Source organism: Mucilaginibacter sp., assembly GCF_041088075.1.
Classification (GTDB): domain Bacteria; phylum Bacteroidota; class Bacteroidia; order Sphingobacteriales; family Sphingobacteriaceae; genus Mucilaginibacter_A.
Genome location: NZ_JBGCVY010000034.1, coordinates 1 through 40,867, shown reverse-complemented (window position 1 = coordinate 40,867; position 40,867 = coordinate 1). Strand labels below are relative to the sequence as shown.

Sequence of the window (40,867 nt, the reverse complement as noted above, 5' to 3'; positions counted from 1 at the left end):
ATATTTTTCCTTCAAGGATAAAATTTTTGCCCTGATATTTTTCAATATCAACTGTTTGAAGAATTTGATAAAATTGTCCATAGGTTTTAAAAGAGATCATAAAAAATAGCAGGACAATATATTTATGATATGACATGGGCGATGTAAAAAAGTGGTAAAATTCTTTATTTATTAGGTGATTTTATGATTTGGGTAATTATGAGCCTGTTTAAATTTTATTCAACATATTTTGTATGCTTCTTTTACCACCTAAAAATCATTGTCTTTTTGTAATTTCTGTACCAATTAATATCCAAACACAGAATTTATAGGCATAAAAGAAGCATTGTAAATTTTTACGATAGAAATTTAAACAGGCTCTAAATTAAAAAAGATTTAAAAGTTGGCAATTTTCACGATTATGGTAAATAATAGATTTTCAAAGATTTTGTCATTGTCATTGTAATGCAGGATATCAAACCGGAAAGGTTAACGAAGCAGCATTACTTATATATCGATTAACAATGTATTAAAGCATAAAAAAACCCGGACCAGAACGAAAATGCGAACTGTATCCGGGTTTGTACCCAGCGCCGGAGTCGAACCGGCACGGTTTCCCACAGGTGTTTGAGACCAGCGCGTCTACCAATTCCGCCAGCTGGGCATTGCTTTGTCAACGGGCTGCAAATGTATTCAAACTCTCCTGAATTCGCAACAAATATTTTCGCCGATAATAGATATCTAAGATTTTTTTTAACGCTGCGCTTTGTTCTTCTTTTGATTTGGTGCTGAAATCCTTGGTTTGCTGCGCTTCTTCAGCATCTAATTGAGTTGATGCTTCTTTTACCGATACTTTTATTTTGTTGATTGTGTCTTCGTCTTCGGCATCCATCACTTGTTCGTTCAGCTCCATCATCTCCATTAAAAAATCGGGTGCCAACGGATATTTGTCGCCTTCGGCCAATAAATGATGTTCGCGCAAAATATATTCCGTGCGTTTTGCCGGATCGGATAAAACCTGGAAAGCTTTGTTGTTTAAAGTAGAAAGCTGCAAAACTTCTTCCTGCTTTTCTTCACTTTCCGAGGCATAAAAATCAGGATGATACTTTTTGCTCAGCTCATAAAATTTCTTTTTTAACTGCGCCGCATCCAATTCAAAAGATTCGGGCAAGCCGTAAAATTCAAAGTAATCCATTTTAGGTTGAATTATTTGTTGATGACGTGGCGCACAATGTCGTTGCCGTAAACAAAAACCATCAGCGCAATCAGGATACAAAAACCAACAATTTGTGCTTTCTCCATAAATTTATCGCTCAACGGTTTGCCTTTAATCATTTCGATAATCAAAAACATCGCATGTCCGCCATCCAAAGCCGGAATCGGCAGCATGTTCATCAAAGCTAAAGCCATAGACAATAAACCCACCAAACTCCAAAATTTTGCGGCATCGAAATGACTGCCAAACATCGTTGCCATCGTAACCGGGCCGGCAAAAGCGCGGTTCGCTTTTATCTGGCCGGTTGCCACGCGGCCAATTCCTTTGGCATTATCAGAAAAAGAACCCCAGGCTTTGGAAGCGCCAACCGGCAACGAAGACAAGAAACTAAACTTAGCTTTTTCGATCACCGGCTCGTCTCCTTTTGCGGCAAAACCAAGCGTTCCCTGTTCATTCACCTGCGCATTCAGTTTTACCAGTTCGTTGTTACGTTTAACTTCCAATTCAATTGGCTTGTTTTTGTTTTCCTTAATCAGGTTTTGAAACTGGTCAAAGAAAACAATCGGTTGCTGGTTAATGGCTTTAATACTATCACCTTTTTGTAAACCGGCTTTTTGTGCGTTGCTGCCTGCAATCACAGAATCAACCATAAATTTGGTACGCAATTGGATAAATTCGCCAATGCCGTAATCTGCAACTTCGTTATAAATATTTCCGGGAACATTTAGGTTGATGACTTGATTATTGCGGTCAACTGTTAATTGTGAATTTCCCAACAAAACTTTCGAACTGATCAATTCTTCAAAACGGACAATCTTTTTGCCATTTACCGCCGTAATTTTATCACCGGGTTTTAAACCAATTTCGCGGCCGATAATCCCCGGAACGATACCATATTTTACACTTTGGTTCGGGATGTAGCTTTCGCCGTATTTGATCGTCAGCATCCAAAAGATAAAAATCCCCAGAACGATGTTCACGAACACACCGGCCAGCATCACAATTAAACGTTGCCAGGCTGGTTTAGACCGAAATTCCCAAGGTTGCGGCGGCCCGGCCATTTGATCGGTATCCATAGATTCATCAATCATGCCGGCAATTTTTACGTAGCCGCCCAAAGGCAGCCAGCCAATGCCATATTCCACGCCTTTGTAGTGGTATTTAAACAGGCTGATGTTCCAGGCATCGAAAAACAAGTAAAATTTTTCGACTTTGATACCAAAAGCACGGGCTGCAAAAAAGTGACCTGCTTCGTGCAAAATCACCAGGATTGAAAGGCCGGCAATCAGTTGGCCAATCATAATTAAAGTGTTCATATAAAATTTCTTTTGTTGATGCTGTTTTTATGCACCTTTTTTTGTTATTAATTGTTGCGCTAAAATCCTCGTTTCCAAATCGGTATGTAAATAATCTTCCAATCCGGGCTGTTTGTGCAGCTTGATGCGTTGCGTGCATTCTTCAATTAGATCGCTCATCCCTAAAAATGTTACTTGTTCTTTTAAAAATCCGGCAACGGCAATTTCATTGGCGGCGTTCACAATGCAAGGCATGTTTCCGCCCGTGTCCAAAGCTGTAAACGCCAACGCTAAATTACGGAAAGTCTTCAAATCAGGTTGCTCGAACGTAAGAAACGGGAAATCTGCAAAATTGAAACGTTTAAAGTTATTTTTTATTCTGTTTGGATAAGTGAGCGCGTATTGGATGGGCAATTTCATATCGGGCAAACCCATTTGCGCTTTTACCGAGCTGTCTTTAAACTGAACCAGCGAATGAATGATGGATTGCGGATGAACGATGACATCAATTTGGTCGGCTTGCAAATCAAACAGCCATTTCGCTTCGATCACTTCCAAACCTTTGTTCATCAACGAAGCAGAATCTATGGTGATCTTTGCGCCCATTACCCAATTTGGATGCTTTAAAGCTTCGGTTTTGGTTACTGCGGAAAGAAAAGCGGCATCTTTTCCACGGAACGGGCCGCCGGAAGCCGTCAGAATAATTTTTTCTACCGATTGCGGTTCTTCACCAGCCAAACATTGAAAAATAGCCGAATGCTCCGAATCAACCGGCAAAATTTTAACATTATGCTCTTTCGCTAATTTCATCACCAATTCGCCGGCAACCACCAGCGTTTCTTTGTTGGCCAGCGCGATGTCTTTTCCGGCTTTGATGGCGGCGATGGTTGGCTGCAAACCTGCAAAACCGACCAAAGCGGTTAAAACCAGATCAATTTCCGGCGCAGTAACCACATCCGTCAAAGCCTGACTTCCGGCCAAAACCTGAACGGAAGTATGCACCAATGCTTCTTTTAGCACATAAAATAAGTTGTCTTGACCAACAACCACATATTCGGGCAAAAACTCCAAAGCCTGCATAATCAGCAAATCGGCGTTGGATTGCGCGGTAAGCACGCAAGCACGAAAAAGGGTTGGGTTTTCACGAACCACCTGCAAAGTTTGCGTACCGATACTCCCGGTTGAACCTAAAATGGCAATGCTTTTCAAAGGTGTTTTTTTGGTGAAAAATTAATTTGGTGAAGATGGAAATAAGTATTCGGCAATTTTAATTGGTTTTAATTTGATGCAAAAATCTACAATAAAATATAACTTTCCAACCCTTTGGCAATTACGCGGTCGTTTGCCAGCCGCGGAACCTTGTTTTGTCCGCCTAATTTGCCTTGCGTGCGCATGTAATCAATAAAAGCATTTCGTTTTAAAGTACGGATTTTAAGCGGCTGCAAAATATTTCCTTCAATCAAATCGGCGTAATAAATGTTTTTTTGCTGCATTTGCTGATCTACTTTTTTGCTGAAAGAAGCTAAATCTTCCGGCGCTTTGCCAAATTCCACCAGCCATTCATGAAAAGGCAGCTCTCCTGTGGGAGGATTTACTTGCGGCGCAACCGTAAATTCGATGATTTCTACGCCTTCTTTTCGGGCAACTTGCATGAGTGCCTGTTCCACTTCTTCGCCAATGACGTGTTCGCCAAAAGCAGAAATAAAATGTTTGATGCGGCCGGTAACCACAATTTTATATGGGTTTATAGAAGTAAATTTCACCGTATCGCCCAAACTGTAGCCCCACAAACCGGCGTTGGTATTTAAAATGATGGCGTAATTTTTATTCAATTCCACTTCTTTTAAGTTAAGGCGAACCGGGTTTTCATCAAAATAAGTTTCTGTCGGGATAAACTCGAAAAACATTCCTGCATCGGCAAGCAACAACAAATCGTTGGTTTTTTGCGAATCCTGGTAAGCAATAAAGCCTTCGGAAGCCGGATAAGTTTCAATGGAATCAATGGCGAAACCAATACTTTCTTCAATTTTGGCGCGGTAAGGCTGATAATTGACGCCGCCGTAAACGAATAATTTAAAGTTGGGGAAAATGTCTTTGATCTTTTTTCCGCCTGCTTTTTCTGATAAACGGTCGAAATACATTTGGCACCAGGGCGGAATCCCGGAAATCAAAGTCATGTTTTGATTGATGGTTTCTTCCACAATGGCATCCACTTTGGCTTCCCAGTCTTCAATCCGGTTGACGGAATCGCTTGGCATCCTGTTTTTCAGCAAATAATCAGGGACATGATGGGCAACGATCCCGGATAATCGGCCAACCGGAATCCCAGCTTTGGTTTGCAGTTCCGAGCTTCCCTGCAAAAAAATCATTTTTCCATCGGTAAAAGAAGCATGGCCGGTTTCGTGGATGTAATTGAGCAAAGCATTTCGCGCGGCACGAATATGTTCGGGCATTGAATCTTTAGAAATCGGAATGTATTTTACGCCGGAAGTGGTGCCCGAAGTTTTGGCCAGATAAGCAGGTTTCCCCGGCCAAAGCACGTTTTCTTCACCTTGAATAACCCGATCAATATAAGGTTTTAACGCTTCGTAATCGCGGATGGGAACGTGCTTTTTAAAATCTTCGTAAGTTTTGATTTTTTCAAACTGATGGTCTTTTCCGAATGCTGTTTTTATGCCTGTTTTTATCAGATCCTGAAAAATCTGTTCCTGAAATTGGATGGCATTTTTCCGCAGCTTGTTAATTTGTAGGGAAACGAATAAGGCAAAAGGTTTGCTCAATGCTTCTTTTATGCCCATAAAATCAGTGCGTTTCGGCTACGTCGTCGTCCACATCCAAATTGCTGTAAACCAACTTGCGGTAAGTTACAATAACAACCACATTGACAAAAGGGTACAGCACTAAAATGGCTTTTCCGATCACCATAAAACCAAGCGCAATTACCACCACCATCATGCCCAGCAAAGCCAGCAAATGGATCATGTGCGATTTGGTGAGCAGTCGGCTTTGGCGCAAAGATTCGATCGGGCCGGAATTGTCGTCCACAATAAAACAGGCGCAAAACATGTAACGCAAAGCCGCATATAAAATCAACATGACTTCCAGCACTTGTGCAACTTTCATTACTTCTTCGGGGTAGCTTTGCAACCCTTGTTCAATTGCTAAATTAAGCGTTACAATCGCAAAAGCCAGGAAAAGGCAAATGGCAATAAAGCTAAAAACCATTTTCATGGTTGGCACTAATTGTGAAAATTCAAACTCATAATATTCGTTATCTATTAAAGTAAAAATCAGCTTGTACAAACCTAAAGTGGCATAGGTTTGAATGATCATCAGGATCAGAAAAACAATAAACTCAGCAAAAGTATCGTTGCTGACATCTACAAATGCGTTAAAAAACTGCACCACGCCCAGCAAAACAGTAGCGATGGCAGAATAAATCAGGATGGTCAAAAAATTTTTTTTGGTAACATTCCAGGCAGTTTTAAAAGTTTCTGCGATGGAAAATGGATGGTACATAGTTGTTATGACTTGTTTAAAATTATTCTTTTCCAGAAATCCTGCATGAAACCGAGACCGTAAGCGGTGAGCTGAATGAAGGCGGCAAATATGCTCAAAAATGCAACTTTTGCCGATTTATTGCTAATCCAGGAATGAAAAAATATCAACAAAATTAACAAAGCCAACAAAAAATTACATAGTTCTGTAACCGGCCAGTTAAACAAGTTTGCGATCAAGGAAAAGATTAAACCTAACGTAAATACAGCCGGAAAAAAATGTACCGGTTTTAAGCCCGACGGAAAAAATTTATAAATGTTGATGCGCGCCCGGCCAAAAAAATGGATCTGTTTGTAAAACTGCAAAAAGCTGGTGCGGCGTTTATGGTAAACTTTGGCTTGGGGGATTAAGCCAGTTTTAAAACCCATTTTGTGGATTCGGATGCTGAGTTCGATGTCTTCGCCCAAACGCGTGATGATAAAACCGCCTGTTTTTTCGTAAACTTCCCTTGATAAGCCCATGTTAAAACTGCGCGGATGGAAATCCCCAATGCGTTTTTCGCCGCCGCGGATGCCGCCGGTGGTAAATGGCGAAGTCATGGAATAGCTAATGGCTTTTTGGATGGCCGTAAAAGAAGCATGGGAAGCATCCGGGCCGCCGTAAGCATCCAGTTTTTGGGCGGTGATTTTCCGGTTTACAATTTCCAAGTAATCCGGTGGGATCAAACAATCCGAATCAAAAATGATAAAGTAATCGCCGTTAGCACGTTCAAATCCAAAGTTGCGGCTAAAACCTTGCCCGCTGTTTGGTTTTACGTAATATCTTAAGTTGAGAGTATCTTTAAAATCTTCGATAACTGCCGCCGCATCTTTTACCGATCCGTCTTCAATCACCAAAACCTCAAACGCTTTGTACGTTTGTAAAACCAGGGTTTCCAACAGTTCCCGGATTTCCTGTGGGCGATTGTAAAGCGGAATGATAATGGAAAAAAACATTTGAGGCTTAGAGAGAAGATTGTTTTGGGTGAATCAATGTTTGCTAACACACCCCTAACCCCTCTCAAGAGGGGAAATCTAACGCCTACTTTTCTAAATGCTATATATGCAAACCAGAAAGGTAGCAAACTATACTTCCCCTCTTGAGAGGGGTTAGGGGTGTGTCCTTTATACTAATTTTATACTGATAAAAACAGCATCAAATCGTTTGATCAATCTGGTAATTATTTCTTTCCGGAGAATTACGCGAGATCATCTCCGCTACAAAACCGGTTAAAAACAGTTGCGAACCTAAAATGATAGCGGTTAAAGCAATGTAAAACAAGGTATTATCCGTTACATTTCGAAATTTAACATGGTTGGAAATATCGTATAATTTTGAGCCGATCAGCCAAAAAACAATTCCCAGACCGGTTAAAAAACAAAGTGTGCCCAACGTCCCGAAAAAGTGCATCGGCCGTTTGGAAAACTTCCCAACGAAAAAGATGGAAAGCAAATCCAAAAAACCATTGATAAACCGGCTGAAACCAAATTTGGTAACGCCGTATTTCCGCGGCCGGTGTTCTACAACCTGCTCGGTTATCCGCGTAAAACCTGCCCATTTGGCCAGCACGGGAATGTAGCGGTGCATTTCGCCATAAACTTCAATGTTTTTAACCACTTCTTTGCGGTAGGCTTTTAAACCGCAATTAAAATCGTGCAAGTTGTGGATGCCCGACATACTGCGTGTTGCGGCATTGAATAATTTTGTGGGAATGGTTTTGCTGATCGGATCGTAACGTTTTGCTTTCCAGCCTGAAACCAAATCGAATTTTTCCTGCTTGATCTTGCGGTACAGTTCCGGGATTTCCTCCGGCGAATCCTGCAAATCGGCATCCATCGTAATCACCACTTCGCCGCGCGTAGCTTCAAAACCAACGTTTAAGGCTGCCGATTTTCCATAATTGCGGCGAAATTTAATACCGCGGATAAAAGGATTTTGCTCATACAAGGATTGGATTACCTCCCACGAACCGTCGTTGCTGCCGTCATCAACCAAAATAATTTCATACGTAAGGTTATTGGCTTTCATCACACGCCGAATCCAATCCGTCAGTTCGGGCAACGACTCGGCTTCGTTAAACAAAGGAACAACGACTGAAATATCCATTTTTTGTACCGGATGAACGGCTTGAATTGCCATGCTTCTTTTATCGTATAAAAATTAGTGTGTTTTGTTGGAAGCCGCATAAACAGGCGGGTCATTTTTAAACAAGGCGCCAAAAATCATCGAAGCCAAAAACAGCAGCACCACCACGATGCCAAAACTTTGCACAAAACCCCAAACGCCTGAGTTTTGCCGGTCTGTGAAATCTTTGCGCAAGGTTTTTGTTTCCTGCTCAATGTGCTGTAAACTAATGCCTTGCTCTTTTCGAATCGCTGCTTTTGTGGCTTCAATTTTGTTTTCTAAGTTGAGGTCTGTTGTCGGCTCTATCACTTTGGAAAACAGCAGGAACCCGAAAAAAAAGATCAAATAAGAAACCAAAAACATGACAAATATACCCGAAGCTGCTTGTCGAAATTGCCAATAACCGCCTATTTTTTCGCGCAGTTTGAGGCAAAGCAAAACGGCGGCGACAATGGGCAACACATTGGTAAAAATAAGCGGACTAAAAGCCGTAACCCAAAGCGGCGTGCTCACTTTCACCATAACCAAGTATGAGGCAATGTGCAGCGCGAGGATGACAACGCCCAAAACCCCGCCGTACATAGCGCCTTTAACCCTGATTTGCCGGTTTAAATCCTGCATTTTTAAAAACTGTTTTAATTAAAATTAAGCATGATGGCCAGTACCGGCATGTCAAACTCCAGGTCAACCGCGTTCTCGGCACACAGGTCTTTGGTTTCCTGCGAAGGATTTGTATCGTAAAAGAAGCACATCATCGGGTAAAAAAGCTCTTTTATTTCTTCGTCTTCCGGAAGTTTACGGGCCACGTTTCCAATTTCTTCGATGCCGCTGTCCATCAAAATCTGGTTGGCAATAACCGGTTCGTAAATGCGGTGCTCGTCCTGAAATTCGTCTTCGTCCACCAGCAAAAACTCGGTCAGGTAATCGTTCAGTTCCGGGTCAATATCCTCATCTTCACACTCGTTCAAATACAGCAAAACGTTCAGCATTTCGGTGCCGCGGTCCAGCGTTTGCTCTTCAATTTTTTCCCATTCCGGCGAATCCAAATAATCCTCGTCCAGTTTTTTTACATCAGCACTGAAAAAATTCACCAGCAGCAGATCAAAAAAAACTTCGCGCAAGTTTTCCAGCTTCGGGTTTGAATTGAAAACCTCGTCCAGCGCTTTTACCTTTTGCAAAAACTTCAGTTCCGAATCAAAAACGGTAAAAATTTCGCCTTTTATCGGTTCGATGTTGTTCGGGTTTACCGGTTTAATGTATTTAAAAGCAGCATCAATGGCTTTTTTTATTTTGGGGTCAATCATGAATATCAGATTTATAAATTTGGTTATTGTTGATAGTGAGCAGCACTTTTCCGGTCATTTCCTGCCCGATAAATGGCGAGTTGTACGATTTTGAAAGGTTGTTTTCGCGCGAGTAAAACCAGTTTTTATTTGGATCAAGGAACACCAAATTTGCCATTTCCCCTTCGGCGATGGATGCTTCTTTTATGCCTACAATTTTACGCGGATTAATGGCCATTTTCTCCACAATCAGTTCCAAACTTAAACCGGCTTTTACGGCCAGCGAAAAGGCAGCTTGCAAACCAATCATGCCAAATTCGGCCACTTCAAACTCCACTTCTTTAAACTCCACTTCGTGCGGCGTGTGCTGCGAAACGATAGCATCAATTGTTCCGTCGCGTAAACCTTGCAACAACGCATTTACATCTTCCTGGGTGCGCAACGGCGGTTTCACTTTGTACAAACTATCGAAACCCAGCAAAACCTCATCGGTTAAAACCAAGTGGTGTGCGGCCACATCGCAGGTAATTTTCAACCCTTTTGCTTTGGCTTTTCTGATCTGTTCTACCGCTTGTGCCGTCGAAACGGTGGTAAAATGCAAACGCGAATTGGTGTATTCGGCCAGGTACAAATCGCGGGAAACCATCAGTTCTTCGGCCAGTGCCGGGATGCCTTTCATGCCTAAAAGTGTGCTTACCACACCTTCGTGCACTTTTGCTTTTCCGGCGATGGAAAGGTCTTCCGGATACGAAAAAACCAAGCCTTTGAAATTTTGGGCATATAACAACGCGCGTTCCATCAAACCGGCATCCTGGATGGGAAGATTGCCATCCGTAAAAGCCAGTGCTCCGGAAGTGAACATATCGTACATTTCGGCCAAATCCTTGCCTTGTGTTTTGTAGGAAATGGCGCCAAGCGGATAAACATCAACCAGGTTTCCACGGGATTGGTTCAACAAATATTGTACTTCGGATTTGGAATGAACCGGCGGCTGCATATTTGGCATCAAAGCTACGCCGGTAAAACCACCGGCTGATGCTGCCCGCGTGCCGCTTTGCATATCTTCTTTGGTTTCCAAACCCAAATCGCCAAAGTTGCAGTTCAAATCAAAAAAACCGGGCGACAAGTAACAGCCGTTTGCTTCTATAACTTCTGCATCAGCCTGAATATCAGCAGCAATCCGAACTATTTTTCCGTTTTCCACCAAAACATCCATCACCTGTTTATTAAAAACAGAATTTGGATCAATGACAGTAACAGATTTAAAGAGCAGGTCCATCAAATTAATGCTTTTTTTAACAGCGTTTTTTCAACCTAAACGGCCACGGTTTGCTGCCGGTTCACTTTATAAAAACGGATCAGCAGCACTTCGGCAGCCAGAAATAGCAGTGCCAAAATTAGGCAAAGTTTCCATAACTGCACGCCCGAATTTACTTCGGCCACCTGCTTTGTTAAAGATAAACCGCCCGACGACAAATACGATACTGTTTTTATGGCATGAAAATCAGTCTTGAGTTCCTGGTCTGTGAGGTAATTTAAGTCGGATTCCTGCCGGTTATCGTTAAAAGCGATTTGCGCCAGCACGCTGTCTTTTCGCGTGAGCTTGTAATCCCCGGTTTCGCGGATTTGATCGGCTACATACAATATGGTGTTTCCGTTCACTTCTCGCATATCCGGGATCAATGAAATTTGCCCTTTTTGCAGGTGCAAAGGCTGCTCGTCCAATTTTGCGATTGGTGCAATTTCCATCAGTTCGTTTTCGCCCAAGGTATAAAACAAAGGCTGATTATGGCCGCTCAGCAAAGCCATACGAAACAGCAAAGGCACAAAAAGTGCGTGGCGCGGCAGGTTGCTAAAAGTTTCATCGAGCGGAACGGCCGACAAATAAACCTTGCCTTTGCCGCTGTTGTAAACGCTGAGAAAAGCGGTACGGCCGGGCAGTTCGAGCAGGTTGTTTTTCAAATTACGCTGACCGGAACTTAACCCATAATATTTTTTAATTTGCGGCAGATCCGGGTTTTGCGGCATCTTCTCAAACACCTCTTTAAAAAGCGGATGTTTTAAATTGATGGCAGTTACTTTCGTGCTGTCGTTCAATAATTTCTCCGGGAAATCGGCTTGCAAAGGCTGCAACAGGCTTTTGTAGGATGCCAGGTTTGCATCCGCCGCCGGAAAAACCACCAGCGTGCCGCCCTGCTTTACATAGTTTTGCAACTGCTGCGCCAGCCCGGCCGATACTTCTTTTACATCACTAAAATAGATGACCGGATAACGGTTCAAGGCGGAATAATTGACGTTGCCGGCGGATGAAAAATCGGCCTTAAAAAAAGCATCGGAAGCAAAAACCGCGCTGATATATTTGTTGGGAACCTGGTCTGTGATTTGCAAAACCGGCAATTGCTGCTGCACTTGGAACGTAAAGTAAAATTGGTTATCAAAAGTAACCGGGTTATCGTTTAAACTCAATTCGCCTTTTTGCCAGCCGGGTTTTAGGCCCGAAAATTGCAACGTGTCCTGCCGCACACTTTTCGCATTCAAATCGTAACTGCCCAAGGCTTTGGTTTGTCCGTTGATTAATAATTTAACCGGAACTTTTTGCGCTTTTTCATCGCCGTAATTGTGCAATTTCACGACTAATTTTTCAGCAGCGTTTGGTTGATGCAAAGGCGAAAGCAGCCAAACCGAATCAACGGCAATGTTTGGCAACGGACTGGCTTTGATCCGCACCAGCATAACTTTGGTTTTTTGATCGGCATCAATACTGTTTTTAGCCAGGTTTTTTTGAAAATCGGAAATGAGGTAAACGGTTGGAACGGCGTTGTTTTCCGACTCGAACAGTGCTTTTTGCCGCTCTAAAACCTGTTGGAAATTTCGGCTTTGCGGACTGATTTTTACCTCGTCCACCGCCTGGTTAAACTCGTCGCGGTTTAAAAAACGTTGTTGTTTGCCTTCAAAATCCTGCGTGATCAACTGAAAACGGTCGTTTACCGAATAAGCCGAAGCAACTTCTTTGGCGCGGCGTTTGGCTTCGTCCAGCAAAGAACCTTCGCGGTTTAGCGTTTGCATCGAGTAAGAATTATCCACAAACACACTCACGGCGTGCTGCTTGCCCGCGTTTTCGGGATTGCCGACGGGCAAAAACGGACGTGTAAAAGCCAGCACCAAAAAAGTAAGCGCCAGCAAACGTGCGGCCAAAATCAAACGGTTTTTTAAGTTGCTGCGCGAAGATTGCTGCTTTTGCAAATCCTTTAAAAACTGCACATTGGAAAAGTAAACTTTTTTGTACTGCCGAAAATTAAACAGGTGGATAATGACCGGAATGGCCAGCGCAAACAAAGCAAACAGAAAGCCGGGATAAAGAAATGCCATGGTTGTTTCAAAGATAAGGTTTTTGGGAAATGATGGCTGAGGTTTAATTTTTTCTGGTTTTCAACATCTCATCCAAATTCTTCGTATAAAATATTGAATTCAATTTTAATAATACTACTTTTCGTGTCTTGTAAAACCCGATAACAAACTTCTAAATGGCCATTATTATTTTATTGTTTTGCTTTATGACCTTGTTTTTTAGTACTGGTATATTTTTAAATTCAACCACCAGTAAAAAAGAACTTATACTCCATACAACGCTTATTTTTTCCGGATTGGTTGTATTGATTACTGAGATTTTAAGCCTTTTTTCAGCCATAAATTATCAAACCATTTTATTTTCCTGGACTGCAATTACCCTAATAAACCTACTTTATCTTTTTGTAAAAAAAGAGGGGTTCAATAAATTTTATATTGATCTGAAACGCCAGATCAATGAAACTTATAAGCACCTGAAAGCAAAAAAGCTTTATGAAAAGTGCTTGTTGTTTTCGGTATTCATTATTCTTTTACTGGTGTTTGTACAGGGAGTTATTTATCCTCCTAACAACTGGGATTCGATGAACTACCATTTAGCACGTATTCCAAGTTGGATCAGCCATCAATCTGTTGCACATTATCCAACTGGCGCAATCAGGCAAATTTATCAGCCACCATTTGCCGAATATGTAATCCTTCATTTTAACATTTTAAATAAAGCAGATTATTTTTCGAGTACGGGTCAGTTTTTGTTCCTGCTGTTTACGGTTGTTGGATTGGTTGCAATAGTAGAACATTTCGGTTTAAGCACTTCAGCAAAAATCCTGACTGTTTTTTTAGCCTTAACCATACCCGAAGTTGTTTTACAAGCTACCAGTACGCAAAATGATATTGTAGTTGCTTTTTTTGTGGTTGCTGCTTTTTATTTTGCGTTAAAGTCTGTTCAAAACTTCTCCCTAAAAAACGCCTTCTTTTTTGGCTTAGCCGTAGGAATCGGCATCTTGACAAAAGGAACGGCTTATGTTTATATGCCTGCAATTTTGCTGATTTATGGCATCACTGTTTTGTTGATTCTGTTTCGTTCTAAAAATTACAACTATGCTTTGTATGCTGTTTTTGCCGGCATAATTTTCCTGTCCATTAATATTGGATTTTACTACCGAAACTATCAACTAACAAAAAATTTATTAGGCGTAGATCAAAAAGAATACGGCACTTATTCGAATGAAAAGATGAACGGCAAGTTGTTGATTTTAAGCATGGCAAAAAATGCAGGAAACCACATGGGCCTGTTTCATCTCAAGCCGCTTTCTGTTATATCAGCAAAAGCCATTATAAAATTGCATCGAATAATGGGTGTTGATATCAACGACCCGGCAACAAATTATTATAAAGATAAATATGATACACTTTATAATCCGGACCATGAAGATGCTGCTCCCAATTTCATTCACCTTGTGTTGATTACCATTGCTTTGATTGTGATTATTGTAAAATCATTTAAGCAAAAAATACCTCTTGCAGTTAAACTACTCGTTTTTACAGTACTGTTTCAAGGTGTGTTTTTTAGTTTTTATTTAAAGTATCAGCCTTTTCATACCAGGCTTCAAACGGCCTTGTTTCTACTGTCGGTTCCGTTGATGAGTTATGCTGTTTATCTGCTCAATGTTAACTTTAGAAAGCTTTTTTACTGGTCGGCACCTTTTATTTTTGGCTATGCTTTCATGGTTGTTTTAGGCAACCTTAACCATCCATATAATAAAGCCATTAAGCAAAGCCGGTATCAAAAATACTTTATGGCAAAGCCTTGGTTGTATGATGAGTACAACGGCGTTACACAACAAGTTCAAAATCTAAATTATCAAAATATTGGTTTGATGATGGGCGATGGAGATGCTGATTTTGAATACGCAATATTTACAAATTGTTATAGCAAGCCGTTGAAACCGGTTTACATCAACGTTAACAATTACACCAAACTTAGTAAACCGGAAAGTTTAAAAGTTGACTGTATTTTGGCAACCGAGGTTAATAATGAGTATATTAATTATCAGGGCAAACGCTTTTACAATCAGGATCCGAAAAACAAGTTTATTCATTTGTACCGATAGCAAAAAATTACTTTGCAAGCGTATTGAATCTTTACAAAACAATCCCCGCCTTAAGTTTATTTCTTTTGCATAAAATTTATCCGATAAAAGAAGCATCATGCAGCTATCGAACAATACGATTTTAATAACCGGCGGCACATCAGGCATTGGTTTGGCTTTTGCCGAAGAATTTATGGCGGCAGGCAGCAAAGTGATTATTTGCGGGCGCCGCGAAGAACGTTTAAAAGCGTTAAGCGAAAAATATCCCGGGCTTATTATCAAAAAGTGCGATGTTTCCAGTGCTTTAGAACGTGAAGAACTGGCAACCTGGGTTTTGCAAAATCATTCCGAAGTAAATGTGTTGATGAACAATGCCGGCGTTCAACTTTTTGCCGATTTGACGAGGCCGGTTGATTTAGGTCGGATTTATAACGAACTTGAAACGAACTTGGTTGCGCCCATCCATTTAACTTCGTTGTTTGCGCAGCATTTAAGCACGAAACCGGATGCCACGATCATCAATATTTCGTCTGGTCTGGCTTTTGCGCCGATGGCTTTTATGCCGGTTTATTGCGCCACCAAAGCGGCCGTGCATTCGTTAACGCTGTCGCTGCGCCATCAGCTTAAAAATACTTCGGTCAAGGTTTTTGAAATTATTCCGCCTTCTGTAGATACCGAATTGGGGCATGACAGGCGCGAAGATAAAAGCCAGTCGCACGGCGGAATGCCGATTGCCGATTTTATTACCGAAGCGATGGAAGCGTTGAAAAACGATATTTACGAAGCACCAATCGGACAATCAAAAGGGTTGCGCGAAAAACGTGAATTGCTTTTTGAAGTGATGAACAACCCGGCTCCTGAATATTTGCCTGTTAACCACGAACAATAGAATCAAAGCCTGTTTAAATTTATACGAGAAAAAACGATGATGCTTCTTTTACCCTATAAAAATTGGTGTCCATATCAATCTAAATAAATTAAAACTAAATGTTTACAATTTTTAGGCGATAAAAGAAGCATCGGAAAATATATTCAGCAAATTTCAAACAAGCTCTTAAACTAAAACCAATCCTTTAACCATGAAAAAAATATTTACCATACTTCTTTTAGCAGGCATTTTTGGGCGAAGCTTTGGCCAGCCTGCTTCTAAAAATGTTTCGGCCGTCAACCCGCCAGGATTAGGATTGATAAAAGAAGCAGACATCAAAAAAGACATTTTTGAACTGGCGGGAGATGCCTTCCGCGGAAGGCGTGCCGGAACTTTGGACGAAATGCGTTCTGCCGTTTGGGTAGCGCAAAAAGCCTTGGAAGCCGGGCTGAAACCTGCCGGAGACGACGGTACGTACTTCCAATTTTATAATATTAAAAGAACAGTTACCGGCAGCAACGGCACGTTTTCTATCAACAATAAAAACCTGGAATTGTGGAAACAGGTTTGGCCAACGCAACCCGTAGAAACGCATTTAAACGGCGCAGTTTTGTGGCTAAATTCTATGGCAGACACAACCAAAGATTTAACCGGAAAAATTGTGGCGGTGAAAATTGTGCCGCCGTCGCCGCTACCAGTTTCGTGGATGAGTTTGTGGGGATTGCGTTACACTTCCCTCGCCGTGCGCCAGCAAAGTTTGGCTTTACGCCGAAAAGGTGTGGCAGCCATTATTTTAGTGGCCGATCAGCAAACGGAAGCCTCGTTGGGTTTTGTAGGCCATAATTACCAGGAAGGTTTGTACCAGTTGGAAGGAACGCCCGCTTCAACCCAAAAACCAATTCCGGTGATTGTTACGCTGGGTTCTTTTGCAGGAGATTTTCAACAGGCCAATGCGATGGTTAAAGCAGATTTTAGGGTGGAAGTTTCTATGTATCCATCGGTAAATGTGGTGGCAAAAGCAGCAGGAACGGATGTTGCTTTGAAGAACGAATACGTGTTGTTTAGCGGCCACCACGACCATGATGGCGTTGGCGTTCCGGTTGACCGTGATTCCATTTGGAACGGTGCCGATGACAATGCTTCGGTAACGGTTGGGATGCTGGCCATCGCCCGTGCTTGGTCGGCCAAACCGGGGAAACGTTCGGCTTTGTTTGTCTGGCATGGTGCTGAAGAACGCGGTTTGCTGGGTTCGCGTTGGTATGCCGCACATCCAACCGTAAAAAAAGAAGACATTGTAGCAGTTTTAAACGGCGATATGATTGGACGGAATGCGCCTGATTCTGCGGCTTTGCTCGGCACAACTTCCCACAAAAACTCTACGCAATTGGTGGATATGGCCATGAAAGCCAACCAACAGCAAACGCATTTTAAGGTTGATTTTTCCTGGGACGATGCCAAGCATCCCGAAAACTGGTATTTCCGCAGCGACCATTTGCCTTATGCGCAGGCTGGCATTCCGGCTATCTTTTTTACCACTTTGCTGCATCCCGATTATCATACGCCAAAAGACGAACCTTCGCGCATTGATCTAATTAAATTAACCAAAATGGCCAAGTGGATGTATGCGACGGGATGGCTGGTTTCGCAAACACCGCAAAAACCAATGTTGGATAAACCGCAGTAGTTATGCCCGATTTTAATCCCAAACAAATTTTATACACGGCAGATGCGCTGAACGACCGCGCCAAAGAACTGGCCGGACGATTTCCTGATGCAACCATGCAGGAAGTGCAGCAGCACAACAAGCTGCCGGATATGGGTTTGAAACATTACAAAGCCAAATCGGATTTGCTGGTTTTGGGGAAATTGAAAACAAAAACGATCCGGGAAAGCGGCCGAAGTTCTGATTTTATCGCGCCGAGTTTGGCCAACGGTTGCTACGGCGGTTGCGCGTATTGTTATGTTGACCGCCATAAAGACATCAACCCAATCACGATTTTTACCAATGTGGATGAGATTATGGCAGCGGTTGACCGGCACGTGATGAAGCAGCCCTGGCCGAAAATTCCAAATCAAACTGACCCGGTTTTTTATACTTATGACGTCGGTTGCAACTCTGATCTTTCTGTGGATTACGCCATTTCTAAGAGCATAAAAGAAGTATTGCAATTTTACAAAAACCATCCGCGCGCCAAAGCCACTTTTGCCACCAAGTTTGTAAACCGCGATTTGCTGGAGTTTAATCCGGAACGAAAAGTGAGGATTCGTTTAAGTTTGATGCCTGTTGAAATCAGTAAATTAGTTGATGTGCGGACAGACAGTATCGAGAAAAGATTACTGGCGATCAATGATTTTTATGATGCCGGTTATGATGTACACGTCAACTTTTCGCCGGTAATTGTTTATAACAAGATCGGAAACCAAACCCGCGACTGGCGTAATGATTACCGCGAATTGTTCAGGCAGTTAAACGAAGCCGTGCGCGAGGATGTAAAAGTGCAGATGCAATGCGAAGTGATTTTTTTAACGCACAACGAAGCGCAGCACATTGTTAACCTGGGCATCAACCCAAAAGCCGAAGATTTGTTGTGGATGCCCAATTTCCAGGAAACCAAACAAAGCCAATTTGGTGGCATCAACATCCGTTATAAAGTGCAAATGAAAAAAAGGATGATTGACACGTTCATCAATATTTTGATGGAAGAAATCCCGTGGTGCGGCATCCGTTATATTTTTTAGATTAAGTGATGGCAGAAACCCAACAACCGGAAGTTTGGCTTCGCGGTCCAATTCATGATTTTCCTGTTTTACTTCAGCCCATCGCTTTTGCGCTGCTGCAAGCGCAGGAAGATGTGAACAAAATGATGTTTGGTTTCCCTAATGATTTACTTTACGAACGTCCCGGCGGCGCAGCTTCCCCGGCTTTTCACCTGCAACATTTAAGCGGCGTTTTAGATCGGATGTTTACTTATGCCGAAAATATGATGCTAAAAGAAGCACAGTTAGTCTGGCTTCAATCAGAAGGAAAAATTCAGGAAAAACCAAATTCTGTTGATGAATTAGTCGGGGTTTTCAACCGGCAAATCGAAAATTCCCTTCAAAAATTGCAACAAATAAATTTACATACTTTAACGGAACCAAGAACTGTTGGCCGCAAACATTTGCCTTCTACCGTTTTTGGTTTGCTTTTTCATGCCGCGGAACACACGCAGCGGCATGTTGGCCAGCTTTTGGTAACGGTTAAAGTTTTGAAAGCCCGTTAGAAAATTATTTTCGGCACCAATTTTTGCCTGATAAAAACAGCATTCCGTCCAAACTTTTATATATTTAAAAATGCCCTCACCAGAAAAATTAGAAGAAGCATTTGCGAAGTTCGACGCTTACAACGCAACCGACCCAAATCAGGAAGTTTTTGAACGAAAAACCTGCGCAAAAGAAGTATTGTATGCCGAACGGATGACGAAGAAGCTAAACGATTACGCGCCAAACGCACCGGAATACATGCAATTGGCCGTTCGTTGCCAGCATATTGGCCGTTGGGAAATTGCGCGAAATGCTTACCCAATGGATCGTGCCGGTTATTTAATGTGGCGGAGCCAGCTCAAATTGCACCATACCAAAATTGCCGAACCAATTTTGAAAGCTTGCGGTTATGATGCCGAAACAATTGAAAAAGTAAAAGCTTTATTACTGAAAAAACAACTCAACCAAAACCCAGACACGCAATTGATCGAAGATGTAATTTGCTTAGTTTTTGTGGAATTTTACTTGGACGATTTTGCCAAACAGCACAGCGAGGAAAAGATGGTTGATATTTTAAAGAAAACGCTGAAAAAGATTTCGCCGCGTGGGATTGAGGAAGCCTTGAAAATCAATATGACGGAACATGTAAAGGAATTGATTTTAAAAGCCGCCGCCTGAGAATTATCATTTGAGTGTTGAATGCAAATAATACGTCAAACAAAAATTCGTAATTACTGCTTTTATCAGCATAAAATTTAAAAGTTTAAACACGTATGAAAAGAAATGCAACCGCCGTTTGGAACGGTACCGGAAAAGATGGAAAAGGATTAGTGAGCACGCAAAGCGGCGTGCTAAAAGACAGCCAATACTCGTTTAAAACCCGTTTTGAAGATGGCATTGGCACCAACCCGGAAGAATTGATTGCTGCGGCACATGCAGGCTGTTTTTCCATGAAATTGAGTTTTAATATTTCTGCGGAAGGCATTACGCCGGAAGAAATCACGACCAAAGCAGCCGTAAACCTGAACCCGGAAAAAGGCGAAATTGATACCATCCATTTAGATGTAAAAGTAAAAGCAAGCGGTTTGTCTCAGGGAAAATTTGAGGCTTTGGTGGCCGATGCCAAAGAAAATTGCCCGGTTTCTAAAGTTTTAAAAGCAGCAGAAATTACGGTCAGTTCTGAATTGCTTTCTTAATTTTTAAAAATAGATTTGATGAAAAGTGAGGCTGGAAAGCTTCACTTTTTTGTTTGTGATAATTACTTTTTCTTCAATAATTTATATTTGACTAGAAAACTGTTTTTACATTTTTGATTTTTTTTATGTCCAAAGGCAGGTATAATATATTTTGCTAAAATATCAAAAGCTTGTTTTGCTTTCCAGATGCCATAATTCCCTTGCGTAAATACAACAACGAGGTCTAAACTTTTTATAATCATAATATATTGTCCTCCATTTCCAGAAGCAAAAACAATATTTTCAGAAAGCTTTTTTGTTTTAAGTCGTTCATTGTACCAGTAATAACCATAATTAGTTGGTTGGGGAAAAGCAATTTTACTTTTACTGAATTTTACAAAAGAGAATTGAGGAATTGGAATAGTTGCCGTGGTTGATTCTTTAATCCATTTTGCAGAGACAACCTGTTTGCCTTTGTAAACTCCATCATCTCTTACCAACATTCCAATTTTCAACATGTCTCTTGGTTTAATATAAAACGATCCCGCTGTCATGCCATTTCCAGATGAATCTACTGTCCATTTGTAATTCGTAATTCCCATCGGATCAAACAGGTTATGTTTTGCAAAATTCATTATAGAAGTATGAGCAACATTCCTGATTATACCACTAATAATCATGGGATTACAAGAAGTATAAGCCCAAACTTTTCCCGGTTCATTATTCATAGGTAAGGCTAAAGAAAATTTCACCCAATCTTTAGTTGTGGTCCTGTTATCCTCACAATTCTTGGTATCGTTAAATTCCTCACAATCCAAACCAGATTCCATCTCCAACAAGTTTTTAATTGTTATCTTCTTTTTTCTTTCATCATTTTCAAAAATTTGTTTGTTTTCAGGAAAATAAGTGTACACTTTTTGATCTACATTTTTAATTAAACCCTTGTCAATAGCAATTCCAATCAGCAAACTCGTTACTGATTTAAATGATGATCTGGAATCATGTAAGGAGTTTTTATTAAATCCGCTAAAGTAATGTTCATACATAATGTTGCGACCTTTAGAAATTAATATACTATGAATGTTTGGGTATGTACTCTTTTCTACTTCTGCTGTCAAATAATTCATTAATGCTTCTTGCTTTTTATTATAAACTTGGCTAACAGCTTTTAAATGCATTAGAACCAATAGTACAATTACGAAGATTATGTTTTTCACGGGATTTTGAATCAATTGCTCAAAGTAAGATTTTAAAATAGAAATTTTAATAAGTTTATTTTAAAGCAATAATTTACTAACTGAGCCTGATACTGTTTTTACAACCTAAATTTCTGGTTTATCTTTGCAAATGATCCTCCCGCAGCAAAACGCCATTTTTTCTATTGCAAACGAAGCAGATTTTTTAGAAACTGCTTTGCATGTTTTTCGTTTTCAGGCCGAAAATTGTGCGGTTTACAAAACGTATTTATCGCACCTAAAAACCAATCCGCAGGAAATAAAAACGCTGGAGGAAATACCTTTTTTACCGATTGAATTTTTTAAAACGCATTCAGTTCTCAGCCAAAATCAAAAACCGGAAGTCGTTTTTACAAGTTCGGGCACAACCGGAATGACGACAAGCCAACATTTGGTTACCGATGTTTCCTGGTATCAAAAAAGTTTTCGGCAAGGTTTTGAATTGTTTTACGGCGACATTAAAAATTATGCTTTTCTGGCGCTGCTGCCTTCTTACCTGGAACGTTCGGGTTCTTCGCTAATTTATATGGTTGAAGATTTGATTGCGGGAACGGAAAACCGAGACAGCGGTTTTTACCTGCACAACAATGAAGAATTGTACCAGAAACTCATCCATTTGCAGCAGCAAAAACAGCCAACAGTTCTCATCGGTGTTACGTTTGCTTTGCTGGATTTTATCGAAAAACACCAAATTAATTTCCCGGAATTAATCATTATGGAAACCGGCGGGATGAAAGGCCGGCGCAAAGAAATGATCCGCGAAGAACTGCATGAAACGCTTTGCCGTGGCTTTGGCGTTCCGGTCATCCATTCAGAATACGGCATGACGGAATTGCTTTCGCAGGCTTATTCTTTGGGCGAAGGTTTGTTCCGTTGCGTTCCCTGGATGAAGGTTTTGGTCCGCGATACCAACGATCCGTTTACTTTGCTTCCAACAGGAAAAACCGGCGGCATCAACGTGATTGATCTGGCCAATATCAACTCCTGCTCGTTTATTGCCACGCAGGATTTGGGCAAGATCCAGGAAAACGGCGCTTTTGAAGTTTTAGGCCGCTTTGATTTCTCGGACATCCGCGGCTGCAATTTGCTGGTTGGCTGATGCTTCTTTTATCGTGCAAAAATTGGTGTTGTCATCCTGAACTTGTTTCAGGATCCCTCTTCCAAAATTACAGCCTTTCTGAGGGGATGCCGAAAAAATTTCGGCATGACTAAATGCTTCTTTTACCGTGCAAAATTTAGTGCTGTCATTCTGAACTTGTTTCAGGATCCCTCTGATATATTGTAGTTTTTCTGATGGGATGCCGAAAAAATTTCGGCATAGCCTAATGCTTCTTTTACCGTGCAAAAATTGGTGTGGTTTATGCTATGTTTGCCAAACAAATTTCACACAAAAATGATCGAACAGTTTCTGAAAGACCAGCAAGAGCCGAAAGCCGTTGAAAAAGTTTATTCCCGTTTAAACGATTTGCTGAACAGCGGCGAAGAAATTATTTACATCGCTGTGCAAAAGAAACCGCTGGTGAACATCACGCCGGATTGTGTGGCCATCACCAACAAACGTATTTTCTTTTTTACGGCCGCCAACCTCGGGCTTTCGATCAAATTCATGGATTTTGTGTGGAAAGATGTGGTCGAAGTAAAAATTAAAGAAGAACTGCTGGGCGCGGTTTTCAGCATTAAAACGTTGAACGGCGCCGAAACCAGTGTTGATTTTTTGCCGAAAATACAAGCGCGGAAACTGTACCAATACGGACAGGAACGCGAGCAGGCCGAACGCGAAGAACGCCGCCAACGTGATTTGGAAGAAAAACGTGCAGCTTCGGGAACGATTCACGCTGATTTGCCGCGGTTTGCTTCAACCCAAAACCAGCCGGAACCAATTGCGGCACCAAAACCACTTGAAACGCCAAAACCTGCGGAAGAAGTGAAACCAGATGAACTGACGGCAAAATTGAAAAAGTTAAAAATGCTTTTTGACAATGGTTTGATTACGCAGGAAGAATACAACCAGAAGAAAATGGAGTTGCTGAGTGAGTTGTAGGCATTAGCGACTTAATCCTATTAACATCGTCGAAATCAACACCAAAACGATCACCACAAAAAATAACAATTGTATGGTTTCAATTTTACTTTTGTTGATTTCAGAATAAAACTCAGTTCTCAATTTAGAAAGTTCCAGCCTTCTTTCAAAATCAGCATTACTAATTGTAATTTCTGATTTTCGATTCGGTTGCTTTTCAATTTTAGTTTCGATGTATTCTGTTATGGTTTTAGCTTCCTGTTCGCCAACCTTTTCCTTTAATATTTGAAACAATTGAATGTCTGAAACTTCCATATTCAAATTTAAAAAAATACAATTACTCCGCAACCAGCAAAAAGTAATTCTTCTTCCCTTTTTGCACCACCAAATATTTTTGGTTGATCAAATTTTGTGTGGTAAAAACAGCATCAGGCAAAACTTTTACTTTGTTGATGGCCACACCGCCGCCGGCAATCATCTTTTTCGCCTCGCCTTTGGATGGAAAAGCTTTTGCTTTTTCGGCCAATAAATCTACAACAGCAACGCCTTGTTCCAGTTCGGTTTTGTTGATGAAAAAGTTTGGAACACCGGCAAATAAAGCTTCCGTTTCTTCATGGCTCAGTTCGTTCAAAAATTCAATCCCAATGTTTCCAAATAAAAACTCGGAAGATTTGATGGCTTTATCATATTCCACTTCGCCATGAACACGTACCGTAATATCTTTTGCCAACGCTTTTTGTAAGCTACGCAAATGTGGCGTGGCGTTGTGTTCGGTTTCTAAATCTTCGATTTCCTCTTGGTTCAGCAATGTAAAAATGCGGATGTAACTTTTGGCATCTTCATCACTAGCATTTAGCCAAAATTGGTAAAATTGGTACGGTGATGTTTTTGCAGGATCGAGCCAAATGTTGCCACCTTCGGATTTACCAAATTTACTGCCGTCGGATTTTTTGATCAATTGTGTGGTCAAGGCAAAAGCTTCGCCTTGGTCTTTCCGGCGGATCAATTCGGTTCCGGTAACCATGTTTCCCCATTGGTCCGATCCGCCCATTTGCAACACGCAATTGCGGTTTTTCCACAAATAGTAAAAATCGTAGCCTTGTATTAATTGGTAAGAAAACTCGGTGAACGACATGCCGGTTTCGCCTTCCAAACGTTTTTTCACCGAATCTTTCGCCATCATGTAATTTACGGTGATGTGCTTTCCGGCATCGCGGATAAAATCCAAAAACGAGAAGTTTTTGAACCAGTCGTAATTGTTTACGATCTCGGCTTTGTTTTCGCCGAATTCAAAATTTAAAAGTTTTTCCAACTGCTTTTGGATGCCGTTTAGGTTATGCTGCAAAACTTCCGCAGAAAGTAAATTTCGTTCCTGAGATTTCCCGGAAGGATCGCCAACCATGCCCGTTGCGCCGCCAACCAGCACAAAAGGCTTGTGGCCGGCGCGTTGGAAATGAATCAGCGTCATGATTTGCGCCAGACTGCCCACATGCAAAGAGTCAGCCGTCGGGTCGAAACCAATATAACCCGAAACCATGCCGCTTTGCAATTTTTCTTCCACGCCTGGCGTGCTGTCGTGCAGCATTCCGCGCCAGCGCAACTCATCCAAAAAATCTATCATCATTTTGTGTTAAAGGCGGCAAAGATAACAGAATCAGACAAAAGCAATTTTACTGCGATGCTTCTTTTATCGGGCAAAAATTGGTATAAACTTCGTTCCGTTTTGTATATTTACAGGTAATGAACTTTTTATCGCATTTTTATTTCGACCGCAATTGCACCGATGCCTACCACGTGCTGGGCAGCGTGATGCCCGATTTGCTGCGGAATGCCGATAAACAAGCGCAAATAAAACCCGAACGCTTGCCCAAACAAAGCAACCCGGCCGTTAATTCTATTATTTTAGGCTGGAAAAAGCATTTAGAGATTGACCGCCATTTTCACTCGTCGGATTTTTTCAATTATCATGCACATCAACTCAAATTATTAATGGTTCCGGCGTTGGTTGGTTCTCCGGTAAAACCCTTTTTTTTGGGGCACATTGCGCTGGAACTGATCCTGGATAATTTGCTTTTGACCAGCCGTACTGTTTTTGCCAATGATTTTTACGATCATTTAAAAAACGCGGAAGAAGTGAATATTTCCAGGTTTTTAGCTTTGAATGGCGTTGATCCACAGAAATTCCTTTCTTTTTATGCTGTTTTTATCAACGAAAAATACCTGCACTCGTACACCAAAACCGATAGCGTTGCTTATGCTTTAAAGCGTGTTTGTCAGCGCATTTGGAAAAACCCATTTACGGTTTTGCAGGAACAAGCTGTTGCAGAAGTGGTTAATGCGTACATCAACATTCTTTCTGCCGATTTTATGCAAGTTTTTTGGGAGATGGATGCGCTTTTGCAAGAAGCATGATCCGCAAACGCAAAAAAACAGCACCTTTAGAAATAAAATCACCTAAAAATCAATGAAATAGCTTAAATATTTTTTTGATGCAACTATTAATTTTTTATTTTTGCGGTTCCAAATCATTTTTGGGAAAAGGAGATAAATTATTTAATGGCAAAAAAACAAGAAGCAGAAAAAGAACTACAAGCAAAACAAGCTGAACTTCAGGATGGCGGTTCACGCCTTTTTGAAAAAGAAAACATTGAATCAGAAGCTGATTCGTCCCTGATCGAAACGATCAAATCCAGTCTGGCGCAACCCGCTGCCGATTTTGACTGGGATGCAGATGAAAAGAAATTCGGAAACTACTCCAACGAAGACCGCGAAAAAATGGAACATCTTTACGATGGCACATTCCACTCCATTACCAAAGGGGAAATCATCAGCGGCACCGTGGTTACCATCAACTCAAAAGACGTAGTATTGAACATCGGTTTTAAATCTGATGGTTTGGTTTCTGTGTCTGAATTCCGCGACATGCCGGATCTGAAAAAAGGCGATCAGGTGGATGTTTATGTTGAGTCTCAGGAAGATGCGAGCGGACAGTTGGTGCTTTCGCGCAAACGTGCAAAAACCCAACGCTCTTGGGAACGCATTAACGAAGCTTTGGAAAAAGACGAAATCATTGAAGGTTATGTAAAAAGCAGGACCAAAGGTGGTTTAATTGTAGATATTATTGGTGTTGAAGCCTTTTTACCAGGCTCTCAAATTGATATTAAACCTATCCGCGACTACGATATTTACGTAGGCAAAACGATGGAGTTTAAGGTGGTTAAGATCAACCACGAATTTAAAAATGTTGTCGTTTCTCATAAAGTATTGATCGAGGATGATTTGGAAAACCAAAAAACCGAGATTGTTGCGAAATTGGAGAAAGGACAAATTTTGGAAGGAACCGTTAAAAACATTACCGATTTTGGTGTATTTATTGATTTGGGCGGCGTTGACGGTTTGCTGCACATTACCGATATTTCCTGGGGCCGTATCGAGCATCCACGCGAAGTATTGTCATTAGATCAAAAAATCAATGTGGTTGTTTTGGATTTTGATGACGAGAAAAAACGGATTGCTTTAGGTTTGAAACAATTAACGCCGCACCCTTGGCAAAGCCTTTCTCAGGATATCCAAATCGGTTCGCACGTAAAAGGCCGTATCGTTACGGTTGCTGATTATGGCGCTTTCCTGGAAATCATTCCTGGAGTTGAAGGTTTGATCCACGTTTCAGAAATGTCTTGGTCTCAAAACTTACGCAGCCCGCAAGAATTTTTGAAAGTTGGCGACGAAGTGGAAGCACAAGTGTTAACGTTAGACCGTGATGACCGTAAAATGTCTCTCGGTATCAAACAGTTAACGCCTGACCCTTGGCAACAAGCTGCTACCAAATATCCGGTTGGCAGCCAGCACAAAGCTGTGGTTAAAAACATGACCAACTTTGGTGTTTTTGTTGAACTGGAAGACGGCATTGATGGTTTGATCCACATTTCTGACCTTTCTTGGTCTAAAAAAGTAAACCACCCGAACGAGTTTACCAAAGTTGGCGAAACATTAGACGTTGTAGTTTTAGAATTGGACGTTGATAACCGCAAACTGAGCTTAGGCCACAAACAATTGGAAGAAAACCCTTGGGATACTTTTGAAACCATCTTTAACGTAGATTCTGTACACACCGGAACCGTAATTAAAGTTACGGACAAAGGTTCTGTGGTTGCCTTGCCTTACGGTGTGGAAGGTTTTGTGCCGACAAAACATGCTATTAAAGAAGACGGCCAGCCGTTAAAAGCAGAAGAAGTTGCTGAATTCAAAGTCATTGAATTTAACAAAGACAGCAAACGTATCGTTATTTCACACTCACGTATTTGGGAAGATGCCCGCGCAGACGCCCGTATGGAAGAGTTTGACAAACGTAAAAAAGAAGCCAAAGCTTCAACCGTTGCTGTTAAAAAAGTAAAAGATTCTGTAGAGAAATCAACTTTGGGTGATCTTAGCGTTTTGGCTCAGTTGAAAGAGCAAATGGAAGGCGCAGAAAGTGATGCCCGTAAATCCGGCAAACCGGAAGATAAATAATTAAATCTCCTTTTTAAATACAAAGCCTCTCCTTTTTGGAGGGGCTTTTTTTGTGGCTGTGGTTTTTGCTGATGCTTCTTTTATCGGTATAAAATCCGGCTTGGTCATTTTAAACTTGTTTCAGAATCTCTCTTGAAAAGCCTCAACTTTATAGTGAGATGCCGAAACAAGTTCGGCATGACTAACCAGATGCTTCTTTTATCACCCTAAAATCAGTGTGAGGTTTTCAAATAAATTCCTATTTTTGCCGAAATCCACCCGGAAATGCAAAACTTAACCCTGCTCGACGGCCCGAAATTCCAGATCACCATACAACGTCTTTGCAGGCAGTTAATCGAAAACCATAACAATTTTTCTGATTCTGTCATTCTGGGAATTCAGCCACGCGGCCCCTTTTTGGCCAAACGCATCGAAGCAGAATTGAAAAAAACGTTGCCTGAAGCAGCTATTTTTTCCGGCGATCTGGACATTACTTTTTACCGTGATGATTTCCGGAGAAGGGAAAACCCCTTGGTTCCAAACCAAACCCGAATAGATTTTATCATCGAAAATAAAAAAGTGATTTTGGTTGATGACGTTTTGTGGACGGGAAGAACCATCCGTGCCGCCATGGATGCGATGCTGGCCTTCGGCCGACCGCAAAAAGTGGAATTGTTGGTTTTGGTGGACCGAAGATATTCGCGGCATTTGCCCATCGAGCCGGATTACATTGGCATTCAGGTAGATTCAGTGGCTTCACAAAAAGTAATTGTAAGCTGGAAAGAAGCCGACGAAGCAGACAAAGTGGTTTTGTTATCAGAAAAATAAATCAATGGCCGATCAGCAAAAACTAAGTTCCCGACATCTTTTAGGCATCAAAGACCTCAACCGAAACGACATTGAACTCATTTTTGAAACGGCCACCAATTTTAAAGCCGTTTTAAACCGCCCGATAAAAAAAGTCCCTTCCCTGCGCGATGTAACCATTGCCAACATCTTTTTTGAAAATTCTACCCGCACGCGTTTATCTTTCGAGCTGGCGCAAAAAAGGCTTTCGGCAGATACCATCAATTTTGCGGCCGCTTCTTCTTCGGTCAGCAAAGGCGAAACGCTAATTGATACCGTCAACAATATTTTGGCGATGAAAGTAGACATGGTGGTGATGCGGCATCCTTACGCCGGCGCCGGTATTTTTTTGTCGCGGCACATTAAAGCACAAATTGTAAATGCCGGCGATGGCGCGCACGAACATCCCACACAGGCTTTGCTGGACGCTTTTTCTATCCGCGAAAAATACGGCGAAGTAAGCGGCAAAAAAGTAGTGATTGTGGGCGATATTTTGCACTCTCGCGTTGCCTTGTCTAACATTTTGTGCTTGAAACAATTAGGTGCCGAAGTGATGGTTTGCGGCCCTACGACTTTGATCCCTAAATTTATCGGTTCTTTGGGCGTGAAAGTAGAACACAATTTAATTAAAGCGTTAAACTGGTGCGATGTGGCCAACATGTTGCGCATTCAACTGGAGCGGCAGGACATTAAATATTTCCCGTCGCTGCGCGAATACACGATGCTTTACGGCTTGAACAAGCAAATTTTAGATTCGCTGGACAAAGAAATAACCGTGATGCACCCAGGACCGATCAACCGCGGCGTTGAAATTACGAGCGATGTGGCCGACAGCAAACAATCTATTATTTTAGACCAAGTTGAAAATGGTGTTGCGGTGCGGATGGCGGTACTTTATCTTTTGGCCGGGCAAATGTAAGTAGGGCCAGTTTGAATTCTGTGCTATTTATTTCCGATGCTTCTTTTACCACCTAAAAATCATTGGGTTTCCAAGTTTTTTCTATCAACATAAAAGTACAAACACCAATTTTATAGGCATAAAAGAAGCATCATGGATTATGATGAATATAATTTAAACAGCCTCATCGTATTTTTTCAAAATTAAAATACCAGCAAAGCTTTACCGTCGTTACACCTACTGTTTTTATGCCCTAAAATTTTGTACGCGGTAATTAACCGGAAGCTACTTAATTTAGCGGCCTCGTTATGCAACAACTATGATCAAAGTACTATACGTTTCCATTACGCTGCTTTTTTTAACCACCTTTTCTTCTTTCGCACAGCAATCTGCTTACTTTAACCTCAACCGTAATTATAACGATGCAATGGAATTGCTGGACAAAGGCAAATACGTTGCCGCGGCAGAGCAGTTTCGCCAGGTTGAAATCCCCAGAAACAAAACCGGTAACCAGCCGCTTTTTGAATCGGAAACTTCGTTGCTGAAAGAAAATTCGTACTACTACGAAGCGGTTTGTGCGTTGAATCTGGGCAATGAGGACGCGGAAAGTATGTTCCGTCGTTTTATCAAAGAGCATCCCGAAAACCCGTTGGCAAAAGTAGCGTACTTCCAAATAGGAAAATCATATTTCAAACAGGAAAAATATGAGGATGCGTTGAAATGGTTTGATTTGGTGAAAGCGCCGGAACTGACCGGCCGCGAAAATGCCGAATATAAGTTTGATAAAGGTTATTCGTACTTCGAGCTAAAAGATTACAAAAACGCACAGTTAATTTTTAGTGAGATTAAGGACCGGAAAACGCCTTATTCCGAAGATGCCACGTACTATTTCGCTTACATTGCTTACCTCAACAAAGATTACCATTTGGCGTTGCTCAACTTCGAGAAACTCAAAAACTCTAAAAAGTACGAAGCCAGCTATCCGTATTATATTTCCGCGGTTTATTATTTGGATAAACGTTACGATGATGTGATTGCTTACGCCGTTCCAATCGTCAACACCACGAAACAGGTTAACGAGACGGAAATGTTGCGCATTATTGCCGCTTCTTATTTTGCTAAGGTTGATTATCCAAATGCGATCACGTATTACGAACGCTTTCAGGCCGGCGATCAAAACAAAACCCAGAACAACCAGGACAGCTACCAAATGGGTTACGCTTATTTTAAAACCGGCAACAATCCAAAAGCTGTACGGGAACTGGAAAAGTTGATTGACAAAAGCGATGTGTACAGCCAGAACGGAAACTACACTTTGGGCAACGTTTTTTTGAAAGTGAACAACAAGCAAAGTGCGCGCAATGCTTTTCAGGTTGCTTCACGGCTGGATTTCGACCGGCAATTGCAGGAAGATGCTTTGTACCAATACGCCAAATTATCCTACGAATTGCAGTTTAACAATCAGGCACTGGAGGCTATCCGTTTGTACATCAAAAATTATCCGCGTTCCGCAAAAATTACGGATGCCAAAATTTTGCTGAGCCAGATCCTGCTTTCAACCAGCAATTACAAAGAAGCGGTTGATATTTTGGAATCCATCCCCAACAAAAATGAAGCGGCAAAAGAAGCATACCAAAAAGTTACGTATTACCGCGGCTTGCAATATTACAACGAACGTGCTTTTGAAAATGCGATAGGCATCTTTTTACGGTCGTTGAAATATCCGGTTGATGATAAAATTGAAGCGTTGACGACTTACTGGATGGCCGAATCCATGTATGAAGTGCGCAAGTACGGCGAGTCGGTGGATAACTTTGAAAAGTTTTTGGATATGCCTGCGGCGAAGCAAACCAGCGTTTACAATTATGCCAATTATGCTTTGGGCTATGCTGCTTTTGGCGATGAAAAATATCAAAAGGCGGCCAACAATTTTGAACGCTTCATCAACGGACCGGAGCGCGACAAAAACACGGTGAACGATGCGACACTTCGTTTAGGCGATAGTTATTTTGTGTTGAAGAACTACAGTCGGGCAAACGAATATTACAACCGCATTTTGTCGCAACACGCGCAAGGCGAAGATTACGCTTTGTTCCAGCGCGGCATGATCCAAGGTTTGCAAGGCAGTTTGGATACCAAGATCAGCACGTTGCAGGGTTTGTTGCAGCAGTTCCCAAATTCGGATTATGCGGATGATGCCAGCTTTGAAATGGCTTATACGTACTTCCTCAAAAATAATGGCGACCAGGCACGGACAGATTTAACGGCCATGATCCAGAAATATCCGCAAAGCAGTTATGTGCCGCGCGCTTTGGTTACCATCGGTTTGATTGATTACAACGCCAACCAAGACGAGCCGGCTTTGGAAGCTTTCAAACGCGTGGTCAAAGATTATCCATCTACCGATGAAGCCAAGCAATCGCTTCGCCAAATCGAAAAAATTTATACCGATAAAGGCGATGCCAAAACTTTTATTGATTACGCGGCCACCACGCCAATCGGAAATTATAGTTCGGCGCAGCAGGACAATATTATGTTTACGGCTGCCAACAATTTGTACCTGCGCGGCGATTTTGCAGGGGCTGTAAATGCCGTAAATGCTTATTTCGATAAATTCCCGAAACCGGTGAACGACAAGCAGGCGCATTTTATCCGTGCCGAAAGTTATGTTAAAATTAACCACCCGGAGGAAGCGGTTTCGGATTACAACTATATTTTGAACGACTGGACGAGTGTTTATACCGAGAAGTCGCTCATCAGCATGTCGAACCTTTATTTGAAGCAAAAGAAGTACAACGAAGCAGTGGTTTTTTTGAAACATTTGGAAACCAATTCGGAATACAAGGCTGATTATTCTTTCGCCATCAACAACTTGCTCCTGTCCTACTCGGAAATGCAAATGCCGGACGATGTTTTGAAATATGCCGCATTGGTCCGCGCCAACGAAAAAGCATCCGAAGAAGATAAATACAGAAGCGGTTTGTATGCCGGCAAAGCGTACCTGCAAAAAGGCGATACCACCAGCGCCAGCAAAGAATTTAATTATGTGGTGAACAACACGAAAACGGTTGCCGCTGCAGAAGCAAAATACAATGTGGCCAACTTAGAATATTTGCGCGGTAATTATAAAACTTCGCAAAAAACGTGTTTTGATTTGATCAACAAACTGGGCAATTACGATTACTGGGTGGCCAAAACTTTCATTTTGCTGGCCGATAATTACGTGGCTTTGAAAGATAACTTTCAGGCGAAAAGTACTTTGCAAAGTGTGATCGAAAACTACAAAGGCAACGACGAGGTTTTGCCCGAAGCCAAAGCCAAGCTGGCCAAACTGAACAACCAAACCACCAACACCAAGAAAGAGAACTAAGCAATGAAGTTAAAATATATCCTTACCGTTTTGTTATTTAGCCCAATGCTTCTTGCGGTTCCTGCATTTTCGCAACAAAAACCGGCACAAAAAAAGACGGCTCCGGCAAAAACGAATAAAAAACCAGCAGATAAAAACAACAAAACTACGCCAGTTAAAACCACAACCCATACCAAAAAAAGTATGGTAAAAATAGCATCGGCGGACACGACGAAAAAAGGTGGAAATGCTGCGCCATCTAAAAAAGCCGACGAGCAACAAAGTAGTTTGAGCGAAGAAATTGTGGTAACCAGTGCTTACAAACCGGTTTTGGCCGATGCCGTAAAAATCCGCAGAAACCCAAATTTGGATGAAAGGCAGGATGTAAAACCTCATTTTGCTTACACCAATTTGCTGGACAAACGTTTGGAAAACACGACAGGCATTAGTCAGTTGGAGGCGATACAAATCCCAAAATCGGCCGATGACACGTTGTATAACAATTATGCAAAAGCGGGAATCGGAACTTTAAACACCACTTTTGGCGAATTGTATTTAAACAACGGCCGTGATCCGGCTTTGCAATACGGCGGCTATGCTAAGCATTTCGCACAAAACGGAAGCCTGCCAAAACAAAATGCCAGCCGACAGGAAGTGGGAATTTTCGGAAAAAGTGTGGGTGACAACAACAGCGTGAGCGGCCGGATTGATTACACACGCCGCAGCAATTATTTTTATGGTTTCGATCAGGACAACCCGCCTTCCAACTTGATTCCCGGAAAGCAGCATTTTAATGTGATTGAAGGTGAAGCAGAAATCGCCAAAAATTTTAAGGATGTAGAAAATGACTTTGTTTATGCGGCAAAAATCAGTGGTTACGCTTTTAGCAACGCTTATCAGGCTAAAGAAAACAATTTGCTGGTTGACGTTTCCATCAATCAAACCGTTAAGCAATTTTACGCCGGTTTAAACGCTTCGCTGGATGTGAGCAGCACGAAAGACAGCTTGTACAACATCAGCAATAATATTTTGCGTGCCAACCCATATTTAAAGTTGCAGGGCGAAAACTATAAAATTGATGCCGGTGTAAATCTCACTTCCGAGTTTGGCAACCGTACCAGTTTTCACATTTTCCCGGCAGCAAAGGTTGAGTTTCAGGTAATCCCGAAATATGTGCGGATTTTTGGGGAAGCCCGGGGCGATGTGGATAAAACTTTGTTGCGCAACTTATCGGAACAAAACCCTTTTTTAGACCAAAACATTGACATTAAAAACTCGATTGACCGGCTGACGATTAGCGCGGGTTTAAAAGGAACGGCCGCGCCGGGTTTGGGTTTTAAAGCTGCTTTTATCCGCCAAAGCATTACCGGTTTGCCTTTGTTTGTGAACAATTTTAATTTTAGCAGAGGCCAGAACAAGTTTTTGGTGATTTATGACGGCGGAAAATCTACGGTAACCGGCTTCAACGGCGACCTGGATTTTAAAGCATCAGAAACCGTAGATGTGTTTGGAAGATTAGAATACCGCAAATACAAGTTGGCAACCGAAGCACAACCCTGGAACCTGCCAACCACAAAACTAACCGCCGGAACCAACATCCACGTCAACAAAAAAATAACGGTAAACGGAGCATTGCTCATCCGCGGCGAAACGAACGACCGGCTTCCAACCTCGGCAACGGCTTACCGCATAGTTACCCTGCCTTCTTTTGCTGATTTAAGCGGCGGTATTGATTATAAAGTTGCCAAACGCTTTTCGATTTTTGCCCAGGCCAACAACTTGCTCAACAATAAATACCAAACTTATTTGTATTATCCAACAGTCGGATTTAATATCTTTGGCGGTTTAAGCGTTAGTTTCTGATTTTGATGTTGTTTAGTTTACCCTTATTTTTAACCGGATGGATGTAGCGGCTTATTTAAAAGAACTGCTTAACCGGGAACGTGCTGTTTACGTTCCGGGTTTGGGTACTTTTTTAACGCGGAAATCGGCCGGCGTTTACAACCGGGAACGGCAACAATTTTATCCCCCTAAAAACAGCATTGATTTTTTTGAAGAAGAAAAACAGGACCAATCGCTGGAAAACTACATCAGCCAACAAAAAAATATTTCGCCTGTTGCTGCCCGGTACTTTATCGAAAAATTTGTAGAACAGGTGCAAAATTCGGCACGCACCAAAAATATACCGGTAAAAGAAGCATTGTTCCCGGCGGAGGCAGAAGCGGTTGAAAATCCTAACCTCGCCCCTGCTTTTGATATGGAAAACTTTGGTTTGCCGCCGGTCAGTCTTCCTCTCCGCAGAAAACCAACCGAACCTGCAGAAAAAGAATTGGTGCCGGAATCAAATCCGATAGCAGCTATTAACCAGGAATTTTCAAACATTTCGGAAGATGAAGAAACTGTGCCTAAAAGAAGTACCGGTTTCTGGGCTTCGGTATTGCTGCTGCTTGCCGTAAGTGTTTTTGGCTGTTATGCTTTGTATTTGTACGACCCGGATTTGTTCAGCCGTTTTTCTGCGAATCAACCTGCGGCGGCTGTTGTTACCAAACGAATCGCTGCTGATTCAACCAACAAAAATATAGTGGTAAAAACAGTATCTACAAAAGATACTTTAACCAAAAAAGCCGCCGTTGATACACCGGCAAAAGATTCGACAGCAATTGCAAGAACGGTGCCGCCGGTTTTAAAACCGGCAGTAAAAGATTCGGTTGTTTTGGAAACAGCAGACGCAGATTTGGTAGCCAAATCGCCTTACGAAATCATCGGTGCTTCTTTCAAAACCTTAAATGGCGCCAAAGCTTTTTTAAACCAATTGAAAGCGAAAGGAATGCACCGCGCCAGAATATTGAGCAACACAGCAGGCAAACAAAAATTGATCACTTTTGGATCTTTTACGGATAAACAATCGGCACAGGCAGCGTTAGAAAAACTGCAGGCAAGAGACCCGCAATCAGAAGCATACATACAACACTACATAATTAAATGATGTTATTATTTTTTCAGGCAACAACCGATACGGCTGCAAGGGCTGTGGATACTTTGAACCGGGCAGTACAAGCAGGCGCGGCGCAACCGCACGAACTCCGTTTTGGCGATTTATTGGTTAAAGGCGGCTGGGTAATGGTTCCGATCGGGATTTTAGCCGTATTGGGTTTGGTGATTTTTTTCGAACGCTTTTTTACGATTAGAAAAGCTGGTTTAAACGAAGCCAATTTAATGTCGCAGGTTAAAGCAAATGTGAGTGCCGGCAAACTGGATTCTGCTATCGCTATTTGCCGGAACAGCAATTCGCCGCTTGGCCGTATGTTGCAAAAAGGTTTGATGCGCATTGGCCGCCCGATTAAAGATATTGAAAGCGCCATCGAAAATATTGGGCGGCTGGAAGTTTCACGTTTGGAGAAGAACATTGGCATTTTAGGAATCGTTGCCGGTATCGCGCCGATGTTTGGTTTCTTGGGAACGATTGCCGGTGTAATCAAAATTTTCTATGATATTTCTCAAACGGACAACATCAGCATGGGCGTTATTTCGGGCGGATTGTATGTAAAGATGGTTACTTCTGCTGCCGGTTTGCTGGTCGGGATTGTGGCTTTTGTGGGCTACAACATCTTGCAAATGATGGTGGACAAAGTAATTTTGAAGCTGGAAACCGATTCGGTAGAGTTTATTGATCTGTTAGAAGAACCAAGCAAATGAATTTAAGAAAACGACATCTGCGCGCGCATGCCGAGGTAAATACTTCGGCCATGAACGATATTATGTTCTTTTTGCTGCTGTTTTTTTTGATCGCATCTACCGTTACCAATCCGAATGTGATTAAGCTGATGCTGCCGAAATCCTCTTCCGGGCAAGCGGTTTCTAAAAAAACCATTACCGTTTCGATAACCAAAGATTTGCGTTATTATGTTGATAAAAAGGAAGTTCCGATAGCAGATTTATCGGCTACACTTCAATCCTACAAAAAACTGGCAACAGAATTGACGATTGTTTTGTACGTGGATAAAACCGTTGCGATACAAGATGTGGTGGAAGTGATGGACACCTCGCAAAAACTGAATATCAAATTAGTGCTGGCAACAGAACCGAAGTAAATGGTACATCAGCAGGAAGAAAATAATTATCCGAAAGCTTTTTTGTTCACGGGCATTATCCTGGGGTTGTTTTTGCTGCTTGCTTATCTGATTGTGTTTTCGATGCCGCCAAAACAGGAAGAAGGCACAGGCGGTATCTTGGTGAATTATGGCACCACGGAAGAAGGCATGGGCAACGATTACATGAGCATGGAAGAGCCGTCTGTAGCCGAAAAAGCCAACAAAAGCAAACCCGATAAAATAAAGCCCGAAGCACAGCCAACCGAAAAAGTAAGTGCCGACAACAGCGACAAAAAAGTAGTTACCCAAACTACCGAAGACGCGCCTGAAGTTGCGCCAAACAGTAAAAAGCCCAGCACAACCGTTGCCACAAAAACAGATGTAAAAGAAGCAAAGCCACAGATCAATCAGAACGCTTTGTACAAAGGCAAAAAAAATGACGGCACCGGCGAAGGCGACGGAACCGGCAGCAAACCCGGCAACCAGGGAAAGCCAACCGGTACAACCTTAACCAACAATTACAACGGCACAGGTTCGGGCAATGGCGGCAGTTTGAATATGTCGCAGCGGAACTTTTTAACCAAACCAAGTGTTTCTGATGACAACCGCAGGGCTGGTAAAATTGTGGTGGATATTCGGGTGGATAAAAACGGCAATGTGGTTTATGCGCGCGCCGGTGCCCGCGGAACCACCATCAGCGACAGCGATCTGCTCCAAAAATGCGAAACTGCGGTAATGAGTTCAAAATTAAACGCTTCCGAAAACGCACCGGACACACAAATTGGAACGGTGGTTTTTGTGTTTAAGGTGCAGTAGAAATAGTTGATGGTTAATAGTTCATGGTTCATTACCATAACCTATCAACTATTATCCATGAACAACTAATCCATTGCACAGTCCCATGAACTATTTCCCATGAACCATGAACTCCTACCATGACTTACCAGCAAACGCTTGATTATTTGTACCAGCAACTACCGATGTTTACGCGTGTTGGCACTTCGGCATTTAAAAAAGACCTGACCAATACCTTGCTGCTTTGCGAAAAATTGGGCAACCCGCAGTATCGGTTTAAAAGCATACATGTGGGCGGCACCAATGGCAAAGGTTCAACTTCGCACATGCTGGCGGCGGTTTTGCAAACGGCAGGTTATAAAACAGGTTTGTACACCTCGCCTCATTTAAAAGATTTTAGAGAACGGATCCGGATCAATGGCGAAATGATTTCGGAACCGGAAGTAGTTGATTTTGTTGCGGCGCAGCAGGAAAACATCAACCAAATTGAACCTTCTTTTTTTGAGATGACCGTTGCAATGGCGTTTGATTATTTCGCCCGGCAAAAAGTAGATATTGCCGTGATCGAAGTTGGTTTGGGCGGAAGGTTGGATTCGACCAATGTGATTACGCCGCTGCTTTCGGTAATTACCAATATTGGTTGGGACCACATGAACTTGCTGGGTAATTCGTTGCAGGAGATTGCAGCGGAAAAAGCCGGCATTATCAAACCAAAAGTTCCGGTTGTAATCGGTGAATATCAACCTGAAATTGCCGAAGTTTTTAAGGAAAAAGCTGAACAGGAAAACGCGCGCATCCGTTTTGCTTCAGAAGAATGGGTTTTGCAAAAAGCTGAAAAACCTAATGTCCTTTCAGAATATTTAGAGGTTTTGGTGCAACCGAAAAACCCTTTAGGCGTAGATTTAAACTCGCTTTTTGAATTGGATTTGACCGGAAGTTATCAGCTTAAAAATTTAAAAACGGTATTGTCAGGTTTGGATGAATTACAAAAGCAGGGTTTCAACCTCAATTACGATACTGTTTTTACCGCCCTAAAACAAGTGAAAACCCTGACCGGACTGAATGGAAGATGGCAAACTTTAAGCACACAGCCATTGATTATTTGCGATACCGGCCACAATTTTGAGGGCATAAAAGAAGTATTGGAAAACATTGCTGCAACGCCGCATCAGCATTTACATTTTGTGATTGGGATGGTGAATGACAAAGACAGCAGCAAAATTCTTTCTTTACTTCCAACAAAAGCAACTTATTACTTCTGCAAACCTGATATTCCGCGTGGCTTGGCCGCCGAAACATTAAAAGAGCAAGCCGAAAAGTTTAATTTGCAAGGCACCAATTTTAATACGGTAAAAGAAGCATTGGCCACCGCAAAACAAAACGCGCATTCTGATGACCTTATTTTTGTTGGCGGAAGCACGTTTGTGGTGGCAGAAATTGTTTAGCCAATTTCAGGAAAAATCTACAGGCAAAAATTAAACGCTTCATAATGAAAATTTTAATCTTGCAAGCCTTACTTTTATCAAATTTTTTAACTTTTTATTTTGCATTGCTAATAAAAATCCTACTTTTGCAATCCCAAACGGGATGTAGCGTAGCCCGGTATCGCGCCACATTTGGGATGTGGAGGCCGCAGGTTCGAATCCTGCCATCCCGATAAAAGCGATACCAATCGAGTCGAAAACCCCTTAAGTCGTATGATTTAAGGGGTTTTTCTTTTTATTTCAACCCAAGTTATTCAAGTAAAACCAAAGAAAATGAGACCTATTTGGTTACCCATTTTAAATTCTTACGTTTGGTCACCAAAAGCGTTGTAATGTATTGATAGTCAATTAATGATTAGTTTATTTTGACATATTTTGATACGGTTTGATACCTGTTTTTTTATTCAAACCGGTGCCCCTTTTTCAAGGGACATATCAAATTAGTTAAAACCATGCTTTTGTAAATTATTAATTGAAATAGCTATGAGTACCACAAACAACACCTTCGGCGTTGCTTTTTACCTTAAAAAGCAAAAGACCACCCAAGCGGGAAAATCACCAATTTATGCCCGCATTACTGTAAACGGTAAGCGTATTGAAATATCCGTTAAACGTTCTATTGAGGACAATAATTGGAACGCTACTAAAGGAATGGCCAAAGGAAGCCGGGAAGAAACTGTCAAACTAAATAAGTACCTTGACCAATTCACGGCCGGAATTATCGATAGTTACCAACAGCTTCTATTGCAGAAAAAATTTTATTACCGCAGAACTCTTAAAAGAAAAAGTTACCGGGGGCGATCAGGCCGAGTTTACACTCTGTAAATTAATGGAGTATCATAATTCCGATCAAGGGCAGTTATTAGAGCCAGGCACGATGAAGAACTATTATACCACGCAGAAGTATATTAAAGAGTTCATTAAAGAACGGTTTAAGACCAGCGATAAATACCTGTCCGAGTTGAGTTATAAGTTTATTATTGACTTCAAGTACTTCCTACGTAATAGAAAGCCGGAGAAAGGCCAAAAAGCCCTGAATAACAATGGCTTGATGAAGCACATTGAAAGGTTTTGCAAGATGATTAATCTTGCTGTAAGGTTGGAATGGATAGACCGCAAACCCTTTCACGCTTACCAGTTGAAATTTGATAAGGTAGAACGAGAATATTTAACCAAAGACGAATTGGCAAGAATTGAAGCTAAGAAATTCAACATTGTACGGTTACAGGTAGTTCAAGACCTTTTTGTTTTCAGTTGCTATATGGACTTGCAACAAAAAAGTGGACATTCAGTTAAGCTGCGGTAATTTGTTTGTTTAGTTGTTTTTCAAAGTCGTGTGGTGACATATAGCCCAGGGCAGAATGCGGTCTTTTACGGTTATACCAGATTTCTATATACTCAAAAATTAGTAGAGCAGCTTGTTGCCTGGTTTCAAATTTATTTTGATAAACGCATTCTGCCTTTAGTGTTTTAAAGAAGCTTTCTGCTACCGCGTTGTCCCAG

The 40,867-nt window shown here is 41.7% G+C and carries 37 protein-coding genes and 2 tRNA genes; 23 read left to right on the top strand and 16 right to left on the bottom strand.

The features are described from left to right. Positions 1–563 precede the first annotated feature (563 nt). From V5804_RS08145 to V5804_RS08090, 12 genes are all read right to left on the bottom strand, one after another. Positions 564–643 (bottom strand) — tRNA-Leu (locus tag V5804_RS08145). A gap of 9 nt (positions 644–652) precedes the next feature. Then, the gene (gene hscB / locus V5804_RS08140) at positions 653–1,174 is read right to left on the bottom strand and encodes a Fe-S protein assembly co-chaperone HscB (protein WP_369590883.1); all 522 of its coding nucleotides are present in this window, start codon (positions 1,172–1,174) and stop codon (positions 653–655) included. Between the two features lie 11 nt (positions 1,175–1,185). Next, a complete protein-coding gene (gene rseP, locus V5804_RS08135; RefSeq protein WP_369590882.1) occupies positions 1,186–2,511 on the bottom strand; it encodes an RIP metalloprotease RseP in 1,326 nt (441 codons plus the stop codon). 27 nt (positions 2,512–2,538) lie between these two features. After that, positions 2,539–3,699 (bottom strand): 1-deoxy-D-xylulose-5-phosphate reductoisomerase, encoded by a 1,161-nt coding sequence (locus V5804_RS08130; protein ID WP_369590881.1) that lies wholly within the window; start codon positions 3,697–3,699, stop codon positions 2,539–2,541. 86 nt (positions 3,700–3,785) lie between these two features. Beyond that, positions 3,786–5,288, bottom strand: a complete 1,503-nt coding sequence (locus tag V5804_RS08125; protein WP_369590880.1) for a GH3 auxin-responsive promoter family protein — start codon at positions 5,286–5,288, stop codon at positions 3,786–3,788. 4 nt (positions 5,289–5,292) lie between these two features. Continuing rightward, positions 5,293–6,009, bottom strand: coding sequence for a hypothetical protein (locus V5804_RS08120; protein ID WP_369590879.1), 717 nt, complete (start codon positions 6,007–6,009; stop codon positions 5,293–5,295). A 5-nt stretch (positions 6,010–6,014) separates the two neighbouring features. Further along, the gene (locus V5804_RS08115) at positions 6,015–6,983 is read right to left on the bottom strand and encodes a glycosyltransferase family 2 protein (RefSeq protein ID WP_369590878.1); all 969 of its coding nucleotides are present in this window, start codon (positions 6,981–6,983) and stop codon (positions 6,015–6,017) included. A 199-nt stretch (positions 6,984–7,182) separates the two neighbouring features. Then, entirely contained in the window at positions 7,183–8,133 is a 951-nt protein-coding gene (locus tag V5804_RS08110; protein WP_369590886.1) for a glycosyltransferase family 2 protein, read from the bottom strand. Between the two features lie 54 nt (positions 8,134–8,187). Then, positions 8,188–8,772 (bottom strand): DUF4199 family protein, encoded by a 585-nt coding sequence (locus tag V5804_RS08105; protein ID WP_369590877.1) that lies wholly within the window; start codon positions 8,770–8,772, stop codon positions 8,188–8,190. A 14-nt stretch (positions 8,773–8,786) separates the two neighbouring features. Beyond that, positions 8,787–9,455, bottom strand: coding sequence for a hypothetical protein (locus tag V5804_RS08100; RefSeq protein ID WP_369590876.1), 669 nt, complete (start codon positions 9,453–9,455; stop codon positions 8,787–8,789). Continuing rightward, on the bottom strand, positions 9,448–10,713 hold the full coding sequence (locus tag V5804_RS08095; protein ID WP_369590875.1) for a dihydroorotase family protein: 1,266 nt from the start codon (positions 10,711–10,713) through the stop codon (positions 9,448–9,450). The genes V5804_RS08100 and V5804_RS08095 overlap by 8 nt, the downstream gene beginning before the upstream one ends. Positions 10,714–10,748: 35 nt before the next feature. Then, the gene (locus tag V5804_RS08090; RefSeq protein ID WP_369590874.1) at positions 10,749–12,803 is read right to left on the bottom strand and encodes a BatA domain-containing protein; all 2,055 of its coding nucleotides are present in this window, start codon (positions 12,801–12,803) and stop codon (positions 10,749–10,751) included. A gap of 560 nt (positions 12,804–13,363) precedes the next feature. On the opposite strand from V5804_RS08090, the gene V5804_RS08085 reads away from it, so the two are divergent. From V5804_RS08085 to V5804_RS08055, 7 genes are all read left to right on the top strand, one after another. Then, the gene (locus V5804_RS08085; RefSeq protein ID WP_369590873.1) at positions 13,364–14,893 is read left to right on the top strand and encodes an ArnT family glycosyltransferase; all 1,530 of its coding nucleotides are present in this window, start codon (positions 13,364–13,366) and stop codon (positions 14,891–14,893) included. Positions 14,894–14,990: 97 nt separating this feature from the next. Then, complete coding sequence (locus tag V5804_RS08080; RefSeq protein ID WP_369590872.1) at positions 14,991–15,761, top strand: SDR family oxidoreductase; 771 nt, start codon at positions 14,991–14,993, stop codon at positions 15,759–15,761. 190 nt (positions 15,762–15,951) lie between these two features. Beyond that, complete coding sequence (locus V5804_RS08075; protein WP_369590871.1) at positions 15,952–17,424, top strand: M28 family metallopeptidase; 1,473 nt, start codon at positions 15,952–15,954, stop codon at positions 17,422–17,424. Between the two features lie 2 nt (positions 17,425–17,426). Then, the gene (locus V5804_RS08070; protein WP_369590870.1) at positions 17,427–18,479 is read left to right on the top strand and encodes a spore photoproduct lyase family protein; all 1,053 of its coding nucleotides are present in this window, start codon (positions 17,427–17,429) and stop codon (positions 18,477–18,479) included. Between the two features lie 8 nt (positions 18,480–18,487). Continuing rightward, the gene (locus tag V5804_RS08065) at positions 18,488–19,003 is read left to right on the top strand and encodes a DinB family protein (RefSeq protein ID WP_369590869.1); all 516 of its coding nucleotides are present in this window, start codon (positions 18,488–18,490) and stop codon (positions 19,001–19,003) included. 70 nt (positions 19,004–19,073) lie between these two features. Further along, positions 19,074–19,661, top strand: coding sequence for a DUF4202 domain-containing protein (locus tag V5804_RS08060; protein WP_369590868.1), 588 nt, complete (start codon positions 19,074–19,076; stop codon positions 19,659–19,661). 95 nt (positions 19,662–19,756) lie between these two features. Beyond that, entirely contained in the window at positions 19,757–20,179 is a 423-nt protein-coding gene (locus tag V5804_RS08055) for an OsmC family protein (protein ID WP_369590867.1), read from the top strand. Positions 20,180–20,241: 62 nt separating this feature from the next. On the opposite strand, the gene V5804_RS08050 is transcribed toward V5804_RS08055, so the two are convergent. Then, positions 20,242–21,336, bottom strand: a complete 1,095-nt coding sequence (locus V5804_RS08050) for a serine hydrolase domain-containing protein (RefSeq protein ID WP_369590866.1) — start codon at positions 21,334–21,336, stop codon at positions 20,242–20,244. 169 nt (positions 21,337–21,505) lie between these two features. Between V5804_RS08050 and V5804_RS08045 the strand changes: the two genes are divergently transcribed. Both V5804_RS08045 and V5804_RS08040 read left to right on the top strand, forming a co-directional pair. Continuing rightward, the gene (locus V5804_RS08045) at positions 21,506–22,492 is read left to right on the top strand and encodes an acyl transferase (protein ID WP_369590865.1); all 987 of its coding nucleotides are present in this window, start codon (positions 21,506–21,508) and stop codon (positions 22,490–22,492) included. A 294-nt stretch (positions 22,493–22,786) separates the two neighbouring features. Further along, on the top strand, positions 22,787–23,434 hold the full coding sequence (locus V5804_RS08040) for a PH domain-containing protein (protein ID WP_369590864.1): 648 nt from the start codon (positions 22,787–22,789) through the stop codon (positions 23,432–23,434). Positions 23,435–23,437: 3 nt separating this feature from the next. Here V5804_RS08040 and V5804_RS08035 read toward each other — a convergent pair whose 3' ends face one another. Both V5804_RS08035 and tyrS read right to left on the bottom strand, forming a co-directional pair. Continuing rightward, positions 23,438–23,728, bottom strand: a complete 291-nt coding sequence (locus tag V5804_RS08035; protein WP_369590863.1) for a hypothetical protein — start codon at positions 23,726–23,728, stop codon at positions 23,438–23,440. Between the two features lie 22 nt (positions 23,729–23,750). Beyond that, a complete protein-coding gene (gene tyrS / locus V5804_RS08030) occupies positions 23,751–25,031 on the bottom strand; it encodes a tyrosine--tRNA ligase (protein ID WP_369590885.1) in 1,281 nt (426 codons plus the stop codon). A 122-nt stretch (positions 25,032–25,153) separates the two neighbouring features. On the opposite strand from tyrS, the gene V5804_RS08025 reads away from it, so the two are divergent. From V5804_RS08025 to V5804_RS07960, 14 genes are all read left to right on the top strand, one after another. Next, the gene (locus V5804_RS08025) at positions 25,154–25,825 is read left to right on the top strand and encodes a hypothetical protein (protein ID WP_369590862.1); all 672 of its coding nucleotides are present in this window, start codon (positions 25,154–25,156) and stop codon (positions 25,823–25,825) included. A gap of 144 nt (positions 25,826–25,969) precedes the next feature. Beyond that, complete coding sequence (rpsA, locus tag V5804_RS08020) at positions 25,970–27,922, top strand: 30S ribosomal protein S1 (protein ID WP_369590861.1); 1,953 nt, start codon at positions 25,970–25,972, stop codon at positions 27,920–27,922. A gap of 264 nt (positions 27,923–28,186) precedes the next feature. Then, positions 28,187–28,729, top strand: a complete 543-nt coding sequence (pyrR, locus tag V5804_RS08015; protein ID WP_369590860.1) for a bifunctional pyr operon transcriptional regulator/uracil phosphoribosyltransferase PyrR — start codon at positions 28,187–28,189, stop codon at positions 28,727–28,729. Between the two features lie 4 nt (positions 28,730–28,733). Next, positions 28,734–29,666, top strand: coding sequence for an aspartate carbamoyltransferase catalytic subunit (locus V5804_RS08010; RefSeq protein ID WP_369590859.1), 933 nt, complete (start codon positions 28,734–28,736; stop codon positions 29,664–29,666). Positions 29,667–29,964: 298 nt separating this feature from the next. Continuing rightward, positions 29,965–33,015 (top strand): tetratricopeptide repeat protein, encoded by a 3,051-nt coding sequence (locus V5804_RS08005; protein WP_369590858.1) that lies wholly within the window; start codon positions 29,965–29,967, stop codon positions 33,013–33,015. Between the two features lie 3 nt (positions 33,016–33,018). Continuing rightward, positions 33,019–34,857, top strand: a complete 1,839-nt coding sequence (locus tag V5804_RS08000; RefSeq protein ID WP_369590857.1) for a hypothetical protein — start codon at positions 33,019–33,021, stop codon at positions 34,855–34,857. Positions 34,858–34,894: 37 nt separating this feature from the next. Next, entirely contained in the window at positions 34,895–35,980 is a 1,086-nt protein-coding gene (locus V5804_RS07995; RefSeq protein ID WP_369590856.1) for an SPOR domain-containing protein, read from the top strand. Further along, entirely contained in the window at positions 35,980–36,690 is a 711-nt protein-coding gene (locus tag V5804_RS07990; protein WP_369590884.1) for a MotA/TolQ/ExbB proton channel family protein, read from the top strand. Before V5804_RS07995 ends, V5804_RS07990 begins: the two co-directional genes overlap by 1 nt. Beyond that, on the top strand, positions 36,687–37,085 hold the full coding sequence (locus V5804_RS07985; protein ID WP_299291205.1) for a biopolymer transporter ExbD: 399 nt from the start codon (positions 36,687–36,689) through the stop codon (positions 37,083–37,085). Before V5804_RS07990 ends, V5804_RS07985 begins: the two co-directional genes overlap by 4 nt. Continuing rightward, the gene (locus tag V5804_RS07980; protein WP_369590855.1) at positions 37,086–37,901 is read left to right on the top strand and encodes an energy transducer TonB; all 816 of its coding nucleotides are present in this window, start codon (positions 37,086–37,088) and stop codon (positions 37,899–37,901) included. A gap of 119 nt (positions 37,902–38,020) precedes the next feature. Continuing rightward, a complete protein-coding gene (locus tag V5804_RS07975; protein WP_369590854.1) occupies positions 38,021–39,325 on the top strand; it encodes a folylpolyglutamate synthase/dihydrofolate synthase family protein in 1,305 nt (434 codons plus the stop codon). Positions 39,326–39,463: 138 nt separating this feature from the next. Beyond that, positions 39,464–39,537, top strand: a tRNA-Pro gene (locus tag V5804_RS07970). 310 nt (positions 39,538–39,847) lie between these two features. Continuing rightward, on the top strand, positions 39,848–40,189 hold the full coding sequence (locus tag V5804_RS07965; RefSeq protein ID WP_369590853.1) for an Arm DNA-binding domain-containing protein: 342 nt from the start codon (positions 39,848–39,850) through the stop codon (positions 40,187–40,189). Between the two features lie 4 nt (positions 40,190–40,193). Then, positions 40,194–40,670, top strand: coding sequence for a phage integrase SAM-like domain-containing protein (locus V5804_RS07960; protein WP_369590852.1), 477 nt, complete (start codon positions 40,194–40,196; stop codon positions 40,668–40,670). On the opposite strand, the gene V5804_RS07955 is transcribed toward V5804_RS07960, so the two are convergent. Continuing rightward, a partial coding sequence (locus V5804_RS07955) for a transposase (protein ID WP_369590851.1) occupies positions 40,657–40,867 on the bottom strand: 211 nt, incomplete at its 5' end. The two genes, V5804_RS07960 and V5804_RS07955, sit on opposite strands and share 14 nt — an antisense overlap.

Coding starts and splice junctions, on each gene's coding strand:
- V5804_RS08050 (WP_369590866.1), bottom strand. CDS start 21,336: ATGCATTTAAAAGCTGTTAGCCAAGTTTATAATAAAAAGCAAGAAGCA.
- V5804_RS07980 (WP_369590855.1), top strand. CDS start 37,086: ATGGTACATCAGCAGGAAGAAAATAATTATCCGAAAGCTTTTTTGTTC.
- V5804_RS08000 (WP_369590857.1), top strand. CDS start 33,019: ATGAAGTTAAAATATATCCTTACCGTTTTGTTATTTAGCCCAATGCTT.
- V5804_RS08005 (WP_369590858.1), top strand. CDS start 29,965: ATGATCAAAGTACTATACGTTTCCATTACGCTGCTTTTTTTAACCACC.
- V5804_RS08065 (WP_369590869.1), top strand. CDS start 18,488: ATGGCAGAAACCCAACAACCGGAAGTTTGGCTTCGCGGTCCAATTCAT.
- V5804_RS08025 (WP_369590862.1), top strand. CDS start 25,154: ATGAACTTTTTATCGCATTTTTATTTCGACCGCAATTGCACCGATGCC.
- V5804_RS08115 (WP_369590878.1), bottom strand. CDS start 6,983: ATGTTTTTTTCCATTATCATTCCGCTTTACAATCGCCCACAGGAAATC.
- V5804_RS08090 (WP_369590874.1), bottom strand. CDS start 12,803: ATGGCATTTCTTTATCCCGGCTTTCTGTTTGCTTTGTTTGCGCTGGCC.
- rpsA (WP_369590861.1), top strand. CDS start 25,970: ATGGCAAAAAAACAAGAAGCAGAAAAAGAACTACAAGCAAAACAAGCT.
- V5804_RS08075 (WP_369590871.1), top strand. CDS start 15,952: ATGAAAAAAATATTTACCATACTTCTTTTAGCAGGCATTTTTGGGCGA.
- V5804_RS07975 (WP_369590854.1), top strand. CDS start 38,021: ATGACTTACCAGCAAACGCTTGATTATTTGTACCAGCAACTACCGATG.
- V5804_RS08110 (WP_369590886.1), bottom strand. CDS start 8,133: ATGGATATTTCAGTCGTTGTTCCTTTGTTTAACGAAGCCGAGTCGTTG.
- V5804_RS08010 (WP_369590859.1), top strand. CDS start 28,734: ATGGCCGATCAGCAAAAACTAAGTTCCCGACATCTTTTAGGCATCAAA.
- V5804_RS08035 (WP_369590863.1), bottom strand. CDS start 23,728: ATGGAAGTTTCAGACATTCAATTGTTTCAAATATTAAAGGAAAAGGTT.
- V5804_RS07965 (WP_369590853.1), top strand. CDS start 39,848: ATGAGTACCACAAACAACACCTTCGGCGTTGCTTTTTACCTTAAAAAG.
- V5804_RS08105 (WP_369590877.1), bottom strand. CDS start 8,772: ATGCAGGATTTAAACCGGCAAATCAGGGTTAAAGGCGCTATGTACGGC.
- V5804_RS07985 (WP_299291205.1), top strand. CDS start 36,687: ATGAATTTAAGAAAACGACATCTGCGCGCGCATGCCGAGGTAAATACT.
- rseP (WP_369590882.1), bottom strand. CDS start 2,511: ATGAACACTTTAATTATGATTGGCCAACTGATTGCCGGCCTTTCAATC.
- V5804_RS08055 (WP_369590867.1), top strand. CDS start 19,757: ATGAAAAGAAATGCAACCGCCGTTTGGAACGGTACCGGAAAAGATGGA.
- pyrR (WP_369590860.1), top strand. CDS start 28,187: ATGCAAAACTTAACCCTGCTCGACGGCCCGAAATTCCAGATCACCATA.
- V5804_RS07960 (WP_369590852.1), top strand. CDS start 40,194: ATGGAGTATCATAATTCCGATCAAGGGCAGTTATTAGAGCCAGGCACG.
- V5804_RS08045 (WP_369590865.1), top strand. CDS start 21,506: ATGATCCTCCCGCAGCAAAACGCCATTTTTTCTATTGCAAACGAAGCA.
- V5804_RS08080 (WP_369590872.1), top strand. CDS start 14,991: ATGCAGCTATCGAACAATACGATTTTAATAACCGGCGGCACATCAGGC.
- V5804_RS08100 (WP_369590876.1), bottom strand. CDS start 9,455: ATGATTGACCCCAAAATAAAAAAAGCCATTGATGCTGCTTTTAAATAC.
- hscB (WP_369590883.1), bottom strand. CDS start 1,174: ATGGATTACTTTGAATTTTACGGCTTGCCCGAATCTTTTGAATTGGAT.
- V5804_RS08060 (WP_369590868.1), top strand. CDS start 19,074: ATGCCCTCACCAGAAAAATTAGAAGAAGCATTTGCGAAGTTCGACGCT.
- V5804_RS08125 (WP_369590880.1), bottom strand. CDS start 5,288: ATGGGCATAAAAGAAGCATTGAGCAAACCTTTTGCCTTATTCGTTTCC.
- V5804_RS07995 (WP_369590856.1), top strand. CDS start 34,895: ATGGATGTAGCGGCTTATTTAAAAGAACTGCTTAACCGGGAACGTGCT.
- V5804_RS08120 (WP_369590879.1), bottom strand. CDS start 6,009: ATGTACCATCCATTTTCCATCGCAGAAACTTTTAAAACTGCCTGGAAT.
- V5804_RS08085 (WP_369590873.1), top strand. CDS start 13,364: ATGAACTACCATTTAGCACGTATTCCAAGTTGGATCAGCCATCAATCT.
- V5804_RS08095 (WP_369590875.1), bottom strand. CDS start 10,713: ATGGACCTGCTCTTTAAATCTGTTACTGTCATTGATCCAAATTCTGTT.
- V5804_RS08040 (WP_369590864.1), top strand. CDS start 22,787: ATGATCGAACAGTTTCTGAAAGACCAGCAAGAGCCGAAAGCCGTTGAA.
- V5804_RS07990 (WP_369590884.1), top strand. CDS start 35,980: ATGTTATTATTTTTTCAGGCAACAACCGATACGGCTGCAAGGGCTGTG.
- V5804_RS08070 (WP_369590870.1), top strand. CDS start 17,427: ATGCCCGATTTTAATCCCAAACAAATTTTATACACGGCAGATGCGCTG.